Below are 54,630 nucleotides of genomic sequence, written 5' to 3' on the forward strand. Positions count from 1 at the left end.
TCCTGCGCGTTCATCGAGTCGAACTCGTTCTTCGACAGCGCCGAGATCAGCATGCCGAGGGCGACCGTCACGACCACCACCAGCGAGAGTGTCCACACCGTGGACGCCACCGACCGGATCTTGGTCCACTCCGACCGTACGACCTGTGTCGTCGCCATGCTCAGCCCCTCTTCCAGCCGTCGCCCCACTGCTGCCGCGCCGGCTCGGGGCCCGTCGCGCTCGTGTCGCTGTGCGCGTGGTACTCCACCGATTCCGCGGTCAGCTGCATGAACGCCTCCTCCAGCGAGGCCTGTTGCGGGCTCAGCTCGTGCAGTGTGATCCGGTGCTGCGCCGCCAGCTCACCGATCTGCTCGGCCTTGCCGCCGTCCACCTCCAGCACCCCGTCCCCGCTCTCCACCGCCACGATCCCGGCCTGGTGCAGCACATCGAGCAGCCGCTCCCGCTGCGGACTGCGGACCCGGACGTACGAGCGTGAGTTGCGGGCGATGAAGTCCGCCATGGAGGTGTCCGCGAGCAGCCGCCCCTGCCCGATGACGACGAGGTGCTCGGCCGTCAGGGCCATCTCGCTCATCAGGTGGGAGGAGACGAACACGGTCCGGCCCTGCGCGGCGAGCGACTTCATCAGGGTGCGGATCCAGTGGATGCCCTCGGGGTCGAGCCCGTTGACCGGCTCGTCGAACATCAGGATCCGCGGGTCGCCGAGCAGCGCGGCGGCGATGCCGAGCCGCTGACCCATGCCCATCGAGAAGCCCTTGGTCTTCTTCTTGGCGACCGCCGTCAGCCCGACCGTCTCCAGCACGTCCCGGACCCGGCCGCTCGGAATGCCGTTGCTCTGCGCGAGGCACAGCAGATGGTTGTAGGCGGTGCGCCCGCCGTGCCAGGCCTTGGCCTCCAGCAGGGCGCCGATGTACGTCAGCGGGTCCTTGAGCTGCTGGTAGTGCTTGCCGTCGATGCGGACGTCGCCGGCGGTCGGGTGGTCGAGACCGAGGATCATCCGCATGGTCGTGGACTTGCCCGCCCCGTTCGGCCCGAGGAAGCCGGTGACGATGCCCGGTCTCACGGTGAACGACAGGTTGTTGACCGCCACCTTCTCGCCGTACCGCTTGGTCAGCCCCTCCAGCTCAATCATGCCCGCCACGCTAGAACGGGACAAAGCCCTCTGCCACCCGAGCGGCAGAGGGCTTTGCGGAGGTTCAGACTCCGTATGCCCGCGTGTTACCGGGACTGCTGCGCCGGGACCCCACGGGAGATCGGCTCCTCCTCGGCCGGCGTGCCGGCCGCGGCCACCGCGGCGCCCGTGAGCGTCGCGAGCATCTCGCGGACGTTCGTCAGCTGGGCGTTGATGCTGTCGCGGCGGTTGGTGAGGGCGGCCAGCTCGCGCTCGGATTCCGAACGGATGCGGTCGGCCTTGGCGTTGGCGTCGGCCACGATGTCCTCGGCCTGGCGCTGGGCCGTCTCCACCGTCTGGCGGGCGCGGCGCTCGGCGTCCGTGCGCAGCTTCTCGGCCTCCAGGCGCAGCTGCTCGGCGCGGTGCTCGATCTCGGCGAGACGCTTCTCGGCCTTGGCCTGACGGGAGGCCAGGTCGCGCTCGGACTGCTCCCGGCGCTTGGCGAGGTTCGTCTCGAAGTCCGCGGCGGCCTGCGCGGCCTTGGCGCGGGTCTCCTCGAAGAGGGCGTCCGCCTCCTCGCGCTTGGACTGCGCGTCCTTCTGCGCCTCGGCACGCAGCTGGGAAGCGTCACTCTTGGCCTTCTCGACGATCCGCAGACCCTCGTCCTCGGCCTTCGCCTTGCGCTCCGCCGAGTACGACTCGGCGTCGTTGCGCACCTGCTGGGCCGCCGACTCGGCGAGCTCGCGGTGCTGCTCGGCCGCGCGCCGGGCCTCCTCGCGCAGGTCCTTCGCCTCCTCCTCGGCGAGGCGGAGGATCTTCTCCACACGCGCACCGAGACCCGCGTACGACGGCTCGGCGTCGGTGATCTGGGCCTGGGCGTTCTGCGTCTCGAGGTGGAGCTCTTCGATGCGCTTTTCCAGAGCGGTGATGCGGGCGAGAGCGCTGTCACGGTCGGAGACGAGCTTGGAGATACGTTCGTCCACCTGAGCGCGGTCGTATCCACGCCGCACAAGCTCGAAGCCGTAGGGGGAAGTGTCGCTCATGGGGTTCCTGTCGAATGAGACCGGTGAGGTGATAGATGGAATCCTAGGGGCCGAAACGGTGTGTCATCGAGCGGATGCGCGTTTGATCTGGAAAATGACACCCCTTTTGAGTGGCTAACCCCCGGACCGCTTGCCAAAGACTTGGTCAAAGGCCCCAGCACACACCGGATTCGCCCCGTTTGGCTAGCTATCCGAGCCCTTGCCACCCGAACGGGGTGCGCCGACCGTCGCGCCCGCCTTGACTCCGTTGTCCTTGCCCGTGGTGGGGGCCTCGAAGGACTCCAACGCCTCCAGGACGTCCTGGACACGGGAGATCTCGGCGTTGATGTCCTCGCGACGACGGACCAGGACCTCCAGCTCGCGCTTGCCCTCCTCGACCGTGCGCTTGGCCTCGCGGATCGCCTCGGCCTTGAGCTCCTCGGCCTCCCGGACCAGCGTGGACTTCTTCTGCTCGGCCTCCTTGAGCAGCCCCTCCGCCTTCTTCACCGCGGCGATACGGACCTTGCCGGCCTCGGAGTTGGCCTCCGAGACGATCTCCTTGGCCTTCGCCTGCGCCTTCGCCAGCTGCTCCTCGGCCGCCTTGACGAGCGCGTCGCAGCGGTCGCCCGCCGACTTCATCGTCTCGGCCGACTCCCGGCGGGCCCGCTCGTGCAGCTCCTCGATCTCGGAGGTGATGCGGTCGCGGAGCTCCTCGGCGCGCTCCCTTATCTGCGTGGCGTCCCGGCGCGCGCCGACCAGCAGCTCGTCCGCGTCCGTACGGGCCTTCTCCACCAGGGAGTTGCCCTCGACCGTCGCCTCGGACACCAGGCGGTCGGCCTCGGTGCGGGCCGCGCCGACCATGGTGTCGGCCTGCGACTCGGCCTCCGCGGTGGTCTTGTGCGCCTGCTGCTGCGCCTCGCTCAGCAGCTTGTCCGCCTCGGCCGTGGTCTCCGTGATGAGCTTGTCGACCTGCTCGGCCGCCTCGGAGCGTCGCTTGTTGGCGTCCTTGCGGGCCTCGTCCAGCGTGCGGTCGGCCTCCTCGCGCGCGGCGCTGACCAGCCGCTCCGCTTCCGCCTCCGCGTCGGTCTTCACCCGTCCGGCCTCTGCGCGGATCCGCTCCGCGTGCTGCTGCGCCGAACCGACCGTCTCGGCGGCCTCGGCCCGCAGCCGCTCCGCCTCGCTCGTGGCCTCCCCGACCAGCTGGTCGGCCTTGGCGACCGACTCCGAGCGCACCCGCTCGGCCTCCGTGGCCGCCTCGGAACGGACGCGCTCGGCCTCGGAGATCGCCTCCGTACGGACCCGCTCGGCCTCGGCGACCGTGTCCATGCGCAGCCGGTCGGTCTCCTGGACCGTCTCCGTCGTCAGCCGCTCCGCCTCGTTGCGGGCCTCGGTGATGAGGGTGTCCGCCTGCGTCGCCGCGTCCGAGCGGATGCGGTTGGCGTCCTCCCGGGCGTCCGCCCGGGTGCGCGAGGCGGCCTGCTCGGCCTCGGCGATCGCGTCCGACGCCTCCGTGCGCACCCGCTGGGCGTGCTCGGCGACGTCCGCGCGGATCCGCTCCGCCTCCGAGATCGCCTCGGACATCGTCCGCTCGGCGAGCGCCTTGGCGGCCTCGGACTCCTCGTGCGCCTCGCGCCGCAGCCGGCCCGCGTCCTCGCTGGCCCGCTCCCGCTCGGCGTAGGCGTCGGAGCGGACCCGGTCCGCCTCCTCCTGGGCCTCGCGGCGCGTACGGTCCGCCGCGTGCTCGGCGGCGGAACGCAGACCGGTGATCTCCTCCTGGGCCTGCTCGTGCAGCCCCGCGACGGAGTCCCGGACCTGCTGGGCGTGCTGCTCGGCGGCCGACACCATCTCCGTGGCACGGCGGTCGGCCTCCTCGACCAGCCGTACGGCCTCGGTCTGCGCGTCCTCCACGCGCTTGCGCGCCGAGGCCAGCAGCTCCTCGCTCTGCTCGCGGGCCCGCTCGCGCTCCTGGTCGGCCTCCTGCCGGGCGCTGCCGAGGAGCTCCTCGGCCTCGCGGCGGCGCCGGTTGGCCTCCTCCTGGGCGGCGGCCAGCGTCTCCGACGCCTCCGCGGCGAGCCGCTCGGCGGCGGCCTGCGCCTCCGCGCGCATCCGGTCGGCGCTCTCCTGCGCCTCCGACTTCAGCCGCTCGGCCTCGTTCGCCGCCTCCGAACGCAGGCGTACGGCGACGGCCTCGCCCTCGGCCCGCGCCGCGGACGCGTCGGACGCGGCCTCGTCGCGCAGCCGCTCGGCCTCCGCCTCGGCCTGCTGCTGGAGCGTCCGGATCCGCTCGGCGGCCTCGGCGCGCAGCCGCTCGTTCTCCTCGGTGGCCTCGCGGCGGATCCGCGCGGCCTCCTCCCGGGCGTTCGACAGCGCCTGCTCGGCGGCCGTCAGCCGCTCCTCCGCCTCCGTCTGGAGCCGCGTCAGCTCCTCGGCGGCCTCACCGCGACGGACCTCTATGGCCCGCTCGGTCTCCTCGTGCAGCTCCCGCGCCGCGCGCTCGGCTTCCTCCCTGAGCGCCTCGGCCTGCTCGACGACCTCCTCGCGGTGCCGCTCGGCCTCCTGCCGGGTGCGCTGGAGGGTCTCCTCGGCCTGCCGGCGCAGGGTCGTCGCCCGCTCGATGGCCTCGGTGCGGACCCTCTCGCTGTCGGTCTGGGCCGTCGTGCGCAGCTCGTCCGCGTCCGCCTTGGCCTTGGCGAGCAGCTCCTCGGCGGACTTCGCCGCCTCCTCGATCTGCGCCACGGCCTCCTTGCGGGCCTCGGCGCGGATCTTCTCGCCCTCGTCGACCGCGTCCGCGCGCAGCTGCTCGGCCTCGCCGCGCAGCCGGCGGGCTTCCTCCTGCAGCTCGACCGTCTTGGCGCGGTACTCCTTGGTGTCGTCCTTCGCCGCGCCCTTGAGCTGCTCGGCGATGTCGTGCGCCTCGGCCCGCAGCCGGTCCGCCTCGGCCTCGGCCTCCGAGCGGATCCGCTCGGCCTCCTCGGCCGCCGCCTTCGTGGTCTTCTTGGCGTCCTCCGACGCCTTGTCGAGGACCTCCTCGGCGGTCCTGGCCGCCTTGGACAGCTGGGTCGCGGTCTCCTCGGCGGTGAGCGTGCGGGCCTTCTCGGAGGCCTCCGCGACGATCTTCTCGGCCTCGGCGCGGGCGTCGGCGACCAGCTGCTCGGCCTCGGACTTGGTGTTCTCGGCCTCCTTCGTGGCCTCCTCGACCAGCCGGGCGACCTGCTCCTTGGCGGTGCGCGTACGCGTCTCGTTCGCGGACTCGGCACTCGCCAGGGCCTTGGCGGCGGCCTCCTTGGCCTCCGTGACCAGCTTCTCCGACTCGGTCTGCGCCTTGCGCAGCGCCTCCTCGGCCTCGGCCATCCGCTGCTCGGCGGCCTTGCTCAGCTCCTGGGCCTCGCGGCGCGTGGACTCCGACTCCGTGGCGCTGGACGTGCGCAGCTGCTCGGCGTGGTCGGTGGCCTCCTGGGCCTGCGTGGAGGCGGCGTTGAGCAGGCGCTCGGCGTCCGTGCGGGCACGGCGCAGGATCTGCTCGGCCTCGGCCCGGGCCTCCTCGGCCGCGCCCGTCAGCCGCTGCCGGGCCTCCGTCGCCAGCCGCTCGGCCTCCGCGCGGGCGGTGGCCAGAGCCTGCTCGGCCTCCGCGCGGGACTCCTCCAGCAGCCGGCGGGCCTGCTGCTCGGTGCGGGCCCGCAGCTGCTCGGCCCAGGCCACGTTCTCGTTGACGTGCGACTCGACCGTCTGGCGGCGCTCGGCCAGCTCCTGGTCCAGCTGCTGGCGGCGGGTCACCGCCTCCTGGTGCAGCTCGGCCTGGAGCCGCGCGGCCTGCTCGGCGTGCTCCTGGAGGATCCGCTGGGTCTGCGCCCGGGCCTCGCTCAGCTCGCGGTCGGCGTCCGCGCGGATCTGGTCGGCCTGCACCTGCGCGTTGCGCAGCAACTGCTCGGCCTGCCAGCCGATGTCGCCCCCCTCGAAGGGGGGCCGGGACATGATGGTGCGCCGCGCCTCGTGCAGCTTGGCGCGCAGCACCTCGACCTGGTAGCCGAGGTCCTCGGCGTGCTGGATCGCCTTTTCCCGTTCGGTCTTCAGCCGCTTCATCTCGGCTTCGAACCGAGAGAGGTGGTCGACGTCAGCCGCCGGCTCTCGCTCCTGGCTCTCGTAGCCCCGCACTGCGCGGTCCCATCCGTCCCCTGGTCGCAACACTCTCCAAACGAGCTCCGTCCATCCGCCGAACGGGGCCCCCGGGGAATGGTGTCAGATCATCGGCGGAGCAGAGGCTGCTGCCCCGACGCTCGTCCCCCGAAACCCGGACCCCGGTGGTCCTGCCGTAGCACGGCGGGACCGCGGTCACCCTGGACTGAGCGGCGACCGCCCCCAACCCTACCGGCCCCTATGTACGAGGGTCAGTGCTCAGGTGACTCAACGGGCGCCGAAGTGACCAGTTCTGTCAGTACGCCATGGCAGTCCTTGGGGTGCAGGAAGGTGATCCGTGACCCCATGGAACCGCGTCGCGGCTCTTCGTACAGCACGCGTACGCCCTTGCCCTTGATCTCCTCGGCGTCGCCGTCGACATCTGCCGTACCGAAAGCGATGTGGTGGACGCCCTCACCGTTCTTCGCGAGCCACTTGGCGACGGTGGAGTCCTCGCGGGTCGGCTCCAGGAGCTGCAGGTAGGAGGCGCCGCCGTCGGACGTCTCGTTGATCTTGAGCATGGCCTCGCGCACGCCCTGCTCCTCGTTGACCTCGGAGTGGAACACCTCGAAGCCGTAGGTGGCACGGTAGAACTCGACGGTCTTGTCGAGGTCGAAACAGGCGATTCCGATGTGGTCGATTCGCGTCAGCATGGATTCAGTGCAACGCCCCGGAGGTGGTTACGCAACGTGCGCGCGATCACACCGACAGCCCGATGACGGCACGGAGTGCCACTCAGTACATTCGAAGTAAACCCTCGTTCACTCCTCGGCTGTGCAGCCGGTAAGGGGATCGCAGCTCATGTCTTCTGCTACGACCAGCTCGGTGATCGTCTCGGGGGCGCGTACGCCCATGGGGCGGTTGCTCGGATCGCTGAAGTCATTCTCCGGAGCCGACCTCGGCGGCTTCGCGATCAAGGCCGCCCTCGACCGTGCGGGGATCGGCGGCGACCAGGTGCAGTACGTGATCATGGGCCAGGTGCTCCAGGCCGGGGCGGGGCAGATCCCGGCCCGTCAGGCCGCGGTCAAGGCCGGCATCCCCATGAACGTGCCCGCGCTGACCATCAACAAGGTGTGTCTGTCGGGCCTCGACGCCATCGCGCTCGCCGACCAGCTCATCCGCGCGGGCGAGTTCGACGTGGTCGTCGCCGGCGGCCAGGAGTCCATGACCAACGCGCCGCACCTGCTGCCGAAGTCCCGCGAGGGCTTCAAGTACGGCGCGGTCGAGATGCTCGACGCCATGGCCCACGACGGTCTGACCGACTCCTTCGACGGCGTCGCCATGGGCGAGTCGACGGAGAAGCACAACACCCGTCTGGGCATCGCCCGGCCGGAGCAGGACGAGATCGCCGCGCTGTCGCACCAGCGGGCCGCCGCCGCGCAGAAGAACGGCCTGTTCGAGGCCGAGATCACGCCCGTCGAGATCCCGCAGCGCAAGGGCGACCCGGTGCTGTTCAGCAAGGACGAGGGCATCCGCGGTGACACGACCGCGGAGTCGCTCGGGAAGCTGCGTCCGGCGTTCGCCAAGGACGGCACGATCACGGCCGGTTCCGCCTCGCAGATCTCCGACGGTGCCGCCGCCGTCGTCGTGATGAGCAAGGCCAAGGCGCAGGAGCTCGGCCTGGAGTGGATCGCCGAGATCGGTGCGCACGGGAACGTGGCCGGGCCGGACAACTCGCTGCAGTCGCAGCCGTCCAACGCGATCCTGCACGCGCTGAAGAAGGAGGGCCTGGAGGTCTCGGACCTCGACCTCATCGAGATCAACGAGGCGTTCGCGGCCGTGGCCGTGCAGTCCATGAAGGACCTCGGGGTGTCCACCGAAAAGGTGAATGTCAACGGTGGCGCCATTGCCCTGGGTCACCCGATCGGGATGTCCGGTGCGCGGCTCGTGCTGCATCTCGCGCTGGAGCTGAAGCGGCGTGGCGGTGGCGTGGGTGCGGCCGCGCTCTGCGGTGGCGGTGGGCAGGGTGACGCGCTGATCGTGCGCGTGCCCAAGGCCTGATTTCCGGTACGTCCCTTATCTGAACGGAGCTGTGATGCAGGACGTCTCCACCCTGGTGGCCCAGGCCAGGGAAGGCCGGCCGCGAGCCGTGGCCCGGCTGATCTCCCTGGTGGAGGGGGCGTCCCCGCAGCTGCGGGAGGTCATGGCGGCGCTCGCGCCGCTGACGGGCGGGGCGTACGTGGTGGGTCTGACCGGGTCGCCCGGGGTCGGCAAGTCCACGTCGACCTCGGCGCTGGTCTCCGCCTACCGCAAGCAGGACAAGCGGGTCGGCGTGCTCGCCGTCGACCCGTCGTCCCCGTTCTCGGGCGGTGCGCTGCTCGGGGACCGGGTGCGGATGTCGGAGCACGCCTCCGACCCGGGCGTGTACATCCGGTCGATGGCGACGCGCGGGCATCTGGGCGGGCTGGCCTGGGCCGCCCCGCAGGCGATCCGGGTCCTCGACGCGGCCGGCTGTGACGTGATCCTGGTCGAGACGGTGGGTGTGGGGCAGTCCGAGGTGGAGATCGCCTCGCAGGCGGACACGTCCGTGGTGCTGCTCGCGCCGGGGATGGGGGACGGGATCCAGGCGGCCAAGGCCGGGATCCTGGAGATCGGCGACGTGTACGTCGTGAACAAAGCCGACCGGGACGGGGCGGACGCGACGGCTCGGGAGCTGAACCACATGCTGGGGCTGGGGGAGTCCCGGGGGCCGGGCGACTGGCGTCCGCCGATCGTGAAGACGGTCGCCGCGCGCGGCGAGGGCGTCGACGAGGTCGTCGAGGCGCTGGAGAAGCACCGGGCCTGGATGGAGGAGCGGGGCGTGCTGGCGGAGCGGCGGGCGGCCCGGGCTTCGCGCGAGGTCGAGACGATCGCGGTGACGGCACTCCGGGAGCGGATCGGAGACCTGCACGGGGACCGGCGCCTCGGGGCGCTGGCGGAGCGGATCATCGCGGGCGAACTCGATCCCTACCGGGCGGCTGACGAGCTGGTGGCCGGGTTGACGGAGGGCTGAGAGGGCTTCGGCTTCTCGCCGGGTGGGGGTGCGCGCCCGCTTCGCCTTCGCGCGGGGTGTGGGTCGGGGCCGCGCGGGGGGTGTCCGTCCTCGGAACGGCGCGATGGGGCCGAACGCCGACTGACTCCCCGTTGACGCGCCAACCGCTGCGGGCCCGCCCAGCTGCGGGCATGTGTGCCGCTGGGGGCGGCACGGGTGGGCGCAGCGGCACCTCGTCGCGCCGAGCTGCGCGACGCCCCGGCGTCAGCACGGACGCCGGGGCGATCGAAGAGGGACAGTTGCTGGTCAGTCCTGGTCGTCGTCCTGGTCGTTCTGGTCGTCGCGGTCCGCCGTGACCTTGCCCGACTTCAGGTCGATCTTCCAGTCCTGCTCGGCTCCGCCGGACTTGCGGGTCTCGGCCTCCCAGGACTTGTCCTTGCCGTCCTCGTCGAGGCCGACGGACGTCACCACGCCCTTGCCGGCGGCTGCCTTCGCGGCCTGCTCGGCGGTCACCGAGGAACCCTTCAGCGCGGCCCGCACCTGCGCCGTGTCGTCCTCGTCGTCGGTCTGCGCACCGAGGACCTTGCCGTTGGACGGGTCGACGCTCACGCTGTGCCAGGTGTTGTCGCCCGACAGGACGTCGACGTTCCAGACCACCTTGTCGCTGTCGTCCTCGTCGTCCAGCTCGGCGGAGACGACCGTGGCCGACGTGTGCTTCAGCGCCGAGGCGATGGCCTCGGGGGCGGTGACGCCGGAGGAGGAGACCCGAGCGGCGTCGTCGTCGCGGTCGTCCTGGTCGTCACGGCTGCCGTCGTCCGACAGCTTCGTGTTCGCCGCCTGCCGCGCCGAGCCCTGGTCGTCTCCCGTGGTCGCGAGAGCCGTGGCCGTACCGCCTCCGATCAGAGCGGCGGCAGTCACGGCGGCGATCACGATGTTGCGCTTCATGCGGATTCCTCCCGAGTCATTTCGTTTTCGACGTCTTCGACTCTGGCCGACGGAGGCTGAGAGGAAGCTGAAGCCCCCTGAAGTGATCTTCAGCTTCCCTTTGCCACTCTTTACGCATGCGCCTGTTGATCGTGGAGGACGAGAAGCGGCTGGCCCTGTCGCTCGCCAGGGGCCTGACGGCCGAGGGGTACGCCGTGGACGTCGTCCACGACGGACGGGAGGGGCTGCACCAGGCATCGGAGGGCACCTACGACCTGGTCATCCTCGACATCATGCTGCCCGGCCTCAACGGCTACCGGGTCTGCGCCGCGCTGCGCGCCGCCGGGCACGACGTGCCGATCCTGATGCTGACCGCCAAGGACGGCGAGTACGACGAGGCCGAGGGACTCGACACCGGCGCGGACGACTACCTGACCAAGCCGTTCTCGTACGTCGTGCTCGTCGCCCGGGTCAAGGCGCTGCTGCGGCGGCGCGGCCAGGGGGCCGGGGCTTCGCCCGTGCATGTGCACGGTGATCTGAAGGTGGACACCGCGGCCCGGCGGGTGTTCCTTTGTGAGGCCGAGATCGCCCTCACCGCCAAGGAGTTCTCCGTGCTGGAGCAGCTCGTGCTGCGGGCCGGCGAGGTGGTGTCCAAGTCCGAGATCCTGGAGCACGTCTGGGACTTCGCGTACGACGGTGACCCGAACATCGTCGAGGTGTACGTCAGCACGCTGCGGCGGAAGCTGCGCGCGGGGCTGATCCGGACCGTGCGCGGGGCCGGCTACCGGCTGGAGACGTCACCGTGAGGCGGCTGTTCGGGTCCGTCCGGGCGCGGGCCACGCTGGGAGCGACCCTCGTGGTCGCGGTGGCGCTCGTCGCGGCCGGGGCCGCCGTGCTGCTGTCCCTGCGGTCCAATCTGATCGGCGAGGCCGGCACCCAGGCGGAGCGCTCCGCCCGGGCCGTCGCCTCCGAACTCGCCGCCGGAACGCCGTACGACAAGCTCTCCGGGCTGGACGGCGACGACGGCCCGGTGCAGGTCCTGGACGAGCACAAGCGGCTGGTCGCGGCCAGCGAGGATCTGGAGCAGATCAGCGGGACGGACAGCGGCCAGGTGAAGCCGCGGCCGGCGTCGACGCCCTCCGGGGACGGCGACGACGACTCCGATGACGCGGGCGAGGCCCTGGAACCCGGCGAGATCTCCGGGGAGAGCGTCTTCAGCAACGGGTCCGCGACGATCGACGGGGAGGCGCAGGACTACCGGTTCGCCGCCGTCGAGGTGGAGACCCACGACCGGGGGCACCTCAAGGTCTACGCCGGTTCCCCGCTGGCCGCCGAGCACGGGGCCGTGCGCACCGCGCTGACGGTGATGCTGATCGGGTTCCCGCTGCTGCTCGGTGTCGTGGCGGCCGTGACCTGGCTGGTGACGCGGCGGGCCCTGCGGCCCGTGGAGGGGATCCGGCGCGAGATGGCCGCGATCACCCGGTCCGAGGACCTCGCGCGGCGCGTTCCGGAGCCGGACACGCACGACGAGATCGCCCGGCTCGCCAGCACCACCAACGAGACGCTCGCGGCGCTGGAGACGTCCGTGGAGCGGCAGCGGCGGTTCGTCGCTGACGCCTCCCACGAGCTGCGCAGCCCGATCGCCTCGCTGCGGACGCAGCTGGAGGTGGCAGCCGCGCACCCGGAGCTGCTGGACCTCGACGGGGCCGTCGAGGACACCGTGCGGCTGCAGCGGCTCGCCGCCGATCTGCTGCTGCTGGCCCGGCTGGACGCGGGGGAGCGGCTGGGCGACGCGCGGATCGACCTCGCCGGGCTCGCCCGGGAGGAGGCCGAGGGCCGGACCGGTGTGACGGTGGACGCGGAGCCCGCGGACGTGGCCGGATCGCGGGGTCAGCTCGGGCGCGTCCTCGCCAATCTGCTCGACAACGCCCAGCGGCACGCCCGGTCCGCCGTCACCGTGAGCGTGCGGCGGGAAGGCGACCGGGCCGTGGTCGGGGTGGCCGACGACGGCGACGGGGTCCCGGAAGCCGACCGGGAGCGGATCTTCGAACGGTTCGTCCGGCTGGACGCGGCGCGCAGCCGCGACGACGGCGGAGCCGGCCTGGGCCTCGCCATCGCCCGGGACGTCGCCGTCCGGCACGGCGGCACGCTCACCGCGGGGAAGGGACCCGCAGGCGGAGCCCTGTTCGAGCTCCGCCTGCCGCTCGCCTAGCCGGGGCCGCGGTCAGGGGCGCCCGCGCTGGCCGCGCAGGTGCTCCGCGATGGGCTTGAGGGCCTTGTCGAGCTCGGTCAGGGCCTCGGGGGACAGCAGGTCGATGAAGTGCCTGCGTACGGACGCCACGTGGTGGGGCGCGACCTTCTGCATCGTCGCCATGCCGTGGTCGGTGAGGACCGCGTAGAGCCCCCGGCGGTCCGACTCGCAGTTCTCCCGCCGGACCAGGTCCGCGTTCTCCATACGGGTGATCTGGTGCGAGAGGCGGCTCTTGGACTGGAGGGTGGCGGAGGCGAGGTCGCTCATCCGCATCCTCTGGGCCTCGGACTCGGAGAGATTCACCAGGATCTCGTAGTCGTTCATTGTCAGGCCGAACGGCTGCAGGTCCTTCTCGAGCTGGTACGTCAACAGCCTGTTGACCTCCAGGTGGGTGCGCCAGGCGCACTGCTCCGCATCGGTCAGCCAGCGGGTGGCCGTCTCGGTCTCCATGAATGAAGTCTACCTAAAAGGTTGAAAGGCGAACTAGTGAGGGGTGGCGTGTGACGACGCACACCTGGCGAACAGCAGTGCGCAGGCGTTCGATGTCACACTCCGCAGACTACCGCTCACAGCCCGAAGCGACGCTGGAGGTCCCCCAGCTGTCCGGGAAGACGCGGTACGCCGGACTGCCCCGCCTGGGGGCTGTGCGCCCCGCCGCCGGGCACACCGGCCTGGTGCGGAACGGCCCCCGTGGCCTGCTCCGCCATCAGGGTCTCCGACGACTGGAGCAGCACCGTCCCGGCGCCGACGAACTCGAACTGGTGCTCCTCGCCGGAGACCCCGCCCAGACCCGTCAGTGCACGTAGACCGCCCATGACGCCGGTCATGTACCCGTGGTCGTAGTGGTGACACGGGGAGGGGCAGTCGGCCCAGCCGACCAGGGCCTGGGGGTCGACCCGGATCGGGGGTTCCATGAACACCACCGGCCCGTTCGACGCGGCCACGAACTTTCCGGTTCCGATGAGGGTCAGAAAACCCGGCACGATTGATTGCTTCAGTGACAGAGTTGGCTGAAAAGCGAGGAGGTTGCCCGCGCGAATGGTCAGGTTGCCGTCTTCGAGGTCGTACGAATTGACGTCGAAGGCCCGGTCGGCGAGGAGCATCTTGCCCGAGCCCTCCGCCACGACCCAGTCGCTCGCGTGCAGTGGCGAATGGAACGACGTACGGACGAGACGGTCCAGCCGGCCGTGTCCGACGCCGTTGAAGTCGATCGAGCCGTAGTAGGCGATCATCTTCCCCTTCTGCAGGAACCACTGGCTCCCCTTGAGCTCCACGCAGAAGGTGTACGCGTTGACGTTGTCGTCGGGCGGCAGCGTCGCCGGGTCGAAGACCACGGGGCCGGCGCCGGGGCTTCCGTACGTGCTCACAGCTTCTCCTCCGACGCCTGGACGTACACCGCACCGCTGCCGCTGAGCTCCAGCTGGAACGCCTCGCCCGAGCCGCGGCCCACCATGTCCCGCCAGCCCAGGGCCGTGGACAGCTTGTTGCGGACGTCGCCGTGGTGGGCGACGTAGGCCTGCGGGTCCACATGGACCGGGCGCTGCGGGGTGATCGGGATCTCGATGACGCCGCCGTGGGCCATGACCGCGACGGCTCCCTGCCCCTTCAGTGTCGTCGTGAACAGCCCCTGGCCGCTGACCTGCCCGCGCACCATGCCCATGACGCCGCCCTGCGAGCCAAGGAACATCGTGCCCTGCTGGAGCGAGCCCTCGAAGGCCAGGAGGCGGTCCGCCTCCACGTACAGCGTGTCGCCGGTCAGCCGGATCACCTGGATGTGGTGCCCGCCGTGCCCGAACAGGACCGTGCCGCTGCCCTCGACGGTCATCAGGGGGGTGTCCTCGTCGGCGACCCGGCGGCCGATCATCGACATGATCCCGCCCTGGCCGCCCGCCGTGTTGGGCGTGAACGACACCTCGCCGCGGTACGCGAGCATCGCGCCGCGCTGACTGAACAGCCGCTGACCGGGCGCGACCGTCGCCTCGATCATCTTCGCGTTGATCTCCCGGAAGGCCATCTCACACGTCTCCCGCGATCGTGTTCCGCTCGCTCGGCTGCACGTACACCAGCCCGTCCCCCTCGAACCGCATCTGGAAGGCCTCGCCGCCGCCCTCCCCGAGCAACGTGCGGAACGTCACACCCGACTGGAAGGACTGCCGCAGATTGCCCTGGTGCGCCACGTACGCCCCCGGGTCGACGGTCAGCGGGTACTGCGCGCTGACCCGCAGCACCACTGCCGGGCCGTCCGACATGATCGCCGCCTGGCCGTGGCCCTCGACGGTCGTCGTGAACAGCCCGTTGCCCTGCGAGGCGCCGCGCAGGCCCGTGAACTCCGTGCCCGTGCGCAGCCCGCCGTCGGTCGCGAGCAGGTTGCTCGACTCGACGTAGAGCTTGTCGCCCTGGATGCTGACCAGGTTGATCTCGGAGGCACGGTCCGCGAACCAGCAGGTCCCGCGCCCCTTCACCTCCATCAACGTCATCTGCTCACCGGTCAGCCGCCGGGTCACCATGCCCCGGATGCCCTCGCCGCCGCCGCTGAGCTTCTTGAAGGCCATCTCCCCGTCGTACGCGACCATCGAGCCGTTCTTCGCCTTCACGGCATCCCCGGTCATGTCGACGGCGAGCACCTTGCTGCTCTGAAGTCGGAACATCGCCACGACTGGAAGGTAGCCGCAGGCCGGGCCCCGCGGACAGGGCCCGTGGGTGGAGAGCGACCCTGATCGCACCCCTAGGGTCCGCCGGGGCGGTCAGGCGGACCCCGGGCCGGAGGACTCGCGGCGGTTTGCCACAATGGGCGGGACGCTTGTGCGTGCGTTCACAAACCCTCGGACCCGCACAAGCCGCTCAGACCCACCAGACCGCCGCGTTACTCCCACCGACACCGAAGGTGACCCGTGGACCTCAAGACCGCCACCGCCATCCGCCGCCTCCGCCTGGTCTCGGCGCCCGAGGCGATCTCGTTCCTCCTCCTGCTGGTCTGCTCCGTGCTGAAGCGGACCACGGACTTCAACGCCGTGCCGGTGATGGGGGCCGTGCACGGTGGGCTCTTCGTCCTGTACGTGATCTTCTGGGCCGACGCGTGGAACCGGGCGAAGTGGTCGCTGAAGACCGCCGGGCTGTACTTCGTCCTCTCGGTGCTGCCCGCCGGCGGGTTCTTCGCCGAGCGCATGCTGCGGCGTGAGGCCGAGGACGCGGTCATCGCGACGCGGGCGCGCAAGGAAGGCGTGGCCGGCGCGTGATCGTCGCCTTCTCCGTCACGCCGCTCGGGGTCGGTGAGGACGTGGGGGAGTACGTCGCCGACGCCGTGCGGGTGGTGCGCGAGTCGGGGCTGCCGAACCGTACCGACGCGATGTTCACCTCCGTCGAGGGCGAGTGGGACGAGGTCATGGACGTCGTCCGGCGCGCGGTCGCCGCGGTGGAGCGGCGGGCACCGCGGGTCTCCCTCGTCCTCAAGGCGGACATCCGCCCCGGCGTGACGGACGGCCTCACGTCCAAGGTGGAAACGGTGGAGCGGCATCTCGCCGAGTAGCCGTTCCGCACGAGCCGTTCGAGAACCCTGGCCCGCTCGGGCCGGGGTTCTCTTCGTCGAGCGAGCGGCCACCGGTCCGCACAAGTGCCCGAATCCTGATAATGAGCCAAAAAGGCCATCCGACCGTCGCTCGAGTGCCATCGTTGGGGGGAAGTGGGCCGGTCGAAATCCGGGGGTGGGCGTTGGATCGGTTCGGCAGATGGCTCGTGGCGGTCACTGTGACCACAGTCGCCTTCGCGGGAACCACGTGGCTGTGCGGAGCGCTGCTCCTGCCACCGGTGATGAACGACTCGGCCGTGCGATGGACCGTGGCGTGCGGGGCCGGAGCGGCGATGGCCGCGTTGGCGGCCATGTGGGGACACGGTTTCGCGGGCGGCAGGCGTGCCGCCCCGGGACCGGCCCCGCGGGGCGCCGCTGAGCCCGGGAGCCGCTCGGTGGCCATCCGGGGCAGCAACAGCGGCAATGTCTCCACCGGCGACCGGCACGTCCCGCACCCGCCGTCGCGCGGAGCGCGCGGGAGTGCCGCGACCTCACCGGGAGAGCGTGCCATCACCATCGGCGGTGACAACCACGGCACGCTCACCACCGGTGACACCACCGACGACACGGCATCGTGACGCCTCGGTCCCTCAAGCGGCGGCCGTTCGGCAAGCGGTACGTCATCGTCGAAGGCGACAACTCCGGTCGGATCGACACCGGCGACACCACGGTCGAGATGCCCCGCATCGTCCGGGTCCCTCTGGCGGTGCTGCTCGCCGCCGCACTGACGGTCGGCGTGGGCTGGCTCTACTTCGACTGGTTCTCACCGAAGTTCGCGCCGAACTACCGGACCCAGTTCCTGATCGACACCGCGGCGGGCGCCGATCCTGAGGGCACCGCCGATGTCGCGAGGTCGCTGCGCAAGACGGTGGTGAACTCGGGTGACAAGGACGCCCTCGCCCTGCGCCGCTTCGGCGGCGAGTGCGGCGCCGCGGACAACACGGCCCGGCTGGTCGGCTTCGGCGACGGCAACCGGCAGGAGATAGGGCGGGCGGCGGCGCGCATACGGCCGAGCGGGCGGCCTACGCTCGTGCGCGGCATCGTCCAGGCCGTCGAGGACTTCTCCGAACCGTTCGACCGCAAGGCCCGTCAGGTCAACAGGATCATCGTCGTGACCCGGCACGGTGTGGACGCGTGCGAGGACGACATCGCCTTCGTCGAGCGGGAGATCCGCGAACGGGTCGGCGCGGCAGGTCTGTCCCTCCAGTTCCGGGTGGTCGGCTTCCAGGTGCCCGACGGCCAGCGACGGGAGCTCGACCGGATCGCGACCGCAGCGAAAGCTCCCCCGCCGGTCTACGCCGAGAGCGCGGCGGATCTCGACAGGACCCTCGACTGGTTCTCCAACGCGGAACCGGTGCTCACCTCGGCCCAGAGGATCGTCGACACCCTCAACACCACGGTCGACCAGGTGAACGCGGCCATCCGGGCGGTGAAGGACGGGCGTCTCGACACCGCGGACAGCACCCTGAGCCGGGCCCGGACGGCGGTGAACGGCACCCGCCCGGAGTTCGACGACCTCGCCGACCGCGCCGGGAACGCCGACGCCCGGAACGTGAACGAGGCGGCCGACCGGCTGCGCCGAAAGCAAAAACAGGTCGTGGACGCGGCCTCCCGCGTCCTGGAGGCCGCGGAGGCCGGCTCACCGCTCGACGCGCGGATGAAGGCGTTCCAGCGTGCCGCCGCGCATTACAACGACGAGGCGAAGGGCATGAACAAGCTGCTCGCCGCCCTTCGCGGGAAGCTGACCGGGACCTCATGACCGTCGACTCCACCCCGAGGCGCGGGCGATGGGCCCGCCGCGTGCTGATCATCTCCGTCGTCCTCGCGCTGGTGTGCGGCGTCGCGGCCCTCTACGTCCTGAGAGCCGTCCCGGACTACCGCACCGCCTTCCTCGTCGACACCTCGCTGGTCGAGAGCGGCAAGCAGTTCCGCGCGGTCGCGGACGCCGTCGGCTCCGCCGCGCAGAACTCCGCCGACGGTGACTCCCTGTCCCTGCGCCGGTTCGGCGGCGAGTGCGGAGACGGACGGAACACGGTGTCGGTGGTCGGCCCGGGCACGGGGCATGCGCAGAGGATCAGCACCTCCGCGCACGCACTCACACCGTCGGGGAAGCCCACACTGAAGAGCGGCCTCCTCGCCGGGATCGGCGACTTCTCCGGGTACTACCCGCTGCGGGGGAGCAAGCGGAACCGGGTCGTCGTGGTGACCTCGCACGGCGTCGACGCCTGCACGGCCGACCAGGCCTCGGTCAGAGGGGCGGTGCGCAGGAAGGCCCGGGACAGCGGAGTGCAGCTGGACTTCCGGTTCGTCGGCTACAAGGTCCCGCGGAAGGAGCAGCGGCCGCTCGCCCGGCTGGCCGAGGCCGCGGACGCCGCCCGGCCTCGCTTCGTGGACACCCCGGGGGAGCTCGCGGCCACCCTGAAACAGCTGACCGTTCCGGGCTCCCCGGAGGCCAGGCACATCGACGTCCCGTCCACGGCGACGACGTCACCACCCCCGCGCGCTGCCGCCCGGCTCTCCCTGTCCACGGCGACCCTGAAGCCCGGCGGCACCTGCACTGCGACGGCGGCCGGGATGGAACCGGGTGAGCCCGTCGTCTTCACCTGGACCGGTCCGTCCGGAGGGAGCGCGGGTACGTTCACCGCGAGGCGAAAAGGGGCGGCCACGGCGCGGATTCAGGGAATCGAGAAGCCGGGCTGGTACACCGTCCGGGCGCGAGGGCAGCACTCCGCTCGCACCGCGTCGGCGCGGCTGCGGGTGGTGCCGGCCGACAAGACCAGGCCTCGCCCCTCACTCAGTCCCAAACTGGTCCTCAAGCCGTCCACGCTGTCCGTCGGCGAGTCGACCACGGCTACTGCCTCGGGGTTCCGGCCAGGGGAGATTGTGAACTTCTACCTGGGGCCATGGGGGCACAGCGGCAGCTACGCCCAGGAGACAGCAAACGCTTCAGGAGTCGCCGTCGCCCGCCTCGGAGAGGGATGGGGGTTGGCGGAGCCCGGGGGCGTCTATCGCGTCACCGCCGTGGTGACCGCGTCTCGCCGTGAAGCCCACGCCGAGCTTCGGTACGAGAAGGAGAAGCCGACCGGCCCGTTGACCGCGCAGGCCAGTCCCGACCCGGTCGCACCCGGCGGAACCGTCACGGTCACGGGCGGCGGGTTCGCCCCGAACCGCAACGTGCAGTACAGCTCGGACCTGTTCCCCGGCAACGCGACCACCGCGTCGGAGACCGGTTCCATCGAATTCAGCGCGACGGTCCCGACGGACGCCGCAGCGGGCGACTACATCGTTCACATCGCGCAGACCGCCTCCGGAAGCGAGCTCACGGTCCCCATCAGGGTGAAGCCGGCCACCCCCACCCCCACCCGCAACGCGACGTCTCCGCCACCGTCCGGCCCCACGGCGACTCCGCATGCCCCGGCCCCCCGCGCCCGAAGGGCGAGACAGGGCTGACCGCCATGTGACCGGCCGGTAAGGTCGGGTTCGTGCCGAAGCCGCTCAGTCTCTCCTTCGATCCGATCGCGCGCGCCGACGAACGCTGGAAGCAGCGCTGGGGAAACGTGCCGTCCATGGCCGCGATCACCTCGATCATGCGCGCCCAGCAGATCCTCCTCGCCGAGGTCGACGCGGTGGTCAGGCCGTACGGGCTGACGTTCGCGCGTTACGAGGCGCTGGTGCTGCTCACGTTCTCCAAGTCCGGCGAGCTGCCGATGTCCAAGATCGGCGAGCGCCTCATGGTGCACCCCACGTCCGTGACGAACACCGTGGACCGGCTGGTGAAGTCGGGTCTGGTCGGCAAGCGGCCCAACCCGAACGACGGCCGCGGCACCCTCGCCAGCATCACCGACAAGGGCCGCGAGGTCGTCGAGTCGGCCACCCGCGACCTGATGGCGATGGACTTCGGGCTCGGCGTGTACGACGCGGAGGAGTGCGCGGAGATCTTCGCGATGCTGCGGCCGCTGCGCCTGTCGGCGGGCGACTTCAAGGAGGAGTGACCCGGGGCAAGATCTGCCGGAACGGGTCGTTACGCTCGTCTGCATGAAAAAGAGCGTGCTGACTCGCTACCGCGTGATGGCCTACGTCACCGGCGTGCTGCTGGTCCTGCTGACCTTCGGCATGATCGGCAAGTATGTGCTCGACCTGAACGGCGCGGCCGACTTCACGCGCGTCGTCAGCATCGCGCACGGCTGGCTGTACGTCGTGTACCTGATCTTCGCCTTCGACCTGGGCTCCAAGGCGAAGTGGCCGGTCGGCAAGCAGCTGTGGGTGCTGCTCGCCGGGACCGTCCCGACGGCCGCGTTCTTCGTGGAGCGCCGGATCAGCCGCGAGCTGGAGGGCCGGGTCGCCGAGGACGCGCCCGCCCCGGTCAAGGCGTAGCCCCAGGAGCAGGTGCCCGCCGCACGCACGCGTGCGGCGGTCGTTCTCACCCGTTCGCCGGGTCACTGCCGTCAGCCATCGACATTTACTAGGACGTCCAAGTAAATTCGGGGGTATGGACGCTGACGCCATCGAGGAGGGCCGCCGCCGCTGGCAGGCCCGGTACGACGCCGCGCGCAAGCGCGAGGCCGACTTCACCACGCTCTCCGGCGACCCCGTGGAGCCGGTGTACGGGCCGCGGCCCGGAGACGCCTACGACGGTTTCGAGCGGATCGGCTGGCCGGGGGAGTACCCCTTCACACGCGGCCTGTACGCGACCGGCTACCGGGGGCGCACGTGGACCATCCGGCAGTTCGCCGGGTTCGGCAACGCCGAGCAGACCAACGAGCGCTACAAGATGATCCTCCGCAACGGCGGAGGCGGGCTCTCGGTCGCCTTCGACATGCCGACGCTCATGGGCCGCGACTCCGACGACCCCCGCTCGCTGGGCGAGGTCGGGCACTGCGGCGTCGCCATCGACTCGGCGGCCGACATGGAGGTCCTGTTCAAGGACATCCCGCTGGGCGACGTCACGACGTCGATGACCATCAGCGGCCCAGCCGTCCCCGTCTTCTGCATGTACCTGGTCGCCGCCGAACGGCAGGGCGTCGACCCGTCCCTCCTGAACGGCACGCTCCAGACGGACATCTTCAAGGAGTACATCGCCCAGAAGGAGTGGCTCTTCCAGCCCGAGCCGCACCTGCGGCTCATCGGCGACCTCATGGAGCACTGCGCGGCCGGCATCCCCGCGTACAAGCCGCTGTCCGTCTCCGGCTACCACATCCGCGAGGCCGGGGCGACGGCCGCGCAGGAGCTGGCGTACACGCTGGCGGACGGCTTCGGGTACGTCGAGCTTGGCCTCTCGCGCGGGCTGGACGTGGACGTCTTCGCCCCCGGCCTGTCCTTCTTCTTCGACGCGCACGTCGACTTCTTCGAGGAGATCGCCAAGTTCCGCGCGGCGCGGCGCATCTGGGCCCGCTGGATGCGCGACGTCTACGGCGCCAAGTCCGAGAAGGCGCAGTGGCTGCGCTTCCACACGCAGACCGCGGGGGTCTCCCTCACCGCGCAGCAGCCGTACAACAACGTCGTACGCACCGCCGTGGAGGCCCTGGCGGCCGTGCTGGGCGGTACGAACTCGCTGCACACCAACGCGCTCGACGAGACCCTCGCCCTGCCGAGCGAGCAGGCCGCGGAGATCGCGCTGCGCACGCAGCAGGTGCTGATGGAGGAGACCGGCGTCGCCAACGTGGCCGACCCGCTGGGCGGTTCCTGGTACGTCGAGCAGCTGACCGACCGCATCGAGGCGGACGCGGAGAAGATCTTCGAGCAGATCAAGGAGCGCGGGCTGCGGGCGCACCCCGACGGGCGGCACCCCATCGGCCCGATCACCTCCGGCATCCTGCGCGGCATCGAGGACGGCTGGTTCACCGGGGAGATCGCCGAGTCGGCGTTCCGGTACCAGCAGGCGCTGGAGAAGGGCGACAAGCGGGTCGTCGGCGTGAACTGCCACGACGGATCGGTCACCGGGGACCTGGAGATCCTGCGGGTCAGCCACGAGGTGGAGCGCGAGCAGGTCCGGGCGCTGGGCGGGCGCAAGGCCGCCCGTGACGACGCCGCGGTGCGCGCCGCACTCGACGCCATGCTGGCCGCCGCCCGCGGCGGCGCCAACATGATCGAGCCGATGCTGGACGCGGTGCGGGCGGAGGCCACGCTCGGGGAGATCTGCGGGGTGCTGCGGGACGAGTGGGGGGTGTACACCGAGCCTGCCGGGTTCTGAGCCGCGGCCGCCCGGGCCGGGGCGGCGTCGCCGGTCGCCGGACGGCGGACCTGACACGACCCCGGCGGCGCGGACCGTCGCGCGGCACCCCACCCCGCGGCGCACGTGAGCGGGCCGCCCGGCCGGACAGGGGCGTGGCTCAGACGTCGGCCGGGGGCGGGGCCTCGCCCGCCAGGCCCCGCAGCAGTACACCGGTGAAGCTGTGGACCCATTCCTCGTCCGCCGGTTCCGCGCTCACCAGAGTGCGGTGCACCACCGCGCCCGCCACCATGTCGAAGATCAGGTCGACCGTGCGGGCGGACGAGGCCGGGTCCGGCTCCGCGGCGAGTTCGCCGCGGGCCTGGGCCCGCGCGCGGCCCTCCAAAACCAGCCGCTTCTGGCGGTCGACGACCGAGGCCCGGATGCGTTCCCGCAGGGCCTCGTCCCGGGTGGCTTCCGCCACCACCGCCATCAGGCCGCTCCTCGCCTCCGGAAGAGCCAGGATCGAGGCGAACTGGAGGACCACGCCCTCGATGTCGGCGGCCAGGGAGCCGCGGTCGGGGAGTTCCAGCTCGTCGAAGAGTTCCGCGACCGCGTCGACGACCAGTTCGTTCTTGCCCGCCCAGCGGCGGTAGAGGGTGGTTTTCGCAACCCCGGCGCGCGTGGCGACGTCCCCCAGGGTGAGTTTGGACCAGCCCAGTTCCACCAGAGCCTCGCGTGTCGCCGCCAGGATCGCGGCGTCCGCCGTGGCGCTGCGCGGGCGCCCGGTGCGGCTGGCTGGGCTGCGGCTCTGCATGTCACGACCATAGACCCGGCGGTTCCCGTCGCGGCCGTGAGGGAGATCACCGGGGGGTGGTGTCCCGGCGCCCCGGCGGGGCATTACGCTACGACTCGTAGCGAAAGCCCGTGATGGACGTACACGGGCCTCGCGCACCCGGCGTGGGGTGGGGACCCGGCGCCGAAAGGCACTCGACCGGCCTGGCTTTCACACCGTTTTTCACACGCGCGCGCAGGACGGGGGAGGATAGGCGCATGCAGCCACGGAACATGTCCATGAGCGGAGTCGTCGACCTCGCCGCGGTGAAGGCGGCCCAGGAGGCCAAGGCGAAGGCGGAGCAGGCGCGCGCGCAGTCCGCCCGGGAGGGCGGGACGGGGGCGATCTCCCCGGCCGACCTCGTCATCGACGTCGACGAGGCGGGGTTCGAGAGGGACGTCCTGCAGCGTTCCGCCGAGGTGCCCGTCGTCATCGACTTCTGGGCCGAGTGGTGTGAGCCCTGCAAGCAGCTCAGCCCGGTCCTGGAGCGGCTGGCCGTCGAGTACAACGGCCGCTTCCTGCTCGCCAAGATCGACGTCGACGCCAACCAGATGCTGATGCAGCAGTTCGGCATCCAGGGAATCCCCGCGGTGTTCGCGGTCGTCGCGGGTCAGGCGCTGCCCCTCTTCCAGGGAGCGGCCGGCGAGGCGCAGATCCGGCAGACCCTGGACCAGCTGGTGCAGGTCGGCGAGCAGCGCTTCGGCCTGACGGGTCTCACCGTCGACCCCGAGGCCCAGCCGGGCGGCGCCCCGGCGGCTCCCGAGCGGCCGGCCGGCCCGCACGACGGGCTTCTGGAGGCCGCCGTGCAGGCCCTCGACTCGGGCGACCTGTCCGGCGCCGTCCAGGCGTACAGGAACGTACTGAACGAGGACCCGGCCAACGAGGAGGCCAAGCTGGGCCTCGCCCAGGCCGAGTTGCTCCAGCGTGTGCAGGGCGTCGACCCGCAGCAGGTGCGCCGGGACGCGGCCGACAAGCCGGCCGACGTGCAGGCGCAGATCGCCGCCGCCGACCTGGATCTGGTGGGCGGGCATGTCGAGGACGCGTTCGGCCGGCTCATCGAGGCCGTGCAGCGCACGGTGGGTGACGACCGGGACACCGTACGGGTGCGGCTGCTGGAGCTGTTCGAGGTCGTCGGGCCCGACGATCCCCGTGTGATCGCGGCGCGCAGGGCCCTGGCGCGCGCCCTGTTCTGACCAGTCGTTAAACACGCGGGCATGTGGTGCCCGCGTGAAAAGTTTGCCGATAGAAGGTCACTGCGGCCGCGCTTTACCAAATCTTGGTAATCGCGGCCGCTGTTACTACGAGTAAGTCATCGGCGTTGATCTGTCGGATTCTGTCCATCGATCAACAGCTTTGTACCGGCGTTCGAGACCACCCTGTGTCGTCGGCCGAGACCGACGGGTCGTTGTTCGGTTATCCGGCCGTTACTAGCGAGTAACGAACCCCCTTGTGCGGGCGGCGAGAATGCACCACGATCGGCCACGCTCGGTCCAATCCCGTACCCCGGCAGCCGGTTGGGTCACGGGACGTCCTGGGTCCCCACCGAGCAGAGCCGGCGGCAGTGGCGCCGGCTCTTGGACAGGGGGGTCTTCGCCCTTCCGGCGAAGCCTGTCCAGCAGGGTTGTGCGTGATGCGTGTCAGGCGCGACCAGTGGTTGTCGCTCGGGGGTGATCGCCGGTGATTCGGGCGCAGTTGCGCCGCCGAGTGCAGGCGCTCTCCTTCCCGAGGACGTAGCACTTCTCCCATCCCTGCCCGGCTGAGCCGCCAATCGCGGCGAGCCAGGACAGGAGATGTACGTCCGAGAAGGAGGAAATATGGAGTCCCAGGTGCGTGGCGGGACCAGATGGAAGCGGTTCGCTGTGGTCATGGTGCCCAGCGTCGCCGCCACGGCTGCGATAGGTGTCGCCCTCGCGCAGGGCGCTCTCGCCGCGTCGTTCAGCGTCTCCGGCCAGTCGTTCAAGGTCACGACCGACCAGCTCGTCGGCACGGGCTTCTCGCAGTACGGCGCCCTCGATGAGGGATACACGCTCGACGGCAAGAAGTCGGTGCACCCGGTCGCGGTCTCGTCGTTCAAGCAGGCGACGATCAAGAACCTGTGCCAGTCGGTCGTCACCCCGAACATTCCGGTGCTCGGGAACGTCAGCCTGATCCTGCGTGCGGGTCAGGGTGCGAAGCCGGTCGAGGCCCAGAACCTCTACATCGACGTCGCCGACCTCAGTGCCGACGCGACGTTCGAGAACATCGACATCGGTGTGGCCGCCAAGGACGCCAACAAGGGTCCGGCCATGAGGAAGGGCGAGACGGCGAACCCGTACGGCTTCGCCCAGCAGGCCGACAAGGCGACCCTGACCGACGTGAAGCAGACGGCGTGGGCGACCACCGCCGGAACCTTCAAGCTCAGCGGCCTGAAGATGTCGCTGTCGACGGGTGTCAAGGAGTGCTACTAAGCACTCGATGACGGGCGGGGGAGCCGGTGGCGCCCCCGCCCGTCCACCTTCCGGCCGCGCCTTCACGCGGGGCCCACATCACCACCACAGCAACGCTGTACCAGGGAGCTGTTTTTCCATGAGCGCCGAGACTCCTGCCGCCACCGGCCAGTTCACCGTCCGGAGGCAGCAGTTCCGCGCCTGGCGGGGTGAGCGGCCGTTCTGGGCCGGGCTGTTCGTCCTCCTCAGTGGACTGCCCATCGCCTACTTCCCGTACGCGAACCTCCAGATCGGTCACCTGACGCTGGCGATGGCGACCACCGCGGGTGCAGGGTCCCTGATCATCGGCGTGCTGCTCGTCGTACTGGGCGTGAGCCTCTGGTTCCAGAAGCACGTCCGCGTCTTCGCGGGAGTCGCGGCCATCCTGCTGGCGCTGGTGTCCATCCCCGTGTCGAACCTCGGCGGCTTCCTCATCGGCTTCCTCCTCGCCCTCGTGGGCGGGGCGATGGCCGTGGCCTGGGCGCCGGGCGCACGTCCCGCGGGACAGCCCGCCGCCATGGCCAGCACCGGCACGGGCGGGACCCCCGAGGCAACGGACCACGAGACCACGGTGCTGCGGCCCGTGGACGGGGTGGACGAGCCGAACGATCTGTCAGGAACGAACCCGGCCAACGGGGCGAACGGGAGGCACAGTGCCGGCTGACGAGGTGACCCACGGGGCTGATGTGGGGGCGTCCCGTGTGAGAACCGGGCCGCGCCACGCGGCACCCAAGAAGCCGCTGTTCACCAGGTTCAGCAGGCCGACCGGCAAGGCGATAGCCATGGCGGCGATGCCGACGGCGGTGCTCATGGGCATGGGCTTCACGTCGACGCTCGCCATCGCGGACAGCGATACTCCGGCCGCGCCGACGTCGAAGAGCCTGACGGCCGACGAGTACAAGGACTGCGTGGCGGCCCTGGAGGACTCCGAGAAGGACTCCAAGGGCGACGAGTCCGCCTCGCCGACGCCGTCCCCCTCGGCGAGCGACGGCGCCACGGACGAGAAGGACGACCAGGGCGACACGGCCCCGAAGCCGTCCCCCTCGGGCGGCACGGACGCGAACAACGGCGGTTCCTCTTCGTCGGATTCAGGTGCCGACGACGAGGCTGAGCCGAAGCCGAGCCCGTCCACGAGCGCGCCCGCCACGGGCGGCGACGACGCGGCGGCCACGCCGTCCCCCTCGCCGTCCGAGAGCGGCGGCAACGTGCTGGAGGACATCGGCGACGCGATCGGCGGCATCTTCGACGGCCGAAACGGCGAGGACAAGGACGAGGCGAGCTCCAGCCCGACCCCGTCCGCCTCGGCGTCGGAGAGCACCGAGAAGCCGGCCGAGGACGCCTCCGGTGCCGAGCAGGACACGGCCGAGAAGGCCGCCGGCACGGTCGAGGACACCCTCAAGGACACCACCGGCGAGGCGTCCGACGCGGTGAAGGACACCGGCAAGACGGTGGAGGACACCTCCAAGGCCGTCGAGAAGGCGGCCGAGGACGCGGCGGAGAAGGCGAAGGAGGCCACCGCCTCGCCGAGCCCCTCCCCGAGCGCCAGCACGGACCCCGACGACTGCCCGGCCGCCACCGACGCCGAGGGCGGCGTCGACAACAAGGTGCCGCTGCCAGACGACCCGTGGTTCCTCAACGCCAGCTCGCTGACGCTGAAGGGCGCCGACTACAAGGGCGTCGTCGAGGTGCGCACCGCCAACGGCACCGTCAAGAAGGTCCTGAAGTACGTCATCTCGGGCGGCACCGACATCGGTGACCTGCACCAGACCGTCAAGGACAAGCAGTCCGGCAAGACCTACCACGTGCAGGCGGCCAAGGGCTCGACGTCCACGATCCGCGACGGCGACACCGTGATGTACACGGAGAGCATCTCCGGCAACCTGCTCGGGCTGATCCCGATCACGTTCGACCCGGAGCACCCGCCGCCGCTGAACATCCCGCTGATCTACTTCACCAACGTGAAGGTGCAGCAGGCCGGCCAGTTCGGCGGGACCCTGCACGTGCCGGGGCTGCACAACTTCGTCACCGACTGAGCGCCCCTCAGAGCCCGTTCGGGAGCCGCACACGCCGAGGGCGCCCCCTGGATCCCAGGGGGCGCCCTCGGTGGCGTGTACGGGCCTTCACGGCCCTTCGCGGATCAGCCCTTGGCCTCGCCCAGGTGGTGGACCCGCACCATGTTGGTGGTGCCGGGCACGCCGGGGGGCGAGCCGGCCGTGATGACCACGATGTCGCCCTCGTTGAAGCGGTTCAGCTTCACCAGCTCCTGCTCGACCAGGTCGACCATCTCGTCGGTGCTGTTCACGAACGGCACCACGTGGGGCTCCACGCCCCAGCTCAGCGCCATCTGGTTGCGGGTGCCCTCGTCGGTGGTGAAGGCGATGATCGGCTGGACCGCGCGGTAGCGCGACAGACGGCGGGCGGTGTCGCCGGACTGCGTGAACGCCACCAGGCCCCGGCCGCCGAGGAAGTCGGCGATCTCGCACGCCGCCCGGGCCACCGAACCGCCCTGCGTGCGGGGCTTCTTGCCCGGCACGAGCGGCTGCAGGCCCTTGGACATCAGCTCCTGCTCGGCGGCGGCGACGATCTTCGACATCGTCTTCACGGTCTCGATCGGGTACGCGCCCACGCTCGACTCGGCGGACAGCATGACCGCGTCGGCGCCGTCCAGGATCGCGTTGGCCACGTCGGAGGCCTCGGCGCGGGTCGGACGGGAGTTGGTGATCATCGACTCCATCATCTGGGTCGCCACGATCACCGGCTTGGCGTTGCGCCGGCACAGCTCGATCAGGCGCTTCTGCACCATGGGGACCTTCTCGAGCGGGTACTCGACGGCCAGGTCACCGCGGGCGACCATCACACCGTCGAACGCCATCACGACGTCCTCCATGTTCTGCACCGCCTGCGGCTTCTCCACCTTGGCGATGACCGGGACGCGGCGGCCCTCCTCGTCCATGATGCGGTGCACGTCCTGGACGTCCTTGGCGTCGCGGACGAAGGACAGCGCGACCAGGTCGCAGCCCATCCGGAGGGCGAAGCGGAGGTCCTCGACGTCCTTCTCGGACAGGGCGGGCACGTTGACGGCCGCGCCGGGCAGGTTGATGCCCTTGTGGTCGGAGATGACGCCGCCCTCGATGACGATCGTCTTCACCCGGTGGCCCTCGACCGCGGTGACCTTCAGCTCGACGTTGCCGTCGTTGATGAGGACCTGGTCGCCCTTGGTGACGTCGCCGGGCAGGCCCTTGTAGGTCGTCCCGCAGATCGTCTTGTCGCCCGGGACGTCCTCGGTGGTGATGGTGAACTCGTCACCGCGCACCAGCTCCACGGGACCCTCGGCGAAGGTCTCCAGACGGATCTTCGGGCCCTGGAGGTCGGCGAGGACACCGATGGCCCGGCCGGTCTCCTTGGCGGCGGCGCGGACGCGGTCGTACCGGCCCTGGTGCTCGGCGTGCGAGCCGTGGCTGAAGTTGAAGCGGGCCACGTTCATGCCGGCTTCGATCAACGCGACAAGCTGATCGTGGGAGTCGACCGCGGGGCCGAGAGTACAGACGATTTTCGAACGGCGCATGGGGGCGATCCTATCGGTTTGTTTCGCAACGGAATATTCCGTCTGGCGGAAAATACAAAAGGGCGGCATGCCGCTCAGGTGTGATTCCCCGAACCAATTACCAGCGCGTAGGTCTGTGTCGCGATCTCCAATTCCTCGTCAGTAGGCACCACCGCCACCGCGACCCGGGCGCCCTCGGGCGAGATCAGCCGGGCCTCGTCGCCGCGCACGGCGTTGCGCTCGCCGTCCACCGCCAGGCCCAGCTCCTCCAGGCCCGCCAGGGCGGCCGCCCGCACGGGAGCCGCGTTCTCGCCCACACCGGCGGTGAAGGCGACCGCGTCCACCCGCCCGAGCACGGCGTAATAGGCGCCGATGTACTTCTTCAGCCGGTGAATGTAGATGTCGAACGCCAGCTCCGCCTGCTCGTCGCCCTCGTCGACGCGGCGGCGGATCTCCCTCATGTCGTTGTCACCGCACAGACCGATCAGACCGCTCTTCTTGTTGAGAAGAGTGTCGATCTCGTCGGCGGACATTCCACCAACACGCATCAAATGGAAGATGACGGCCGGGTCCATGTCTCCGGAGCGCGTACCCATCACGAGCCCCTCCAAAGGCGTCAGTCCCATGGAGGTGTCCACACAGCGGCCGCCCCGCACGGCCGAGGCGGACGCCCCGTTGCCCAGGTGCAGCACGATCACGTTCGTCTCGGCGGGGTCCTTGCCCAGCAGCTCCGCCGTGGCCCGGGAGACGTAGGCGTGCGAGGTGCCGTGGAAGCCGTAGCGCCGCACGCGGTGCTCATCGGCGGTCTGCACGTCGATCGCGTAGCGGGCGGCCGACTCCGGCATGGTCGTGTGGAACGCGGTGTCGAACACGGCGACCTGCGGCAGGTCGGGACGCAGCACCTGCGCCGTGCGGATCCCGGTGAGGTTCGCCGGGTTGTGCAGCGGCGCCACCGGGATGAGCCGCTCGATCTCGGCGAGCACCGCGTCGTCGATCACGGTCGGCTCGGTGAAGGTCTTGCCGCCGTGCACCACCCGGTGCCCGATCGCGGCCAGTTCGGGCGAGTCCAGGCCGAGGCCGTCCTTGGCGAGCTCCTCGGCGACGGCCTTCAGGGCGGCGTCGTGGTCGGCGATCGCACCGCCGCGCTCCCGGCTCTCGCCACCCGCCGGGGTGTGCTTCAGGCGGGACGTCTGCTCGCCGATGCGCTCGACCAGGCCCACCGCCAGCCGGCTGCTGTCGCGCATGTCGAGCAGCTGGTACTTCACCGACGAGGAGCCGGAGTTGAGGACGAGGACACGGGTGGGGCTCACTGGGCGGTCGCCTTCTCGCTCGGGGACGGGGCGGGGGTCTGGGCCTGGATCGCCGTGATGGCGACGGTGTTGACGATGTCCTGGACCAGGGCGCCCCGGGACAGGTCGTTGACCGGCTTGCGCAGGCCCTGCAGCACGGGGCCGACGGCGATCGCGCCGGCCGAGCGCTGCACGGCCTTGTAGGTGTTGTTGCCGGTGTTCAGGTCGGGGAAGATCAGCACGCTCGCCTGCCCGGCGACCTCGGAACCGGGCAGCTTGGTCGCCGCGACCGACGGCTCCACGGCGGCGTCGTACTGGATCGGGCCCTCGATCTTCAGGTCGGGCCGGCGCGCGCGGACCAGCTCGGTGGCCTCGCGGACCTTGTCGACGTCGGCGCCCGAGCCGGAGGTGCCGGTGGAGTACGACAGCATCGCGATCCGCGGCTCCACGCCGAACTGCTCGGCCGTGGTCGCCGACTGGATGGCGATGTCGGCGAGCTGCTCGGCGTCCGGGTCCGGGTTGACCGCGCAGTCGCCGTAGACCAGGACCTTGTCGGCCAGGCACATGAAGAACACCGACGAGACGATGTCCGCGTCCGGCTTGGTCTTGATGATCTCGAACGCCGGGCGGATGGTCGCGGCCGTGGAGTGCACCGAGCCCGACACCATGCCGTCGGCGAGACCCTCCTGGACCATCAGCGTGCCGAAGTAGTTCACGTCCGAGACGACGTCGTACGCCAGCTCCACGGTGACGCCCCGGTGCGCGCGCAGGGCCGCGTACTGCTCGGCGAAGGCGTCACGCAGCTCGGAGGTCGCCGGGTCGATCAGCCGGGACTCGCCGAGGTCGACGCCGAGGTCGGCGGCCTTCTTGCGGATCTGGTCGACCGGGCCGAGCAGGGTGAGGTCGCACACGCCCCGGCGCAGCAGCACCTCGGCGGCGTGCAGCACGCGCTCCTCGGTGCCCTCGGGCAGGACGACCCGGCGCAGGTCGGAGCGGGCCTGCTCCAGCAGCTTGTGCTCGAACATCATCGGGGTGACGCGGTCGCTGCTCGGCGCGGAGACCCGGCGGGCCAGGTCGGCGGTGTCGGCGTACCGCTCGAACAGGCCGAGGGCCCGCTCGGCCTTGCGCGGGGTGGCCGCGTTCAGCTTGCCCTCCAGGGAGAACAGCTGCTCGGCGGTGGGGAAGCTGGTGCCCGCCACCGACAGCACCGGGGTGCCGGGGGCGAGGCGGTCGGCGAGGGTCAGGATGTGGTCGCCGGGCACCTCGTCCAGGGTGAGCAGCACGCCCGCTATCGGTGGGGTGCCGGCGCTGTGCGCGGCGAGGGAGCCGACGACCAGGTCGGCGCGGTCGCCCGGGGTGACGACGAGGCAGCCCGGGGTCAGGGCGCCCAGGAAGTTCGGCAGCATCGCGCCGCCGAAGACGAAGCCGAGCACGTCCCGGGCGAGCCCCGAGTCGTCGCCGAGCACCACCTTCGCGCCGAGGGTATGGCCGATCTGCGAGACGGTCGGCGCGGACAGCGCGGGCTCGTCGGGCAGGACGTAGCAGGGCACGGGCAGTCTGGAGTCGAGCTGGCCGGCGATCTCGTCGCGGTCCTCGCGGGCCACCCGGTTGGCGACCATGGCGAGGACGTCGCAGCCCAGGGTGTCGTAGGCGCGGTAGGCGTTGCGCGTCTCGGCGAGCACGGACTCGACGGTCTGCTTGCGGCCCCCGACGACCGGGATCACGGACGCGCCGAACTCGTTGGCCAGCCGTGCGTTGAGCGACAGCTCGTCCGGGAGCTGGGTGCCGGCGTAGTCGGTGCCGAGGACCAGGACGACGTCGTAGTCCCGGGCGACCCGGTGGAAGCGGTCGACGAGGGTGGACACCAGCTCGTCGGTTCCGGCCTCGGCCTGGAGGGCGGACGCCTCGTGGTAGTCCATGCCGTAGACGGTCACCGGGTCCTGGGTGAGCCGGTAGCGGGCGCGCAGCAGCTCGAAGAGGCGGTCGGGCCCGTCGTGGACCAGGGGGCGGAACACGCCCACCCGGTCGACCTGCCGGGTGAGGAGCTCCATGACCCCCAGTTCGACGACCTGGCGTCCGTCGCCGCGGTCGATGCCGGTCACGTACACGCTGCGGGTCACGCGCGCTCTCCGTTTCGTCTCGGATGGGGGTACGCCTCTCGCCCCACTGCTGTCCAGCCAGGGGCACAAAAATCGCCCACCGAGGTGAGCAGAACCCTCTTGACAATACCTCTGCCGGTATATAAGGCGCCCATCAGAGCCGGGTGCCCCACCGGGCTGTGGGGCGTGAAACAATCGGCAGTGGCTCACCGGTGTCAACAGCGAGCAGGAGACACAGCACGATGCGTATCGGAGTTCTCACCGCAGGCGGCGACTGCCCCGGCCTGAACGCCGTGATCCGGTCGGTCGTGCACCGGGCGGTCGACAACTACGGCGACGAGGTCATCGGCTTCGAGGACGGCTACGCGGGCCTGCTCGACGGCCGCTACCGCAACCTCGACCTGGAGTCCGTCAGCGGCATCCTCGCCCGCGGCGGCACCATCCTCGGGTCGTCCCGTCTGGAGCGCGACCGGCTCCGCGAGGCCTGCGAGAACGCCTCCGACATGATCCACCAGTTCGGCATCGACGCGCTGATCCCGATCGGCGGCGAGGGCACGCTGACGGCCGCGCGCATGCTGAGCGACGCGGGCCTGCCCGTCGTGGGTGTCCCGAAGACGATCGACAACGACATCTCCTCCACCGACCGCACCTTCGGCTTCGACACCGCGGTGGGCGTCGCCACCGAGGCGATGGACCGGCTGAAGACCACCGCCGAGTCCCACCAGCGGGTGATGGTGGTGGAGGTCATGGGCCGGCACGCCGGCTGGATCGCCCTGGAGTCCGGCATGGCGGCCGGTGCGCACGGCATCTGCCTGCCGGAGCGGGCCTTCGACCCCGCCGACCTCGTGAAGATGGTCGAGGAGCGGTTCTCGCGCGGCAAGAAGTTCGCGGTGGTCTGCGTCGCCGAGGGCGCCCACCCCGCCGAAGGCTCCATGGACTACGGCAAGGGCGCCATAGACAAATTCGGCCACGAGCGCTTCCAGGGCATCGGCACCGCCCTCGCCCACGAGCTGGAGCGGCGCCTCGGCAAGGAGGCCAAGCCGGTCATCCTCGGCCACGTCCAGCGCGGCGGCGTGCCGACCGCCTACGACCGGGTGCTCGCCACGCGGTTCGGCTGGCACGCGGTGGAGGCGGCGCACCAGGGCCGGTTCGGCCGGATGACCGCCCTGCGCGGGACGGACATCGTGATGGTCCCGCTCGCGGAGGCCGTGACCGAGCTGAAGACGGTACCCAAGGACCGGATGGACGAGGCCGAGTCGGTCTTCTAGCCGGACTCCGGGCCGGTGTCGTCCTGGAGCTTCGTCCAGAAGTGCTCCACGATCCGGTCGAGGAAGTCCTGGCCGGCACCGCCCGCGTCACCGCTCCCGCCGCCCCAGCTCAGGGTCGCGGCCATGTGCCCCTGGTAGTCCTCGTGCAGTCCCTGCAGAGCCTCCTCCAGGAACCGCCGGTCCAGGGGCACGAGTCTGCCCACCGGGCGGACGTAGGCCTGCCAGCGTGTGGTGGCGGCGCTGCGCAGCAGGTCGCCCAGCTTGGTGTCCCGGCCCGTGACGGTGACGAAGTCGGGCAGGCCGAGCCCGAGCAGATCGGCGAGGGCGGCGGACTGGCGGTCCGTGCCGCGCCAGGTGTCGGTCTCCTCCATGCGCAGGTACGCCTGCACGTCGTGCCCCACGGCCCGGGCCACGTCCTCCGGGGCGAGGCAACGGGCGATGCGGTGTTCGCGGAGGGTGCGCGGTCTGCCGATGAGTTCGGCGGGCGAGCACCACAGCACGCCCGCGAGCGCGGTGAGTTCGGAGTTGCTCGGGGCGGCGGCCCCGCGTTCCCAGGCCATCACGTGGTCCGGGGTGATGTGGGGATGCCCGTACGAGACGCGCATGCCGTGGGCGACGTGCTCGGGTGCCATGCCGAGGGCCGTGCGCAGCCGGCGGGCGGCGGGGGCGTTGAAGGGCGGGGCCGTGGGAGCGATCCGGGCGGGGGGAGAAGGAGGGGAGTGGCTGGGGCGGGCTGAAGGTCGGCGCACGGCCCACAAGCTAGGGCGGCGGGGGCGGGCTGACTACGGTCTGTTCGGCCAGGATCACGGATTGTAGGAAGCTACGGCTACCGGCGGGTTCGACCGGGGCTGAAGATCGTCTTCCGGTCGGCGCGGAAACGGGGCGAGGATGGCGCCGGGTCAGTGATCGCGGGCCCGGAAAGGCGGCGACTCAGGTGAACGGCAAGCTCAACGGGCATATGCGCGAGCGTCTTCTCGCGCCGAACTTCTGGCATCTCGCGACCGTGGGGGCGGACGGGGCGCCTCAGGTGTCGCCCATGTGGGCGGACATCGAAGGGGAGTACGTCATGGTCAACACCTCCATGGGGCGGGTGAAGGAGGAGAATCTGCGGCGCAATCCGTACGTTTCGCTGTCGCACCACGACCCCGCGAACCCCTATGACCGCGCCGAGATCCGCGGGAAGGTCGTGCGGTTCGTGGAGGGGGAGGCCGCGGAGCGGTCGATGGACCGCCTGGCGCGGAAGTACCTCGGCGAGGACCGCTACCCGTGGCTGCTGCCGGGAGAGCGCCGGGTGATGCTGCTGATCGAGCCGACGCGGGTGCGGCGGCTGGACGGGGTCGAGCCGTTCCGGGCGGGCGTGATCGGTGGCTGATGGACCGTCACTGGCCCGTGACCCAGCGGTACTGCAACTCCGGGCGCCCCACCGTGCCGTACTGCGGGCGGCGCGCCGCGCGGCCGGCGTCGACCAGGTGCTCCAGGTAACGGCGGGCCGTGATGCGGGAGATGCCCACGCTCTCCGCGACTCCGGCGGCCGTGAGGCCCTCCGCACTGTCCCGCAGGGCGATCGTCACCCGCTCCAGCGTCGGCGCGCTCAGACCCTTGGGCAGCGCGGCCGGGCCCGGTGCGCGCAGGGCCGCGAGCGCCCGGTCCACCTCGTCCTGGCCGCTCGCCTCGCCGACCGCCGCGTGGAACTCGGCGTAGCGCACGAGGCGGTCGCGCAGGGTCGCGAAGGTGAAAGGCTTCAGGACGTACTGGACGACCCCGAGCGAGACGCCCTCGCGGACGACGGCCAGATCGCGCGCCGACGTCACCGCTATCACGTCCGCGTGGTGACCGGCCGCCCGCAGCGACCGGGCCAGGTGCAGCCCGTGCCCGTCCGGCAGGTGCAGATCGAGCAGGAGCAGGTCCACCGGCGTGCGGTCCAGGGCCCGGCGGGCCTCGGCACCCGTGTGCGCCTTGCCCACGGCCACGAAGCCGGGCACCCGGCCGACGTACAGGACGTGGGCGTCGGCGGCGACCGGGTCGTCCTCCACCACCAGGACGCGGATGGCCTTCTCGCTGCTCGTCATGCGTCGCCTCCAGCGCCTCTGGCCGCCGTGACCTGGAAGGTCACGTCCTCGGCCGCCGTCCCGGACTCCCGCAACGGCAGCCGGACCTCGAACTCCGCCCCGCCCCCGTTGGCCTCCGCCACGGTCAGGGAGCCTCCGTGCCGCTGGCTCGTCTGCCGTACGAGTGCCAGTCCGAGGCCCCGGCCGCCCGGGCCCGCCGGCTTCGTGGAGAAGCCGCGCTGGAAGACGGCCTCGGCGTGCTCCGGGTCCACGCCCGGGCCCGTGTCCGAGACCCGCAGCACCAGCTCCGGGGCATCGTCGGAGCCCTGGGTGTAGGCCGCCACCGTCACCCGTGCCCCCACGCTGCCCTGCGCCGCGTCCACGGCGTTGTCGATCAGGTTGCCGAGGATGGTCACCAGATCCCGCGACGGCAGCGTCTCGGGCAGCAGGCCGTCGTCCAGGCTGCTGTCCTCCGAGACCATCAGCTCCACGCCCCGCTCGTTCGCCTGGGCCGTCTTGCCCAGCAGCAGGGCCGCCAGCACCGGCTCGCTCACCGCCGCCACGACCTGGTCCGTCAGCGCCTGCGCCAGCTCCAGTTCGGCCGTCGCGAACTCCACCGCTTCCTCCGACCGGCCCAGCTCGATCAGCGAGACGACCGTGTGCAGCCGGTTCGCCGCCTCGTGCGCCTGTGAGCGCAGCGCCTGTGTGAAGCCCCGCTCGGAGTCCAACTCGCCCATCAACGACTGGAGTTCGGTGACATCGCGCAGGGTGACGACCGTACCGCGCCGCTCGCCGCCCGACACCGGCGAGGTGTTGATCACCAGGACCCGGGACGCCGTCAGATGCACCTCGTCCACCCGCGGCTCCGACGCCAGCAGGGCACCCGTCAGCGGGGCCGGCAGCCCCAGCTCCGCCACCGACCTGCCCACCACGTCCCCGGCCACGCCGAGCAATTCGCGCCCTCCGTCGTTGATCAGCGCCACACGGTACTGCCCGTCCAGCATCAGCAGTCCCTCGCGCACGGCGTGCAGGGCGGCCTGGTGGTAGTCGTGCATCCGGCTCAGTTCAGCGGCGTTCATGCCGTGGGTGTGGCGGCGCAGCCGGGCGTTGATGACGTACGTGCCGACCGCGCCCAGCACCAGCGCACCGGCCGCGACGCCCAGCAGAGCCGTCAGCTGGCCCTGCACCCGCTGGGTGATCTCCTCGACCCGGATGCCCGCGCTGACCAGGCCGACCACCCGAGGGCCGTCCTGGATCGGGGTGACCGCGCGGACCGACGGGCCCAGCGTGCCCGTGTAGGTCTCGGTGAACGTCTGGCCGCGCAGCGCCTTCTCGGTGTGGCCCCGGAAGGTCTGGCCGATCTGGTCCGGGTCGGGATGCGTCCAGCGGATGCCCCGCGGATCCATGATCGTGATGAAGTCGACCTCGGTGTCCCGCATCACCTTCAGCGCGTACGGCTGGAGCTCCGCCGACGGATCCGCGGTGCGGGTCGCCGCCAGCACGGACGGGGAATCCGCGACGGACCGCGCCACCGCCCTGGCCTGGCGCGTCGCGGCCTCCTCGGCCTGGCTGCGGTCGCTCACGTAGGAGAACAGTGCGTATCCGGCCACGACGACCGCTATCAGGACGGCCTGCATGGCGAAGAGCTGGCCCGCCAGACTGCGGGGGCCGGGGACGGAGAGACGCATGCCGTCAGTCTGCCTCGTGGCTGATTGTGAACTAAATGAACGGAAGGGTGACCGCGCTCACAGAGCAGGACATAGTCACGGCATTCCCCATAACGCATCTCCGGGAGCTCCCCGCTCCCTTTTCCCCCGGACGTGAGCCGCACGCCGGTGATGCCGACGACGTCGTCAAGGAGGGCCGCCGTGACCAGCGCAGCCGATACGGCACCTGCCGCACCCAAGGCCAAGCGGGACCGCACGCACTATCTCTACATCGCGGTGATCATCGCGGTCGCCGCCGGTATCGCGGTGGGCCTGGCCGCACCCGACTTCGCGGTCGGGCTGAAGCCCATCGGAACCGGCTTCGTGGCCCTGATCAAGATGATGATCTCGCCGATCATCTTCTGCACGATCGTGCTGGGCATCGGCTCGGTGCGCAAGGCCGCCAAGGTCGGTGCCGTCGGCGGTATCGCCCTGAGCTACTTCATGGTGATGTCGCTGGTCGCGCTGGGCATCGGCCTGGTCGTCGGCAACATCCTGGAGCCGGGCACCGGGCTCGCGGTGACCGACGCGGTCAAGGACGCCGGTCACGCGCAGGTCGACGCCGAGGCCAAGGACACCACGGAGTTCCTGCTCGGGATCATCCCGACCACGATCGTCTCGGCCTTCACCAACGAGTCGGTTCTCCAGACGCTGCTGATCGCCCTCCTCGCGGGCTTCGCGCTCCAGGGCATGGGCTCGGCCGGCCAGCCGATCCTGCGCGGCATCGAGCACATCCAGCGGCTCGTCTTCCGCATTCTCGCCATGGTGATGTGGGCCGCCCCGATCGGTGCCTTCGGCGCCATCGCCGCCGTCACCGGTTCCGCCGGCCTCGACGCGCTCAAGAGCCTCGCCGTGCTGATGCTCGGCTTCTACGTCACCTGCTTCCTCTTCGTCTTCATCGTGCTCGGCATCCTGCTGCGCGTCGTCTCCGGCCTGAACGTCTTCACGCTGTTCAAGTACCTGGGCCGTGAGTTCCTGCTGATCCTGTCCACCTCCTCCTCCGAGTCCGCGCTGCCGCGGCTCATCGCGAAGATGGAGCACCTGGGCGTCAGCAAGCCGGTGGTCGGCATCACCGTCCCGACCGGCTACTCCTTCAACCTCGACGGCACCATGATCTACATGACCATGGCCTCGCTGTTCATCGCCGACGCCCTGGGCACCCCGATGTCCATCGGCGAGCAGATCCCGCTGCTCCTCTTCCTGCTGGTCGCCTCCAAGGGCGCCGCCGGTGTCACCGGCGCCGGTCTCGCGACCCTGGCCGGTGGTCTGCAGTCGCACAAGCCGGCCCTGGTGGACGGCATCGGCCTCATCGTCGGCATCGACCGCTTCATGAGCGAGGCCCGCGCCCTGACCAACTTCGCCGGCAACGCCGTGGCCACCGTGCTGATCGGCACCTGGACGAAGGAGATCGACAAGGAGCGGGTCAACCAGGTCCTCGCCGGTCAGCTGCCCTTCGACGAGAAGACGCTGCTCGACGACGGCCACGGCGGCCCGGCCGACGACCACGTCGAGGTGCCCGAGCAGGGCGGCGAGAAGGAGCTGGCGAAGGCCTGAGAGCCGCGCCGCCCCCGAGAATCCGGGCGGCTGGGTGTCCCCCCGTCGCTCAGCCGCCCGGTCCAACCGTAAGAGAAGATCAGTCGTTCAGCTTCGCCACCAGCTCGGTGGCATCAGAGGCGGGCACGCCCGCCGCGGTCAGGATGGTGACCGCGGCGCAGCGGCCCGCCTCTCGCGCTGCCACCAGCCCGTCGTTCACCGCCTCCATCAGCGCGACCAGCATCTGCTCCTGTACGTACGCCAGGGCCGGCGCGGGCAGCGGTGAGCTGAAGACGCCCTGGTCGAGGCCGTTTTGGAGCACCCCGGTGGCGGCCTCCCGGACGGGGGCGAGGCGTTCCCGGATGCCCTGCATGGTGACCGTGCGCTGGGCGAGCGCGATCAGCAGCCGGTAGCGGTCGGCGAGCTCCCACACCGCCAGCACCGAGCGCGCCACCGCCTCCGCCGGATCCCGCACGCCCGCACGGCCCGCCGCGTGCGCGGCCGACAGGGCCTGAACCGCCTCGTCGACGAGCGTGCTGATCAGCGCCTCGCGGCTCGGGAAGTGCCCGTACACCGTCCGCCGTACGACGCCCGCGGCCCGGGCGATCTGGTCCATGGACGCGTCGGGGTCACGCAGCAGCTCGGCGAGGGCGACGTCGAGGATGCGGCGGCGGTTGGCGTCGGCGCGGCTGGTTCCCGTGGTCATGGTCGTCATTGTGCCCCTTCCCTCATCGAGTTGCACAGTGCTGTGCAACGGCGTAGATTGCACAGCGTTGTGTAAATGCACACCCATGTGCAAATCAGCGAGGAAGGCTACCCCTGCGATGCGACTCGTCATGAACGAACCGGCCGAGAGGATGGACCGCCCCTACGCACGCCGCTGGTGGGCGCTCCTCGTGCTCTGCCTCAGCCTGCTGATCATCGTGATGGCCAACACCGCCCTCACCGTCGCCGCGCCCGCCATGACCGAGGACCTCGGTCTGACCAGCGCCGACCTGCAGTGGGTGATCGACGGCTACACCGTTCCCTACGCCGCGCTGATGCTGCTGCTCGGCGCGATAGGCGACAAGTACAGCCGCCGGGGCGCGCTCGTCCTCGGGCTGGTCGTCTTCGCGGGCGGCTCCGTCTTCGGCTACCTCGCCGACAGCGCGACGACGGTCATCGCCGCACGGGCCGTGATGGGCGCCGGCGCCGCGATGATCATGCCCGCCACGCTGTCCCTGCTCGCCGCGACCTTCCCGCGCGCCGAACGCGCCAAGGCCATCACCCTGTGGACCGCCACGGCCGGGCTCGCCATCGCGGCCGGACCGCTGGTCGCCGGGGCGCTGCTGGAGAACCACGGCTGGTCCTCGACGTTCCTCATCAACGTCCCCGTCGCGCTCCTGGGCCTCGTCGGCGCCCTCGTCCTCGTGCCCCCGTCCAAGGCCGCGGACCGCGGGCGCATCGACTACGGCGGTGGACTGCTCTCGGTGGTGTGGATCGCCGCGCTGGTCTACATGATCATCGAAGGGCCGCACTTCGGCTGGGGCGTCAAGGCCGTCACCGCGGCGGTCGTCGCCGGGGCCGGGCTCGCCGCCTTCGTCCTCTGGGAGCTGCGCCACCCGCGCCCGCTCCTCGACGTCCGCCGCTTCACCGACCGCGGCTTCGCCGGGTCCAACCTCGCCGTCGCCCTGTTCTTCCTGGCGGTCTTCGGCGCCTTCTACTACCTGACGCAGCACCTCCAGTTCGTCCTCGGCTACGACGCCCTGGACACGGGTCTGCGCATGCTGCCGCTGGCGGGCGCGGTGTTCGTGGGGGCGGCCCTCACCGGTCTCCTCACGCCCCGGGTCGGCATGAAGTGGACCGTCACGGCCGGCATGGTCGGCGGCACGGCGGCCCTGGCGCTGCTCACCCAGGTCGGCTCCGGTTCGTCGTACGGCGACTTCGTCGCGCCCCTGGTCGTCCTCGGCCTCTCGATCGGGCTCGCCCTGTCGCCCTGCACGGACGCGATCATGGGGGCGTTCCCGGAGTCGGAGCTGGGCGTCGGCGGCGCGGTGAACGACACGTCGCTGGAGCTCGGCGGCTCGCTGGGCATCGCCATACTCGGCTCGCTGCTGGCGACGTCCTACTCCGGCCACCTCTCGGACGCGACGGCCGGCAGCAAGCTCCCCGCCGACTCCCTGTCCACGGCCCAGGACTCCGTCGGCGCCGGGTACGCCGTCGCCCGGGGGATCGGCGACAAGGCCCGGCAGCTGACCGAGCAGGCCGCCCACACCGGCGACCTCCAGCAGGCGGAACGACTGCGCGCGCAGGCCGGGCAACTCGGCGACGGTGCCCGGCAGATGGCCGACGCGGTGGGGTCCGCCTTCTCCGACGCGGTCGCGCACACCAGCCTGATCGGCGCCGTGATCCTGGGCGTCGGCACGGTGGTGGTGGCACTGCTGCTGCCGGGCAGGGCGAAGGCGGTGGCCGAACCCGCCGGGGAGGACAGGGAACTGGAGTCCGCCGGGTCCCGCTGACACCGGTCGCGAGAGTGGCGCCACCGCCGAGGTGCGGCAGGCGCCGCGCGCACGTCGGCTCCGGGGTTCCCCCTAGGCGCGCACCGGCTCCGCCGTCTCGTTCAGCCGGGTCAGTTCCTCCGCTGTGAGCAGCAGGTCCGCCGCGGCCGCCGAGTCCCTGATCGTCCGGGGCCGGCTCGCCCCCGGGATCGGGACGACCGCCGGGGACCGGGCCAGCAGCCAGGCCAGCCCGACCTGCTGGGGACTGACACCGCGCTCCGCCGCCACCGCGTGGAAGGGGGCGAAGCGCCGTTCCCCCTCCGTGCGCGAAGGCCCGTCCAGGGAACTGCGGGCCAGCCCGCCCAGCGGGCTCCACGGCAGGAACGCCAGCCCCAGTTCTTCGCACAGCCGCAGCTCCGGCTCACTGTCCCGGACGGCGGGGGAGTACCGGTTCTGCACCGACACCAGCCGGTCGCCGAGGATCTGGTGCGCCCGGCGGATCTGGTTCGCGTCCGCGTTGGACACACCGGCCAGCCGGATCGTGCCCGCGTCGAGCAGCTCGAGCAGCGCCCCGACAGACTCCTCGAAGGGCACGGCGGGGTCGGGCTTGTGCAGCTGGTAGAGGCCGATCGCCTCCACGCCCAGCCGCTTGCGCGACGCCTCGGCGGCGGCCCTGAGGTGCCGGGGGTGGCCGTTCACCGTCCAGTCGCCGCCCGCCGGGCGGCCGCGGCCGCCCTTCGTCGCCACCAGGACGCCGGAGGTGTCACCGCCGTAGGCGGCCAGCGCACGGGCCACCAGACGCTCGTTGTGCCCGGGCTCCGCGCCCGGCAGGTGGTACGAGTCGGCCGTGTCCAGGAGGGTCACGCCCGCGTCGAGCGCGGCGTGCACGGTGGCCACGGCACGCTCCTCGTCCGGCCGGCCCTCGATGGACAACGGCATCGCGCCCAGCCCGACCGCACTCACCCGCAGTCCGCCAAGAGTTCGGTAGCGCACGTCAGTCGCCCTTCCCGAGCGTCTCGGCGACGGCACGCGGCAGCCACTGCCGGGCCTCGCTGAAGGTGAAGCCCAGCCGGGCGGCCCGGGCGTTGTCCATGCCGTAGAAGTGGCGGAAGGAGAACGGCGAGACCTCGCCGACCTCCACGGGCCGGAACTCGGCCCGGCCGCCCGGGACATGAGCGGCGACCGCCTCACACAGCTCCTCGGTGCTCAGCGCCCCGGAGGAGGCGGCGTTCACCGGCCCGGTGAAGTCCTCGCCCGCCGCCCAGGCCAGGAAGCGGGCGATCTCCTCGACGTAGACGTACGTGGCCGGCCGGTTCGCCGTCGGCACGGCGATCGGCTCGCCGGTGCGTATCCGCTCGGCGTAGTGGGTCAGCCGGCCCGTGAAGTCGTCGTCCCCGCCCAGCACATGGGCCACACGCACCACTGTGGAGGCGAACCCCGGTCCGGCCGCGAGGACCGCCTCCGCCTGCCGCTTGCCCTCCCCGTAGTGGGCCTCCAGGAACGCGGGATCGTCCCAGGGCAGCGCGGCGTCGACGGGGACGGTGGACGGGTCGACGGCCTCTTCCCCCACCAGGGCGTCGGAGTCCTCGTACTCGTACACCTCGACCGTGGAGGTCATCACATAGCGCCGGGTGCGTCCGGTGAAGACGCGGCGGGCGATCGCGGCCTGGCGCGGGGTGTAGCAGACCTGGTCGACGACGACGTCGAAGACGCGGGAGCCGAGCGCGTCGGTCAGTGACCGTTCGTCGTCCCGGTCGGCGCGCAGGTGCTCCACCCCGGCGGGCGGCGGGGAGGAACCCCGGTTCAGTACGGTGACACGGTGGCCTTCGGCGAGCAGCCGGGCGATGAGACGCTTTCCGACGTATCGATTGCCGCCGATGACCAGGACGTTCAGAGCCTTTTCCATGGCCATAATTCTCCCGGCGTACATCCACGCTCTGAAGGGGGAACCATGGGAGTTCAGGCCGCGGCACCGAAAGAACCACGGCATCTGCGGACCGCCGCCGACGAAACATCGGTGGCCTTCGACGCGCTGGACCGGCAGATCCTCCAGCTGCTCCAGACCGACGGCCGGATCAAGCTCAGCGAGCTGGGCCGACGGGTCCGGCTCAGCCCCGCGGCCGTCACCGAGCGGGTGCGGCGGCTGGAGGCGGCGGGCGTGATCAGCGGCTACGGCGCCCACGTCGTGCCGGCCCGGCTCGGCTACGGCATCCAGGCGTTCATCCGCGTCAATCCGCACGGTGGTTACAACCTGAAGCATCCCAGGACCCTGGAACTGATCGGGCGTCCCGAGATCACCGAGGTGCACCACGTGGTCGGGGAGGACTGCTGGATCCTCAAGGTCGCCGTCCGGGACACCGTCCACCTGGAGGACGTCCTGGAGGCGGTCTCCGCGCTGGGCCGCACCACGACGTCGATCGTGCTGACCTCGCCCGTGGAGCGGAAACCGCTGTTGCCTTGACGCCGGGGTCAAGGATTACGTTCGAGCGCATGCGAATCGGCGAGCTGGCCGCACGGGCCGGGACCACGACGCGGACGCTGCGGTACTACGTGCCCCGCGTCGCTCGCGGTCTACCGGCGCAAGCTGGACGAACTCGACGCGCTCATCGGCCAGCTGACCGGCGTACGGGACACCGTGGCGCGGCAGTTGGAGCGGGCCGAGTTGGCGCGGGCCGAGCTGGCCGCCGAGGCGGAGGTTCCGGGCGGTCCGGAGCCCGCATGCGAGCTGGGAGGGAACCCACGGTGACCCGAGCGACCGGACTGACCGGAGTGGCAGATGCGACGGACGCGGACTTCGAGGCGGAGGTGCTCGGCGCGGAGCTCCCGGTGCTGGTGGAGTTCACCGCCGACTGGTGCCCGCCCTGCCGGCAGATGGGACCGGTGCTCAAGGCCCTCGCCGCCGAGGAGGGCGACCGGCTGAAGGTGGTGCAGCTCGACGTCGACGCCAACCCGGCGACGACCAACGCCTACAAGGTGCTCTCCATGCCGACGTTCATGGTGTTCCGCGGCGGCGAGCCCGTGAAGGCGATGGTCGGCGCGCGGGCCAAGCGGAAGCTGCTGGAGGAACTGGCCGACGTGATGTAGGCGACCTGCCCGTACAACAGGAAATCCCCCGAGCAATTGCGCTCGGGGGATTTCCTTGCGTATATTTGTTTGTTCGTGACTTCAAGTCGATTGAAGTCACGGCGAAGTTCAGTGAGCACAGTATATCCGGGCGGGAGCGGAATTGTCAAACACCGAATTTCCGGACGATGAATTGCGACAGGAACAGGAATTCATCGACGGGTTGTACGCGCGCGTGGACGCGCTGCGCGGCGACGCCGAGACCTCCGTCACGGACACGCTCGCGCAGGGCAACACCCCCATGCAGGCCAGACTGGAGCGGGACATCCTCGTGGCCGAGCGCTCCGGGCTGCTCGCCGCGCTGAACGCGGTGGACGGCTCCCTGTGCTTCGGCCGGATCGACCTCACCTCGGGCGTCACCCACCGCATCGGCCGTATCGGCCTGCGCACCGACGACGCCGAGCGCACCCCCGTCCTGATCGACTGGCGTGCCGATGTCGCCCGCCCCTTCTACCTGGCCACCGGCCACACCCCGATGGGCCTCAGGCGCCGTCGGCACATCGCCACCGACGGCCGCCGGGTCACCCATCTGCACGACGAGATCCTCGACCTCGGCGACGAGACCCGCACCGGCCACGAGGACCCCACGGGCGACGCCGTGCTGCTCGCCGCCCTCAACTCGGCGCGCACCGGCCGCATGGGCGACATCGTGCAGACCATCCAGGCCGACCAGGACCGCATCATCCGCGCCCCGCACCGCGGCGTCATGGTGGTGGAGGGCGGCCCCGGCACCGGCAAGACGGCCGTCGCCCTGCACCGCGCCGCCTACCTGCTCTACGAGCACCGGGAACTGCTCGCCAAGCGGGCCGTGCTGATCGTCGGGCCCAATCCGGCGTTCCTCGGCTACATCGGCGAGGTGCTGCCCTCCCTCGGCGAGACGGGTGTGCTCCTCGCGACCGTCGGCGAGCTGTTCCCGGGCGTCAAGGCGACCGCGACCGACACGCCCGAGGCCGCCGCGGTGAAGGGCCGGGCCGGCATGGCCGACGTGCTCGCCGAGGTCGTCCGCAGCCGGCAGGCGCTGCCCGACCCGGTGATCGCCATCGAGCACGACCGTGAGGTCCTCATGCTCGACGACGGCCTGGTCAACGTCGCCCGCGAACGCACCCGTGCCGCCAAGCTGCCGCACAACGCCGCCCGCGAGCACTTCGAGGGCCACATCCTCAACGCCCTCACCGACCTGTACGCCGAGCGGATCGGCACCGACCCCTTCGACGGGTCCAGCCTGCTTGACCCCAGTGACATCACCCAGATCCGCGACGACCTCGCCGAGAACCCCGAAGTGTGGTCGGCCGTCGACCGGTTGTGGCCGCTGCTGACCCCGCAGCGCCTCGTCGCGGACTTCCTCGCCGCGCCGGAGGAGTTCCTGCCCGCCGAGGACGCCGACGCCGTACGCCGTCCGGTGACCCGGCGCTGGACGGTCGCGGACGTGCCGCTGCTCGACGAGGCCGCCGAACTCCTCGGAGACGACGACCGGCTCGCCCGCGACCGCGCCGAGCGCGAGCGGCAGCGGCAGATCGCCTACGCGCAGGGCGTGCTGGACGTGTCGTACGCGTCCCGGACCTACGAGTTCGAGGACAAGGAGGAGGACGACCCCGAGGGCTCCGAGGTGCTGTCCGCGCACGACATCATCGACGCCGAGCGGTTCGCCGAGCGGCATGAGGAGGACGACCACCGCAGCGCCGCCGAGCGCGCCGCCGCCGACCGCACCTGGGCGTTCGGGCACATCATCGTCGACGAGGCGCAGGAACTGTCGCCGATGGCGTGGCGGCTGCTGATGCGGCGCAGCCCGACCCGCTCGATGACCCTGGTCGGCGACCCGGCCCAGACGGCGGAGGCGGCCGGGGTCGGCTCCTGGTCGGGCATCCTCTCCCCGTACGTCGAGGACCGGTGGGAGCACACCCGCCTGGGCGTCAACTACCGCACACCGGCCGAGATCATGGACGTCGCGGCGGCCGTGGTCCGAGCCGAGCAGCCCGGGTTCGAACCGCCCAGCTCGGTCCGCTCCACGGGCGTGCGCCCCTGGGCCCGCGCCACCGACGACCTTCCGGGCGCCGTGGCCAAGGCGGTCGGGGAGCTCACCCCCGCCGAGGGCCGGCTGGCGGTGATCGCCCCGCGCGACCTGCACCGCTCCATCGCGGCCCGGCTGGACGGCGTCACGGCGGGCGCGGAACCCGACCTCACGCGGACGGTGGTCCTGCTCGACCCGCGCCAGGCCAAGGGCCTGGAGTTCGACTCCGTCCTCGTGGCCGAGCCCGGCCGCTACGGCACCAGCGACCTGTACGTGGCCCTGACCCGGGCCACCCAGCGGCTGGGTGTGCTGCACACCGGGAGGCTGCCGCAGGCCCTGGCGGAGGCCTTCGGATGACGGAGCGGCCCCGCATCCACCCGCCCGGGTGCGGGGCCGCCTACCGCAGGAGCGACCGCGGATCCCGCAGCGCGTGCCACAGCCCGGCGGCGAGCGCTACGGCCGTCAGGGCGAAGAACACCCAGAACAGGAACTCCGCCCCGGGCGCCAGCTCGTAGACGGTGCCGTCCTCCCACTCGCAGTAGGCCCGCGGCGGGAACGGGGTGGAGACTCCCCACACCTTCCCGCTCCCGATGACGCCTTCCCGGTACGGCTCCCTGGGGCAGGGGGCGGTCTCCGGGAACAGGACGGGATCGTCCGCCGCCATGATGAACAGCCAGATGACCGCGGTGAGGGGCACCGTCCAGAAGACCGACGTCTTCACCCACAGCGGCAGCAGCGGATGCGCCAGCAGCCCACGGAGCGCGACCCATCCGGCCACCAGCCCGGCGAAGACGGGAAGCAGCGTCATGCCGTCGAGGCCGCCTTGCGGGCGCGCAGTTCGGTCGCGTAGCCCGCGCCGATGGCGAACAGGGCGGCGGACAGGGCGAGGGAGGCGCTCGCCCCGTTCATCCACCCGTAGGCCGCATCACTGGAGTAGACGGAGCCGTCCTCGCGGACACAGTCGAAGCGCAGCGGCAGGTAAGAGGACCGGTGATGGGACAACCCCTCCCGTGTGGTCTCGTCGAAGCCGTCGCGGCAGGCCGGGGCCGGGATCGAGTCCGCGCCGTCGCCGAACGCCTGCTCCGACAGCAGCACCGTGAAGAACCCCAGGGAGTACACGGCCGCGGCCGCCCACGCCGCCGTCGCCGCGGCCCGGCGCAGCAGATGCACCGGCCACGGCTCGGGCCGCCCGGGAAGCGCCATCGCGAGGACCCCCGCCCCCGCGACGAGCGCACCGACGGCACAGGCGATCGAGACTCCGAAGCCCATCAGCACGGCGGGCCCTGCGGGGTGACCCGGGTGGCATCCATGCGGCCACCCCACCAGGGCCGGACCGGCCGGGTTGTGGTGGAAGCCACTCCTCCGGTCACAGCCCTGTCACAGGGGGCCCGGGCCTCCTACGCCGGGCGCAGCCACACCGTCGCCAGAGGTGGCAGCGTCAGCCGGATGCTGGCCGGGCGGCCGTGCCAGGCCAGGGGTTCCGGTTTGACCGGGTCGGGGTGGGTGACGTCGCTGCCTCCGTAGCGGGCCGCGTCGGTGTTGACGGCCTCGTGCCAGGCGGGCACGTCATCGGGGACGCCCAGGCGGTAGTCCTGGCGGGTGACCGGCGCGAAGTTGGACACCGCCAGCACCGGGACGCCCTCCGGGTCCAGCCGCAGGAACGCCAGGACGTTGTCGTCGGCGGCGTCCCCGACGATCCACTCGAAACCGGCCGGGTCCGTGTCCAGGCGCCACAGCGCCGGGGTCGCCCGGTAGACGGTGTTCAGGTCGCGGACCAGGTCACGCACGCCCCGGTGGTCGGGCTCCGCCCCGTAGCCCGGGTCCAGCAGCCACCAGTCGGGGCCGTGCGCCTCGGACCACTCGGCGCCCTGCGCGAACTCCTGGCCCATGAAGAGCAGTTGCTTGCCCGGGTGGGCCCACATGAAGCCGAGGTAGGCCCGCACCGAGGCGCGCTGCTGCCACCAGTCGCCCGGCATCTTCGACACCAGGGAGCGCTTGCCGTGCACGACCTCGTCGTGGGAGATCGGCAGCACGTAGTTCTCGCTGTACGCGTACACCATCGAGAAGGTCATCTCCCCGTGGTGGTACTTGCGGTGCACCGGCTCGTGGCTCATGTACTGCAACGAGTCGTGCATCCAGCCCATGTTCCACTTCAGCCCGAACCCCAGCCCGCCGAAGCCGCTCGGGCCCTTGTGGTGGGTGGCCCGGGTGACCCCGTCCCAGGCGGTGGACTCCTCGGCGATCGTGACCACGCCGGGCACCCTGCGGTAGACCGTCGCGTTCATCTCCTGCAGGAAGGCCACCGCGTCCAGGTTCTCCCGGCCGCCGTGCTCGTTGGGCGTCCACTGGCCCGGCTCGCGCGAGTAGTCGAGGTAGAGCATCGAGGCGACGGCGTCCACACGCAGGCCGTCGATGTGGAACTCCTCGCACCAGTACACGGCGTTCGCCACGAGGAAGTTGCGCACCTCGTTGCGCCCGAAGTCGAACTCCAGCGTGCCCCAGTCGGGGTGCGCGGCCCGCAGCGGATCCTCGTGCTCGTACAGCGGCCGGCCGTCGAACTCGGCCAGCGCCCAGGCGTCGCGCGGGAAGTGCGCCGGCACCCAGTCCATGAGGACGCCGATCCCGGCCTGGTGCAGCCTGTCGACCAGGTACCGGAAGTCGTCCGGCGTGCCCAGCCGGGCCGTCGGCGCGTAGAAGCCGGTCACCTGGTAGCCCCAGGAGCCGCCGAACGGATGCTCCGCGACCGGCATCAGCTCGACGTGCGTGAAGCCCAGGTTCTTCACGTACCCCGGCAGCTGCTCCGCCAGTTGACGGTACGTCAGACCGGGCCGCCAGGACGGCAGATGCACCTCGTACACCGAGAACGGCGCCTCGTGCGCCGGGACCTCGGCGCGCCGGGCCAGCCACTCGGCGTCACCCCACTCGTACGCCGAGGACGTGATGACCGACGAGGTCGCCGGCGGCACCTCGGTGCGGCGGGCCAGCGGGTCGGCGCGCAGCGTCTTCGAGCCGTCGGGACGGGTGATCTCGAACTTGTACAGCTCGCCCTCGCCGATGTCCGGCAGGAACAGCTCCCACACCCCGGACGAGCCCAGTGACCGCATGACGTGCCCGGTGCCGTCCCAGAAGTTGAAGGTGCCGGCCACGCGCACACCGCGCGCGTTCGGCGCCCACACCGCGAACCGGGTGCCGGTCACGCCCTCGTGGGTCATCGGGTGCGCGCCCAGCGCCGTCCACAGCTCCTCGTGCCGGCCCTCGCCGATCAGGTGCAGGTCGAGGTCGCCCAGCGTGGGCAGGAAGCGGTACGCGTCCTCGGTCTCCAGGACCGTGCCCTCGTACTCCACGAGCAGCCGGTACGCCGGGACCTCCCGCAGCGGCAGCAGGCCGGAGAAGAACCCCTCCCCGTCGTCGTGCAGCTCGGCTCGCAGCTCCCCGGCGACGACGGTCACCGACAGGGCGTACGGCCGGAACGCCCGGAAGGCGATGCCGCCGGGCACCGGATGCGCGCCCAGCACGGAGTGCGGGTCGTGGTGCGTGCCGCCGAGCAGCCGGTCCCGGTCCGCCGCGTCGACGGCGGGCGAGACGGCGACCTCCATCTCCGGCGGAACGACCTGGGCGGAGGCGGCCTGCACGGCGGGGGCGGCTTCCCGGGCCGGGGCCTTCCTGACCGCACTCTTCTTCGCGACGGCCTTCTTGGCGGGAGTCTTCGAAGCGGTGCTCTTGGCGACGGTGACCTTCTTGGCGGGGGCTTTCTTGGCCGGGGCCTTCGCGGCGGTGCTCTCGGCGGCCGGGGCCTTCTTCGCGGCCGTCTTCGCCGCAGTGGACTTCGCCGACGCGGCCTTCGTGGCAGCGGTCCCGGCGGCGGTGCCCTTCACGGCAGCGGACTTCGCAGCCGTCGCCTTGACCGTCGTGGCCTTCTTGGCAGCCGCCTTCTTCACGGCCGTCTTCTTCACGGCCGTCTTCTTCGCGGCCGTCTCCTTGGCGGCGGTCTTCTTCGCCGTCACCGCCGCCGTCCCGGCCGCCGGCTGCTCGGCCGCCGTCTTCTTGGCGGACGCCTTCTTCGTCGCCGCCTTCTTGGCCACGGTCTTGCCGACGGTGGTCTTGGCGGCGGCGGCCTTCTTGGCGGTCGCCTTCGCGGGGGCCGCCTTCTTCGCCGCTGCCTGTTTGGGCACCGCCGTCTTCTTCGCGGCGCTCTTCTGCTGGACGGCCGTGGGCTGCTCGGGGATCTTCTCCCCGGCGGTCCCCTTGGGACGCGAACCGCTGGACTCAGGGCGGGGGGTCACGGGCGGAGCCTCCAGGACGAGGGGTGGTCGGTCAGGTCAGGTGGCCGGTCGAGGCGAGCCGGTCTATGGCGGCCAGGGGCACCGGCAGCCAGTCGGGGCGGTGCCGGGCCTCGTACACCACCTCGTAGATCGCCTTGTCGGTCTCGTAGGCCCGCAGCAGCACCGGGTCGGTGCGCGGATCGCGGCCGGAGGCCTCCGCGTAGCCGGTGCAGTAGGCGGCGCGGCAGGTCTCGGCCCAGTCCGCCTGGGGCGGGTCGGCCGAGCGGGCCGCGTAGTCGAAGGACCGCAGCATCCCGGCGACGTCCCGCACGGCCGGCTGCGGCATGCGCCGCTCGGCCAGCGGCCGGGCCGGCTCGCCCTCGAAGTCGATCAGCCACCACTCGCCGGACGGCGAGCGCAGGCACTGGCCGAGGTGCAGGTCGCCGTGCACCCGCTGCGCGGTCCAGGTGCGGCCCTCGGCGGCCAGATCGCCCAGTGCCGTGAACGCGGACCGCAGCCCGCCGGCGTACGGCCGCAGCGCGGGCACCGCGTGGACCGCCGCGTCCAGCCGCTCGATCATGCCGTCGACCATGAGCTGGAGCTGCATGTGACCGAGCGTGACGGTGGGCAACGCGCGGGCCAGCGCGGTGTGCACCTCGGCGGTGGCCCGGCCCAGTGCCCGCGCCTCGGCGCCGAAGTCCTCGCCCTTGGCCAGCTCGCGCAGCGCCAGCTCCCAGCCGTCGGAGGCGCCCTGCAGGAACGGCTGCAGCACGCCCAGGACGTACGGCTGGGCGGCGAGGTCCACCGGGCCCGCCGGGACGACCGGGTCCGCCGTGGGGGCGATGTCCGCGACCATCCAGGCCGTCGGCGCGGGCACCCGGGGGCAGCCCTCGCGGGCCAGCGCGAGCGGCAGCTCCAGATCGGGATTGATCCCGGGCACGATCCGGCGGAGCAGCTTTAGGATGAACGTATCTCCGTAGACGACCGACGAGTTGGACTGCTCGGCGGTCACCACCCGCGGCACCAGCTCCGAGCGGATGTCCTGGCCCGGGTCCCGGTCGAAGCGCAGCCGGCCGACGCGGGCCCGGGTGCGCAGCGCCTCCATCAGCAGCTCGGCGGGCCGGGTGTCGTGCAGGGCGTCGTAGACCGTCCGGCCGGCCAGCGGTCCCGTCGGCACATGTCCGATCAGCGCGGGCGCCAGCCGAGGCGGCAGCGCCTCGCGCACGCCTATCAGCAGCTGGTAGCAGTCACCGGGGTGACCGGGCGCCCCGTGGGACGGTACGACGGGCTGATGGGCGCGGACGAGCAGGTGGTACAGGCCCAGCTTGGACGTGGCCGGGAGGAGCTCGGTGGCCTCGACCAGCGTGAACCCGGTGACCGGCCGGCCCTTGCCCGCGAACCAGCGCTGCCGCGGCAGCCATTCCCGCAGCAGCGGATCGAGGGAGGCAAGGAGGCCGGGCGGGGTGGTGACGGTGCGTGTGACGGCTTCCGACATGGCGTCGCGTCCTTTCACCCATTCTCGGTGCGCCTCCGGCGCCTGCGGCCGGCTCCGGACGGCGCCCCTCCGGCTCACGCGGGCGGGCGGGGTGTTACTCATGCGTGCCCCGGGCGGGGCGGAGGAAACGCCCCGCCGCGGGGGTTTGCCGCCCGCCCCGCGGATCAGGCCTCAACAGGCCTTTTCAGGCCTCACATGGTCTCCTTGCGGAGCCTGAACCAGTAGAACCCGTGCCCCCCGAGGGTCAGCAGGTACGGCAGCTCGCCGATGGCCGGGAAGCGGACCCCGCCGAACAGCTCCACCGGGTGCCGCCCCTCGAAGGCGCTCAGGTCCAGCTCGGTGGGCTGTGCGAAACGCGAGAAGTTGTTCACGCACAGCACCAGGTCGTCCTCGTACTCGCGCAGGAACGCCAGCACCGCCGGGTTCGTCGACGGCAGCTCGGTGTACGAGCCGAGTCCGAAGGCCGGGTTCTGCTTGCGGATCTCGATCATGCGGCGGGTCCAGTGCAGCAGCGAGGACGGCGAGGCCATGGACGCCTCGACGCTCGTGACCTGGTAGCCGTAGACCGGGTCCATGATCGTGGGCAGGAACAGCCGGCCCGGGTCGCACGAGGAGAACCCCGCGTTGCGGTCGGGCGTCCACTGCATCGGCGTGCGCACCGCGTCCCGGTCGCCGAGCCAGATGTTGTCGCCCATGCCGATCTCGTCGCCGTAGTACAGGATCGGCGAGCCGGGCAGCGACAGCAGCAGGGCCGTGAACAGCTCGATCTGGTTGCGGTCGTTGTCCAGCAGCGGGGCGAGCCTGCGGCGGATGCCGATGTTGGCGCGCATGCGGGGGTCCTTGGCGTACTCGGCCCACATGTAGTCGCGCTCTTCGTCGGTGACCATTTCGAGCGTGAGCTCGTCGTGGTTGCGCAGGAAGATGCCCCACTGGCAGTTCGACGGGATGGCCGGGGTCTTGGCCAGGATCTCGGAGACCGGGTAGCGGGATTCGCGGCGGACGGCCATGAAGATGCGCGGCATGACGGGGAAGTGGAACGCCATGTGGCACTCGTCGCCGCCGCTCGGGTAGTCGCCGAAGTAGTCGACGACGTCCTCGGGCCACTGGTTGGCCTCCGCCAGCAGCACCGTGTCCGGGTACTGCGCGTCGATCTCCTTGCGCACCCGCTTCAGGAAGTCGTGCGTCTCCGGGAGGTTCTCGCAGTTGGTGCCCTCCTGCTGGTACAGGTACGGCACCGCGTCCAGCCGGAACCCGTCGATGCCCAGGTCCAGCCAGAACTTCAGCGCGGAGATCATCTCCTCCTGCACGGCCGGGTTCTCGTAGTTGAGGTCCGGCTGGTGGGAGAAGAACCGGTGCCAGTAGTACTGCTTGCGGACCGGGTCGTAGGTCCAGTTGGACGCCTCGGTGTCGACGAAGATGATCCGCGCGTCCTGGAACTGCTTGTCGTCGTCCGCCCACACGTAGTAGTCGCCATAGGGCCCGTCGGGGTCCTTGCGCGACTCCTGGAACCACGGGTGCTGGTCGCTGGTGTGGTTCATGACGAAGTCGATGATCACGCGCATGCCGCGCTGGTGGGCGGCGTCGACGAACTCCACGAAGTCCGCGAGGTCGCCGAACTCGGGCAGCACGGCCGTGTAGTCGGAGACGTCGTAGCCGCCGTCGCGCAGCGGGGACTTGAAGAACGGCGGCAGCCACAGACAGTCGACGCCGAGCCACTGGAGGTAGTCCAGCTTCGCGGTCAGGCCCTTGAGGTCGCCGACGCCGTCGCCGTTGCTGTCCTGGAAGGAGCGGACGAGCACCTCGTAGAAGACGGCGCGTTTGAACCACTCAGGGTCGCGGTCCCGGGCAGGAGTGTCCTCGAAGGTGTCCGGAACGGGTTCGTTGACGATCATGTTGTGGGTGACCCTCCGATCTCCGGGGTGGACGGTCGCAGGACCGTGAAGACGTGCGCGGGCCTGCGGCCCGGTTCGAGGCGCACATAGTTGGCCCTGCCCCAGTGGTAGGTCTCGCCGGTGAGCTCGTCGCGCACCGGCACCGACTCGTGCCAGTCCAGGCCGAGTTGCGGCATGTCCAACGAGACCGTGGCCTCCTGGGTGTGGTGGGGGTCGAGGTTGGCGACCACCAGAACCGTGTTCGAACCCTTCCGCTTCGAGTAGGCGATCACCGCTTCCTGGTCGGCGTGGTGGAAGTGGATGTCCCGCAGCTGCTGGAGGGCCGGATTCTCCCGGCGGATGGTGTTGAGCCGGGTGAGGAGCCGGGTGATGGTGCGGCCCTCGCGTTCGGCGGTGGCCCAGTCACGGTGCCTGAGCTGGTACT

Annotated in this window: 48 protein-coding genes and 2 pseudogenes (1 of these 50 cut by a window edge); 24 read left to right on the top strand and 26 right to left on the bottom strand. The window is 71.2% G+C overall.

All coding sequences use genetic code 11. The annotated features are described in order from the left end of the window. The 5 genes from HNR57_RS14215 to mce all read right to left on the bottom strand — a co-directional run. A protein-coding gene (locus HNR57_RS14215; protein WP_184560241.1) for an ABC transporter permease crosses the window boundary here: on the bottom strand, positions 1 to 158 show its 5' portion. Its footprint begins 613 nt before the window's first position; 158 of the gene's 771 nt are visible here — the first part of the coding sequence; it begins with the start codon at positions 156 to 158; the stop codon falls past the left edge of the window. 2 nt (positions 159 to 160) lie between these two features. Continuing rightward, positions 161 to 1,129 (bottom strand): ABC transporter ATP-binding protein, encoded by a 969-nt coding sequence (locus HNR57_RS14220; protein WP_184560242.1) that lies wholly within the window; start codon positions 1,127 to 1,129, stop codon positions 161 to 163. Positions 1,130 to 1,215: 86 nt separating this feature from the next. Continuing rightward, positions 1,216 to 2,151 (bottom strand): coiled-coil domain-containing protein, encoded by a 936-nt coding sequence (locus tag HNR57_RS14225; protein WP_184560244.1) that lies wholly within the window; start codon positions 2,149 to 2,151, stop codon positions 1,216 to 1,218. A 183-nt stretch (positions 2,152 to 2,334) separates the two neighbouring features. Continuing rightward, on the bottom strand, positions 2,335 to 6,282 hold the full coding sequence (gene scy, locus HNR57_RS14230; RefSeq protein ID WP_184560246.1) for a polarized growth protein Scy: 3,948 nt from the start codon (positions 6,280 to 6,282) through the stop codon (positions 2,335 to 2,337). A 233-nt stretch (positions 6,283 to 6,515) separates the two neighbouring features. Further along, the gene (gene mce, locus HNR57_RS14235) at positions 6,516 to 6,956 is read right to left on the bottom strand and encodes a methylmalonyl-CoA epimerase (RefSeq protein ID WP_184560248.1); all 441 of its coding nucleotides are present in this window, start codon (positions 6,954 to 6,956) and stop codon (positions 6,516 to 6,518) included. A gap of 148 nt (positions 6,957 to 7,104) precedes the next feature. On the opposite strand from mce, the gene HNR57_RS14240 reads away from it, so the two are divergent. Then, positions 7,105 to 8,304, top strand: coding sequence for an acetyl-CoA C-acetyltransferase (locus tag HNR57_RS14240; RefSeq protein ID WP_184560250.1), 1,200 nt, complete (start codon positions 7,105 to 7,107; stop codon positions 8,302 to 8,304). Between the two features lie 34 nt (positions 8,305 to 8,338). Beyond that, positions 8,339 to 9,295, top strand: a complete 957-nt coding sequence (gene meaB / locus HNR57_RS14245) for a methylmalonyl Co-A mutase-associated GTPase MeaB (RefSeq protein WP_184560252.1) — start codon at positions 8,339 to 8,341, stop codon at positions 9,293 to 9,295. 285 nt (positions 9,296 to 9,580) lie between these two features. Here meaB and HNR57_RS14250 read toward each other — a convergent pair whose 3' ends face one another. Next, on the bottom strand, positions 9,581 to 10,219 hold the full coding sequence (locus tag HNR57_RS14250; protein ID WP_184560254.1) for a PepSY domain-containing protein: 639 nt from the start codon (positions 10,217 to 10,219) through the stop codon (positions 9,581 to 9,583). Between the two features lie 116 nt (positions 10,220 to 10,335). Between HNR57_RS14250 and HNR57_RS14255 the strand changes: the two genes are divergently transcribed. Both HNR57_RS14255 and HNR57_RS14260 read left to right on the top strand, forming a co-directional pair. Continuing rightward, positions 10,336 to 11,004 (top strand): response regulator transcription factor, encoded by a 669-nt coding sequence (locus tag HNR57_RS14255; protein WP_184560256.1) that lies wholly within the window; start codon positions 10,336 to 10,338, stop codon positions 11,002 to 11,004. Next, positions 11,001 to 12,410 (top strand): sensor histidine kinase, encoded by a 1,410-nt coding sequence (locus HNR57_RS14260; RefSeq protein WP_184560258.1) that lies wholly within the window; start codon positions 11,001 to 11,003, stop codon positions 12,408 to 12,410. Before HNR57_RS14255 ends, HNR57_RS14260 begins: the two co-directional genes overlap by 4 nt. Before the next feature lie 12 nt (positions 12,411 to 12,422). Here HNR57_RS14260 and HNR57_RS14265 read toward each other — a convergent pair whose 3' ends face one another. The 4 genes from HNR57_RS14265 to HNR57_RS14280 form a co-directional block, all read right to left on the bottom strand. Then, positions 12,423 to 12,899 carry a MarR family winged helix-turn-helix transcriptional regulator gene (locus HNR57_RS14265; protein ID WP_184560260.1) on the bottom strand — a complete coding sequence of 159 codons (477 nt, stop codon included), beginning with the start codon at positions 12,897 to 12,899 and terminating at the stop codon, positions 12,423 to 12,425. A gap of 116 nt (positions 12,900 to 13,015) precedes the next feature. After that, positions 13,016 to 13,816: an AIM24 family protein gene (locus HNR57_RS14270; RefSeq protein WP_184560262.1), complete on the bottom strand. Its 801-nt coding sequence runs from the start codon at positions 13,814 to 13,816 to the stop codon at positions 13,016 to 13,018. Continuing rightward, entirely contained in the window at positions 13,813 to 14,463 is a 651-nt protein-coding gene (locus HNR57_RS14275) for an AIM24 family protein (RefSeq protein WP_033312956.1), read from the bottom strand. The genes HNR57_RS14270 and HNR57_RS14275 overlap by 4 nt, the downstream gene beginning before the upstream one ends. 1 nt (position 14,464) lies before the next feature. Beyond that, positions 14,465 to 15,097 carry an AIM24 family protein gene (locus HNR57_RS14280; protein WP_031105041.1) on the bottom strand — a complete coding sequence of 211 codons (633 nt, stop codon included), beginning with the start codon at positions 15,095 to 15,097 and terminating at the stop codon, positions 14,465 to 14,467. A gap of 243 nt (positions 15,098 to 15,340) precedes the next feature. On the opposite strand from HNR57_RS14280, the gene HNR57_RS14285 reads away from it, so the two are divergent. The 8 genes from HNR57_RS14285 (at position 15,341) to icmA (ending at position 22,204) form a co-directional block, all read left to right on the top strand. Beyond that, entirely contained in the window at positions 15,341 to 15,685 is a 345-nt protein-coding gene (locus tag HNR57_RS14285) for a DUF3817 domain-containing protein (protein WP_184560264.1), read from the top strand. Then, entirely contained in the window at positions 15,682 to 15,975 is a 294-nt protein-coding gene (locus tag HNR57_RS14290; protein ID WP_030854324.1) for an MTH1187 family thiamine-binding protein, read from the top strand. Before HNR57_RS14285 ends, HNR57_RS14290 begins: the two co-directional genes overlap by 4 nt. 218 nt (positions 15,976 to 16,193) lie before the next feature. Beyond that, positions 16,194 to 16,592, top strand: a complete 399-nt coding sequence (locus HNR57_RS14295) for a hypothetical protein (RefSeq protein ID WP_184560266.1) — start codon at positions 16,194 to 16,196, stop codon at positions 16,590 to 16,592. Continuing rightward, positions 16,589 to 17,773, top strand: coding sequence for a VWA domain-containing protein (locus tag HNR57_RS14300; protein WP_184560268.1), 1,185 nt, complete (start codon positions 16,589 to 16,591; stop codon positions 17,771 to 17,773). Before HNR57_RS14295 ends, HNR57_RS14300 begins: the two co-directional genes overlap by 4 nt. Continuing rightward, positions 17,770 to 19,464: a vWA domain-containing protein gene (locus HNR57_RS14305; protein ID WP_184560270.1), complete on the top strand. Its 1,695-nt coding sequence runs from the start codon at positions 17,770 to 17,772 to the stop codon at positions 19,462 to 19,464. The genes HNR57_RS14300 and HNR57_RS14305 overlap by 4 nt, the downstream gene beginning before the upstream one ends. Positions 19,465 to 19,496: 32 nt before the next feature. Then, the gene (locus HNR57_RS14310; RefSeq protein ID WP_184560272.1) at positions 19,497 to 20,006 is read left to right on the top strand and encodes a MarR family winged helix-turn-helix transcriptional regulator; all 510 of its coding nucleotides are present in this window, start codon (positions 19,497 to 19,499) and stop codon (positions 20,004 to 20,006) included. Between the two features lie 43 nt (positions 20,007 to 20,049). Next, complete coding sequence (locus tag HNR57_RS14315) at positions 20,050 to 20,388, top strand: DUF3817 domain-containing protein (protein ID WP_184560274.1); 339 nt, start codon at positions 20,050 to 20,052, stop codon at positions 20,386 to 20,388. Between the two features lie 115 nt (positions 20,389 to 20,503). Then, a complete protein-coding gene (gene icmA, locus HNR57_RS14320; RefSeq protein WP_184560276.1) occupies positions 20,504 to 22,204 on the top strand; it encodes a coenzyme B12-dependent isobutyryl-CoA mutase large subunit in 1,701 nt (566 codons plus the stop codon). 139 nt (positions 22,205 to 22,343) lie between these two features. Here icmA and HNR57_RS14325 read toward each other — a convergent pair whose 3' ends face one another. Further along, positions 22,344 to 22,979, bottom strand: a complete 636-nt coding sequence (locus HNR57_RS14325) for a TetR/AcrR family transcriptional regulator (RefSeq protein ID WP_184560278.1) — start codon at positions 22,977 to 22,979, stop codon at positions 22,344 to 22,346. Between the two features lie 236 nt (positions 22,980 to 23,215). On the opposite strand from HNR57_RS14325, the gene HNR57_RS14330 reads away from it, so the two are divergent. The 4 genes from HNR57_RS14330 (at position 23,216) to HNR57_RS14345 (ending at position 27,495) form a co-directional block, all read left to right on the top strand. Next, positions 23,216 to 24,190: a tetratricopeptide repeat protein gene (locus HNR57_RS14330; protein ID WP_184560280.1), complete on the top strand. Its 975-nt coding sequence runs from the start codon at positions 23,216 to 23,218 to the stop codon at positions 24,188 to 24,190. Between the two features lie 621 nt (positions 24,191 to 24,811). Continuing rightward, entirely contained in the window at positions 24,812 to 25,444 is a 633-nt protein-coding gene (locus HNR57_RS14335) for a DUF6230 family protein (RefSeq protein ID WP_033312948.1), read from the top strand. Between the two features lie 118 nt (positions 25,445 to 25,562). After that, positions 25,563 to 26,126: a DUF6114 domain-containing protein gene (locus tag HNR57_RS14340; protein ID WP_184560282.1), complete on the top strand. Its 564-nt coding sequence runs from the start codon at positions 25,563 to 25,565 to the stop codon at positions 26,124 to 26,126. Next, positions 26,116 to 27,495 (top strand): prolipoprotein diacylglyceryl transferase, encoded by a 1,380-nt coding sequence (locus HNR57_RS14345; protein ID WP_184560284.1) that lies wholly within the window; start codon positions 26,116 to 26,118, stop codon positions 27,493 to 27,495. Before HNR57_RS14340 ends, HNR57_RS14345 begins: the two co-directional genes overlap by 11 nt. Positions 27,496 to 27,599: 104 nt before the next feature. On the opposite strand, the gene pyk is transcribed toward HNR57_RS14345, so the two are convergent. The 3 genes from pyk to pta all read right to left on the bottom strand — a co-directional run bounded on the left by pyk (position 27,600) and on the right by pta (position 32,415). Beyond that, positions 27,600 to 29,027: a pyruvate kinase gene (gene pyk, locus HNR57_RS14350; RefSeq protein ID WP_184560285.1), complete on the bottom strand. Its 1,428-nt coding sequence runs from the start codon at positions 29,025 to 29,027 to the stop codon at positions 27,600 to 27,602. A 74-nt stretch (positions 29,028 to 29,101) separates the two neighbouring features. Next, positions 29,102 to 30,316, bottom strand: coding sequence for an acetate kinase (locus tag HNR57_RS14355; RefSeq protein ID WP_184560287.1), 1,215 nt, complete (start codon positions 30,314 to 30,316; stop codon positions 29,102 to 29,104). Next, entirely contained in the window at positions 30,313 to 32,415 is a 2,103-nt protein-coding gene (pta, locus tag HNR57_RS14360; protein WP_184560289.1) for a phosphate acetyltransferase, read from the bottom strand. Before pta ends, HNR57_RS14355 begins: the two co-directional genes overlap by 4 nt. A gap of 221 nt (positions 32,416 to 32,636) precedes the next feature. Here pta and HNR57_RS14365 point away from each other — a divergent pair, with 221 nt between their 5' ends. After that, entirely contained in the window at positions 32,637 to 33,662 is a 1,026-nt protein-coding gene (locus HNR57_RS14365) for an ATP-dependent 6-phosphofructokinase (RefSeq protein ID WP_184560291.1), read from the top strand. On the opposite strand, the gene HNR57_RS14370 is transcribed toward HNR57_RS14365, so the two are convergent. Continuing rightward, a complete protein-coding gene (locus tag HNR57_RS14370; RefSeq protein WP_184560293.1) occupies positions 33,659 to 34,411 on the bottom strand; it encodes a helix-turn-helix domain-containing protein in 753 nt (250 codons plus the stop codon). The two genes, HNR57_RS14365 and HNR57_RS14370, sit on opposite strands and share 4 nt — an antisense overlap. 209 nt (positions 34,412 to 34,620) lie before the next feature. On the opposite strand from HNR57_RS14370, the gene HNR57_RS14375 reads away from it, so the two are divergent. Then, positions 34,621 to 35,034, top strand: a complete 414-nt coding sequence (locus HNR57_RS14375; RefSeq protein WP_184560431.1) for a PPOX class F420-dependent oxidoreductase — start codon at positions 34,621 to 34,623, stop codon at positions 35,032 to 35,034. Positions 35,035 to 35,041: 7 nt separating this feature from the next. Here the strand turns inward: HNR57_RS14375 and HNR57_RS14380 are convergent, their stop codons facing one another. After that, complete coding sequence (locus HNR57_RS14380) at positions 35,042 to 35,731, bottom strand: response regulator (RefSeq protein WP_184560295.1); 690 nt, start codon at positions 35,729 to 35,731, stop codon at positions 35,042 to 35,044. Continuing rightward, on the bottom strand, positions 35,728 to 37,398 hold the full coding sequence (locus HNR57_RS14385; RefSeq protein ID WP_184560297.1) for an ATP-binding protein: 1,671 nt from the start codon (positions 37,396 to 37,398) through the stop codon (positions 35,728 to 35,730). Before HNR57_RS14385 ends, HNR57_RS14380 begins: the two co-directional genes overlap by 4 nt. 180 nt (positions 37,399 to 37,578) lie before the next feature. On the opposite strand from HNR57_RS14385, the gene HNR57_RS14390 reads away from it, so the two are divergent. Next, positions 37,579 to 38,970, top strand: a complete 1,392-nt coding sequence (locus tag HNR57_RS14390) for a cation:dicarboxylate symporter family transporter (RefSeq protein ID WP_184560300.1) — start codon at positions 37,579 to 37,581, stop codon at positions 38,968 to 38,970. A gap of 79 nt (positions 38,971 to 39,049) precedes the next feature. Here the strand turns inward: HNR57_RS14390 and HNR57_RS14395 are convergent, their stop codons facing one another. Continuing rightward, positions 39,050 to 39,664: a TetR/AcrR family transcriptional regulator gene (locus HNR57_RS14395; RefSeq protein WP_184560301.1), complete on the bottom strand. Its 615-nt coding sequence runs from the start codon at positions 39,662 to 39,664 to the stop codon at positions 39,050 to 39,052. Between the two features lie 109 nt (positions 39,665 to 39,773). Here HNR57_RS14395 and HNR57_RS14400 point away from each other — a divergent pair, with 109 nt between their 5' ends. Then, positions 39,774 to 41,447, top strand: coding sequence for an MFS transporter (locus HNR57_RS14400; RefSeq protein WP_184560303.1), 1,674 nt, complete (start codon positions 39,774 to 39,776; stop codon positions 41,445 to 41,447). Between the two features lie 72 nt (positions 41,448 to 41,519). Here HNR57_RS14400 and HNR57_RS14405 read toward each other — a convergent pair whose 3' ends face one another. Together HNR57_RS14405 and HNR57_RS14410 are read right to left on the bottom strand one after the other, a co-directional pair. Next, complete coding sequence (locus tag HNR57_RS14405; protein ID WP_184560305.1) at positions 41,520 to 42,419, bottom strand: aldo/keto reductase; 900 nt, start codon at positions 42,417 to 42,419, stop codon at positions 41,520 to 41,522. Between the two features lies 1 nt (position 42,420). Then, complete coding sequence (locus HNR57_RS14410; RefSeq protein WP_184560306.1) at positions 42,421 to 43,332, bottom strand: NAD-dependent epimerase/dehydratase family protein; 912 nt, start codon at positions 43,330 to 43,332, stop codon at positions 42,421 to 42,423. Between the two features lie 45 nt (positions 43,333 to 43,377). Here HNR57_RS14410 and HNR57_RS14415 point away from each other — a divergent pair, with 45 nt between their 5' ends. The 4 genes and pseudogenes from HNR57_RS14415 (at position 43,378) to HNR57_RS14425 (ending at position 46,914) form a co-directional block, all read left to right on the top strand. Continuing rightward, the gene (locus tag HNR57_RS14415) at positions 43,378 to 43,887 is read left to right on the top strand and encodes an Lrp/AsnC family transcriptional regulator (protein WP_221342387.1); all 510 of its coding nucleotides are present in this window, start codon (positions 43,378 to 43,380) and stop codon (positions 43,885 to 43,887) included. A gap of 29 nt (positions 43,888 to 43,916) precedes the next feature. Then, positions 43,917 to 44,172 (top strand): annotated as a pseudogene (locus HNR57_RS39525) (MerR family transcriptional regulator). A 23-nt stretch (positions 44,173 to 44,195) separates the two neighbouring features. Continuing rightward, a complete protein-coding gene (locus HNR57_RS14420; RefSeq protein ID WP_184560433.1) occupies positions 44,196 to 44,510 on the top strand; it encodes a thioredoxin family protein in 315 nt (104 codons plus the stop codon). Positions 44,511 to 44,682: 172 nt separating this feature from the next. Next, positions 44,683 to 46,914 (top strand): HelD family protein, encoded by a 2,232-nt coding sequence (locus tag HNR57_RS14425; protein WP_221342389.1) that lies wholly within the window; start codon positions 44,683 to 44,685, stop codon positions 46,912 to 46,914. Between the two features lie 40 nt (positions 46,915 to 46,954). On the opposite strand, the gene HNR57_RS14430 is transcribed toward HNR57_RS14425, so the two are convergent. The 6 genes and pseudogenes from HNR57_RS14430 to HNR57_RS14455 all read right to left on the bottom strand — a co-directional run. Next, complete coding sequence (locus tag HNR57_RS14430; RefSeq protein ID WP_184560308.1) at positions 46,955 to 47,365, bottom strand: hypothetical protein; 411 nt, start codon at positions 47,363 to 47,365, stop codon at positions 46,955 to 46,957. Continuing rightward, positions 47,362 to 47,826 carry a hypothetical protein gene (locus tag HNR57_RS14435; protein ID WP_184560310.1) on the bottom strand — a complete coding sequence of 155 codons (465 nt, stop codon included), beginning with the start codon at positions 47,824 to 47,826 and terminating at the stop codon, positions 47,362 to 47,364. Before HNR57_RS14435 ends, HNR57_RS14430 begins: the two co-directional genes overlap by 4 nt. Positions 47,827 to 47,954: 128 nt before the next feature. Next, positions 47,955 to 50,840, bottom strand: coding sequence for a 1,4-alpha-glucan branching enzyme (gene glgB / locus HNR57_RS14440; protein ID WP_184560312.1), 2,886 nt, complete (start codon positions 50,838 to 50,840; stop codon positions 47,955 to 47,957). A gap of 31 nt (positions 50,841 to 50,871) precedes the next feature. Continuing rightward, complete coding sequence (locus HNR57_RS14445) at positions 50,872 to 52,314, bottom strand: maltokinase N-terminal cap-like domain-containing protein (RefSeq protein ID WP_184560314.1); 1,443 nt, start codon at positions 52,312 to 52,314, stop codon at positions 50,872 to 50,874. A gap of 191 nt (positions 52,315 to 52,505) precedes the next feature. Beyond that, on the bottom strand, positions 52,506 to 54,206 hold the full coding sequence (gene treS, locus HNR57_RS14450) for a maltose alpha-D-glucosyltransferase (protein WP_107455377.1): 1,701 nt from the start codon (positions 54,204 to 54,206) through the stop codon (positions 52,506 to 52,508). Continuing rightward, positions 54,203 to 54,630: pseudogene (locus tag HNR57_RS14455) on the bottom strand (alpha-1,4-glucan--maltose-1-phosphate maltosyltransferase); the annotation flags it as partial. The pseudogene HNR57_RS14455 and the gene treS, both read right to left, overlap by 4 nt.

This window comes from Streptomyces paradoxus, from assembly GCF_014202475.1.
GTDB lineage: Bacteria > Actinomycetota > Actinomycetes > Streptomycetales > Streptomycetaceae > Streptomyces > Streptomyces paradoxus.

What these genes read in the sequence shown, in the direction of transcription:
- HNR57_RS14240 (WP_184560250.1), top strand. Translation starts at nt 7,105, where the DNA reads ATGTCTTCTGCTACGACCAGCTCGGTGATCGTCTCGGGGGCGCGTACG.
- HNR57_RS14330 (WP_184560280.1), top strand. Translation starts at nt 23,216, where the DNA reads ATGCAGCCACGGAACATGTCCATGAGCGGAGTCGTCGACCTCGCCGCG.
- treS (WP_107455377.1), bottom strand. Translation starts at nt 54,206, where the DNA reads ATGATCGTCAACGAACCCGTTCCGGACACCTTCGAGGACACTCCTGCC.
- HNR57_RS14410 (WP_184560306.1), bottom strand. Translation starts at nt 43,332, where the DNA reads ATGGAAAAGGCTCTGAACGTCCTGGTCATCGGCGGCAATCGATACGTC.
- icmA (WP_184560276.1), top strand. Translation starts at nt 20,504, where the DNA reads ATGGACGCTGACGCCATCGAGGAGGGCCGCCGCCGCTGGCAGGCCCGG.
- meaB (WP_184560252.1), top strand. Translation starts at nt 8,339, where the DNA reads ATGCAGGACGTCTCCACCCTGGTGGCCCAGGCCAGGGAAGGCCGGCCG.
- HNR57_RS14325 (WP_184560278.1), bottom strand. Translation starts at nt 22,979, where the DNA reads ATGCAGAGCCGCAGCCCAGCCAGCCGCACCGGGCGCCCGCGCAGCGCC.
- HNR57_RS14225 (WP_184560244.1), bottom strand. Translation starts at nt 2,151, where the DNA reads ATGAGCGACACTTCCCCCTACGGCTTCGAGCTTGTGCGGCGTGGATAC.
- HNR57_RS14415 (WP_221342387.1), top strand. Translation starts at nt 43,378, where the DNA reads ATGGGAGTTCAGGCCGCGGCACCGAAAGAACCACGGCATCTGCGGACC.
- HNR57_RS14435 (WP_184560310.1), bottom strand. Translation starts at nt 47,826, where the DNA reads ATGGGCTTCGGAGTCTCGATCGCCTGTGCCGTCGGTGCGCTCGTCGCG.
- HNR57_RS14430 (WP_184560308.1), bottom strand. Translation starts at nt 47,365, where the DNA reads ATGACGCTGCTTCCCGTCTTCGCCGGGCTGGTGGCCGGATGGGTCGCG.
- HNR57_RS14335 (WP_033312948.1), top strand. Translation starts at nt 24,812, where the DNA reads ATGGAGTCCCAGGTGCGTGGCGGGACCAGATGGAAGCGGTTCGCTGTG.
- HNR57_RS14315 (WP_184560274.1), top strand. Translation starts at nt 20,050, where the DNA reads ATGAAAAAGAGCGTGCTGACTCGCTACCGCGTGATGGCCTACGTCACC.
- HNR57_RS14305 (WP_184560270.1), top strand. Translation starts at nt 17,770, where the DNA reads ATGACCGTCGACTCCACCCCGAGGCGCGGGCGATGGGCCCGCCGCGTG.
- HNR57_RS14340 (WP_184560282.1), top strand. Translation starts at nt 25,563, where the DNA reads ATGAGCGCCGAGACTCCTGCCGCCACCGGCCAGTTCACCGTCCGGAGG.
- HNR57_RS14280 (WP_031105041.1), bottom strand. Translation starts at nt 15,097, where the DNA reads ATGTTCCGACTTCAGAGCAGCAAGGTGCTCGCCGTCGACATGACCGGG.
- HNR57_RS14265 (WP_184560260.1), bottom strand. Translation starts at nt 12,899, where the DNA reads ATGGAGACCGAGACGGCCACCCGCTGGCTGACCGATGCGGAGCAGTGC.
- mce (WP_184560248.1), bottom strand. Translation starts at nt 6,956, where the DNA reads ATGCTGACGCGAATCGACCACATCGGAATCGCCTGTTTCGACCTCGAC.
- pyk (WP_184560285.1), bottom strand. Translation starts at nt 29,027, where the DNA reads ATGCGCCGTTCGAAAATCGTCTGTACTCTCGGCCCCGCGGTCGACTCC.
- HNR57_RS14250 (WP_184560254.1), bottom strand. Translation starts at nt 10,219, where the DNA reads ATGAAGCGCAACATCGTGATCGCCGCCGTGACTGCCGCCGCTCTGATC.
- HNR57_RS14445 (WP_184560314.1), bottom strand. Translation starts at nt 52,314, where the DNA reads ATGTCGGAAGCCGTCACACGCACCGTCACCACCCCGCCCGGCCTCCTT.
- HNR57_RS14255 (WP_184560256.1), top strand. Translation starts at nt 10,336, where the DNA reads ATGCGCCTGTTGATCGTGGAGGACGAGAAGCGGCTGGCCCTGTCGCTC.
- HNR57_RS14385 (WP_184560297.1), bottom strand. Translation starts at nt 37,398, where the DNA reads ATGCGTCTCTCCGTCCCCGGCCCCCGCAGTCTGGCGGGCCAGCTCTTC.
- HNR57_RS14395 (WP_184560301.1), bottom strand. Translation starts at nt 39,664, where the DNA reads ATGACGACCATGACCACGGGAACCAGCCGCGCCGACGCCAACCGCCGC.
- HNR57_RS14375 (WP_184560431.1), top strand. Translation starts at nt 34,621, where the DNA reads ATGCGCGAGCGTCTTCTCGCGCCGAACTTCTGGCATCTCGCGACCGTG.
- HNR57_RS14380 (WP_184560295.1), bottom strand. Translation starts at nt 35,731, where the DNA reads ATGACGAGCAGCGAGAAGGCCATCCGCGTCCTGGTGGTGGAGGACGAC.
- HNR57_RS14400 (WP_184560303.1), top strand. Translation starts at nt 39,774, where the DNA reads ATGCGACTCGTCATGAACGAACCGGCCGAGAGGATGGACCGCCCCTAC.
- HNR57_RS14365 (WP_184560291.1), top strand. Translation starts at nt 32,637, where the DNA reads ATGCGTATCGGAGTTCTCACCGCAGGCGGCGACTGCCCCGGCCTGAAC.
- HNR57_RS14275 (WP_033312956.1), bottom strand. Translation starts at nt 14,463, where the DNA reads ATGGCCTTCCGGGAGATCAACGCGAAGATGATCGAGGCGACGGTCGCG.
- HNR57_RS14220 (WP_184560242.1), bottom strand. Translation starts at nt 1,129, where the DNA reads ATGATTGAGCTGGAGGGGCTGACCAAGCGGTACGGCGAGAAGGTGGCG.